49 protein-coding genes and 1 pseudogene (1 of these 50 running past the window's edge) are annotated in these 57,671 nt (G+C 63.8%); 28 read left to right on the top strand and 22 right to left on the bottom strand.

Annotation, left to right across the window (positions count from 1 at the left end; genetic code table 11):
- Nucleotides 1–16 carry the end of a hypothetical protein gene (locus BCAL_RS03495; RefSeq protein ID WP_043167000.1) on the top strand. It extends 287 nt beyond the left edge of the window, so 16 of the gene's 303 nt are visible here — the last part of the coding sequence; its start codon lies beyond the left edge, outside the window; its stop codon occupies nt 14–16.
- 235 nt (nt 17–251) lie between these two features.
- Here the strand turns inward: BCAL_RS03495 and BCAL_RS03490 are convergent, their stop codons facing one another.
- Together BCAL_RS03490 and BCAL_RS03485 are read right to left on the bottom strand one after the other, a co-directional pair.
- Nucleotides 252–491, bottom strand: a complete 240-nt coding sequence (locus BCAL_RS03490; protein ID WP_043166998.1) for a hypothetical protein — start codon at nt 489–491, stop codon at nt 252–254.
- A 13-nt stretch (nt 492–504) separates the two neighbouring features.
- Nucleotides 505–1,332, bottom strand: coding sequence for a zinc ribbon domain-containing protein (locus BCAL_RS03485; protein WP_238549614.1), 828 nt, complete (start codon nt 1,330–1,332; stop codon nt 505–507).
- A 328-nt stretch (nt 1,333–1,660) separates the two neighbouring features.
- Here BCAL_RS03485 and BCAL_RS03480 point away from each other — a divergent pair, with 328 nt between their 5' ends.
- From BCAL_RS03480 to BCAL_RS14055, 4 genes and pseudogenes are all read left to right on the top strand, one after another.
- Nucleotides 1,661–2,899 carry a PDDEXK-like family protein gene (locus BCAL_RS03480; RefSeq protein ID WP_160268298.1) on the top strand — a complete coding sequence of 413 codons (1,239 nt, stop codon included), beginning with the start codon at nt 1,661–1,663 and terminating at the stop codon, nt 2,897–2,899.
- A gap of 317 nt (nt 2,900–3,216) precedes the next feature.
- The gene (locus BCAL_RS03475; protein WP_238549610.1) at nt 3,217–4,248 is read left to right on the top strand and encodes a helix-turn-helix transcriptional regulator; all 1,032 of its coding nucleotides are present in this window, start codon (nt 3,217–3,219) and stop codon (nt 4,246–4,248) included.
- 267 nt (nt 4,249–4,515) lie between these two features.
- A pseudogene (gene dnaE / locus BCAL_RS03470) lies at nt 4,516–8,069 on the top strand (DNA polymerase III subunit alpha).
- Between the two features lie 140 nt (nt 8,070–8,209).
- Nucleotides 8,210–8,284, top strand: coding sequence for a 50S ribosomal protein bL37 (locus BCAL_RS14055; RefSeq protein WP_099327425.1), 75 nt, complete (start codon nt 8,210–8,212; stop codon nt 8,282–8,284).
- Between the two features lie 87 nt (nt 8,285–8,371).
- Here the strand turns inward: BCAL_RS14055 and BCAL_RS03465 are convergent, their stop codons facing one another.
- The 5 genes from BCAL_RS03465 to BCAL_RS03445 form a co-directional block, all read right to left on the bottom strand.
- Nucleotides 8,372–10,612, bottom strand: a complete 2,241-nt coding sequence (locus BCAL_RS03465; RefSeq protein WP_043164333.1) for a YhgE/Pip domain-containing protein — start codon at nt 10,610–10,612, stop codon at nt 8,372–8,374.
- Nucleotides 10,612–13,131, bottom strand: coding sequence for a YhgE/Pip domain-containing protein (locus tag BCAL_RS03460; RefSeq protein WP_043164331.1), 2,520 nt, complete (start codon nt 13,129–13,131; stop codon nt 10,612–10,614). Before BCAL_RS03460 ends, BCAL_RS03465 begins: the two co-directional genes overlap by 1 nt.
- 39 nt (nt 13,132–13,170) lie before the next feature.
- Nucleotides 13,171–13,890, bottom strand: a complete 720-nt coding sequence (locus tag BCAL_RS12140) for a TetR/AcrR family transcriptional regulator (RefSeq protein WP_152600295.1) — start codon at nt 13,888–13,890, stop codon at nt 13,171–13,173.
- 262 nt (nt 13,891–14,152) lie between these two features.
- Nucleotides 14,153–15,097, bottom strand: coding sequence for an aldose 1-epimerase family protein (locus BCAL_RS03450; RefSeq protein ID WP_043164434.1), 945 nt, complete (start codon nt 15,095–15,097; stop codon nt 14,153–14,155).
- A 279-nt stretch (nt 15,098–15,376) separates the two neighbouring features.
- A complete protein-coding gene (locus BCAL_RS03445) occupies nt 15,377–16,330 on the bottom strand; it encodes an aldose 1-epimerase family protein (protein ID WP_043164329.1) in 954 nt (317 codons plus the stop codon).
- 253 nt (nt 16,331–16,583) lie between these two features.
- Here BCAL_RS03445 and BCAL_RS03440 point away from each other — a divergent pair, with 253 nt between their 5' ends.
- Nucleotides 16,584–17,612 carry a 4-hydroxy-3-methylbut-2-enyl diphosphate reductase gene (locus BCAL_RS03440; protein WP_274518243.1) on the top strand — a complete coding sequence of 343 codons (1,029 nt, stop codon included), beginning with the start codon at nt 16,584–16,586 and terminating at the stop codon, nt 17,610–17,612.
- Between the two features lies 1 nt (nt 17,613).
- On the opposite strand, the gene ybaK is transcribed toward BCAL_RS03440, so the two are convergent.
- The 3 genes from ybaK to BCAL_RS03425 all read right to left on the bottom strand — a co-directional run bounded on the left by ybaK (nt 17,614) and on the right by BCAL_RS03425 (nt 20,269).
- Complete coding sequence (ybaK, locus tag BCAL_RS03435) at nt 17,614–18,123, bottom strand: Cys-tRNA(Pro) deacylase (protein ID WP_043164326.1); 510 nt, start codon at nt 18,121–18,123, stop codon at nt 17,614–17,616.
- A 138-nt stretch (nt 18,124–18,261) separates the two neighbouring features.
- Nucleotides 18,262–19,320 (bottom strand): type I glyceraldehyde-3-phosphate dehydrogenase, encoded by a 1,059-nt coding sequence (gene gap, locus BCAL_RS03430; protein ID WP_043164324.1) that lies wholly within the window; start codon nt 19,318–19,320, stop codon nt 18,262–18,264.
- Between the two features lie 202 nt (nt 19,321–19,522).
- A complete protein-coding gene (locus tag BCAL_RS03425) occupies nt 19,523–20,269 on the bottom strand; it encodes a thiamine diphosphokinase (protein ID WP_043164432.1) in 747 nt (248 codons plus the stop codon).
- 124 nt (nt 20,270–20,393) lie between these two features.
- Between BCAL_RS03425 and BCAL_RS03420 the strand changes: the two genes are divergently transcribed.
- The 4 genes from BCAL_RS03420 to rplT all read left to right on the top strand — a co-directional run bounded on the left by BCAL_RS03420 (nt 20,394) and on the right by rplT (nt 23,826).
- Nucleotides 20,394–22,154 (top strand): spermidine synthase, encoded by a 1,761-nt coding sequence (locus BCAL_RS03420; RefSeq protein WP_043164322.1) that lies wholly within the window; start codon nt 20,394–20,396, stop codon nt 22,152–22,154.
- A 339-nt stretch (nt 22,155–22,493) separates the two neighbouring features.
- Nucleotides 22,494–23,222, top strand: a complete 729-nt coding sequence (gene infC, locus BCAL_RS03415; protein ID WP_052118992.1) for a translation initiation factor IF-3 — start codon at nt 22,494–22,496, stop codon at nt 23,220–23,222.
- A complete protein-coding gene (rpmI, locus tag BCAL_RS03410; RefSeq protein WP_043164320.1) occupies nt 23,203–23,397 on the top strand; it encodes a 50S ribosomal protein L35 in 195 nt (64 codons plus the stop codon). Before infC ends, rpmI begins: the two co-directional genes overlap by 20 nt.
- 45 nt (nt 23,398–23,442) lie before the next feature.
- Complete coding sequence (gene rplT, locus BCAL_RS03405) at nt 23,443–23,826, top strand: 50S ribosomal protein L20 (protein WP_043164318.1); 384 nt, start codon at nt 23,443–23,445, stop codon at nt 23,824–23,826.
- 143 nt (nt 23,827–23,969) lie between these two features.
- On the opposite strand, the gene BCAL_RS03400 is transcribed toward rplT, so the two are convergent.
- The 5 genes from BCAL_RS03400 to BCAL_RS03380 are packed head-to-tail and all read right to left on the bottom strand — an operon-like array spanning nt 23,970 to nt 29,139.
- On the bottom strand, nt 23,970–24,974 hold the full coding sequence (locus tag BCAL_RS03400; protein ID WP_043164316.1) for a siderophore-interacting protein: 1,005 nt from the start codon (nt 24,972–24,974) through the stop codon (nt 23,970–23,972).
- Nucleotides 24,975–24,998: 24 nt separating this feature from the next.
- Nucleotides 24,999–25,886 (bottom strand): ABC transporter ATP-binding protein, encoded by an 888-nt coding sequence (locus BCAL_RS03395; protein WP_043164314.1) that lies wholly within the window; start codon nt 25,884–25,886, stop codon nt 24,999–25,001.
- Entirely contained in the window at nt 25,883–26,971 is a 1,089-nt protein-coding gene (locus BCAL_RS03390; protein ID WP_043164312.1) for a FecCD family ABC transporter permease, read from the bottom strand. Before BCAL_RS03390 ends, BCAL_RS03395 begins: the two co-directional genes overlap by 4 nt.
- A 1-nt stretch (nt 26,972) precedes the next feature.
- Nucleotides 26,973–28,034 carry a FecCD family ABC transporter permease gene (locus BCAL_RS03385; RefSeq protein WP_081887221.1) on the bottom strand — a complete coding sequence of 354 codons (1,062 nt, stop codon included), beginning with the start codon at nt 28,032–28,034 and terminating at the stop codon, nt 26,973–26,975.
- Between the two features lie 22 nt (nt 28,035–28,056).
- A complete protein-coding gene (locus BCAL_RS03380) occupies nt 28,057–29,139 on the bottom strand; it encodes an iron-siderophore ABC transporter substrate-binding protein (protein ID WP_052118991.1) in 1,083 nt (360 codons plus the stop codon).
- A 231-nt stretch (nt 29,140–29,370) separates the two neighbouring features.
- Between BCAL_RS03380 and xerD the strand changes: the two genes are divergently transcribed.
- The 10 genes from xerD (at nt 29,371) to typA (ending at nt 40,919) form a co-directional block, all read left to right on the top strand.
- On the top strand, nt 29,371–30,300 hold the full coding sequence (gene xerD / locus BCAL_RS03375; protein WP_043164310.1) for a site-specific tyrosine recombinase XerD: 930 nt from the start codon (nt 29,371–29,373) through the stop codon (nt 30,298–30,300).
- Between the two features lie 22 nt (nt 30,301–30,322).
- Complete coding sequence (locus tag BCAL_RS03370; RefSeq protein ID WP_043164308.1) at nt 30,323–31,162, top strand: ParA family protein; 840 nt, start codon at nt 30,323–30,325, stop codon at nt 31,160–31,162.
- The gene (locus tag BCAL_RS03365; RefSeq protein ID WP_052118990.1) at nt 31,159–31,995 is read left to right on the top strand and encodes a segregation/condensation protein A; all 837 of its coding nucleotides are present in this window, start codon (nt 31,159–31,161) and stop codon (nt 31,993–31,995) included. The genes BCAL_RS03370 and BCAL_RS03365 overlap by 4 nt, the downstream gene beginning before the upstream one ends.
- 5 nt (nt 31,996–32,000) lie before the next feature.
- On the top strand, nt 32,001–32,666 hold the full coding sequence (gene scpB / locus BCAL_RS03360) for an SMC-Scp complex subunit ScpB (RefSeq protein WP_420796807.1): 666 nt from the start codon (nt 32,001–32,003) through the stop codon (nt 32,664–32,666).
- A 160-nt stretch (nt 32,667–32,826) separates the two neighbouring features.
- Nucleotides 32,827–33,660, top strand: a complete 834-nt coding sequence (locus BCAL_RS03355) for an NUDIX hydrolase (RefSeq protein ID WP_043164307.1) — start codon at nt 32,827–32,829, stop codon at nt 33,658–33,660.
- 60 nt (nt 33,661–33,720) lie between these two features.
- Nucleotides 33,721–34,998, top strand: a complete 1,278-nt coding sequence (gene nadA / locus BCAL_RS03350) for a quinolinate synthase NadA (RefSeq protein ID WP_043164305.1) — start codon at nt 33,721–33,723, stop codon at nt 34,996–34,998.
- A 14-nt stretch (nt 34,999–35,012) separates the two neighbouring features.
- Complete coding sequence (gene nadB / locus BCAL_RS03345) at nt 35,013–36,671, top strand: L-aspartate oxidase (protein WP_043164303.1); 1,659 nt, start codon at nt 35,013–35,015, stop codon at nt 36,669–36,671.
- Nucleotide 36,672: 1 nt separating this feature from the next.
- A complete protein-coding gene (gene nadC, locus BCAL_RS03340) occupies nt 36,673–37,578 on the top strand; it encodes a carboxylating nicotinate-nucleotide diphosphorylase (protein WP_043164301.1) in 906 nt (301 codons plus the stop codon).
- Nucleotides 37,579–37,585: 7 nt separating this feature from the next.
- A complete protein-coding gene (locus BCAL_RS03335) occupies nt 37,586–38,824 on the top strand; it encodes a cysteine desulfurase family protein (RefSeq protein WP_043164299.1) in 1,239 nt (412 codons plus the stop codon).
- Between the two features lie 151 nt (nt 38,825–38,975).
- A complete protein-coding gene (typA, locus tag BCAL_RS03330; protein ID WP_043164297.1) occupies nt 38,976–40,919 on the top strand; it encodes a translational GTPase TypA in 1,944 nt (647 codons plus the stop codon).
- A gap of 501 nt (nt 40,920–41,420) precedes the next feature.
- On the opposite strand, the gene nrdF is transcribed toward typA, so the two are convergent.
- The 4 genes from nrdF to BCAL_RS03310 all read right to left on the bottom strand — a co-directional run bounded on the left by nrdF (nt 41,421) and on the right by BCAL_RS03310 (nt 45,783).
- Complete coding sequence (gene nrdF, locus BCAL_RS03325) at nt 41,421–42,413, bottom strand: class 1b ribonucleoside-diphosphate reductase subunit beta (protein WP_043164295.1); 993 nt, start codon at nt 42,411–42,413, stop codon at nt 41,421–41,423.
- Between the two features lie 265 nt (nt 42,414–42,678).
- On the bottom strand, nt 42,679–44,820 hold the full coding sequence (gene nrdE, locus BCAL_RS03320) for a class 1b ribonucleoside-diphosphate reductase subunit alpha (protein WP_052118989.1): 2,142 nt from the start codon (nt 44,818–44,820) through the stop codon (nt 42,679–42,681).
- Nucleotides 44,821–44,884: 64 nt separating this feature from the next.
- Nucleotides 44,885–45,400 (bottom strand): class Ib ribonucleoside-diphosphate reductase assembly flavoprotein NrdI, encoded by a 516-nt coding sequence (gene nrdI / locus BCAL_RS03315; protein ID WP_043164419.1) that lies wholly within the window; start codon nt 45,398–45,400, stop codon nt 44,885–44,887.
- A 137-nt stretch (nt 45,401–45,537) separates the two neighbouring features.
- Nucleotides 45,538–45,783, bottom strand: a complete 246-nt coding sequence (locus BCAL_RS03310) for a glutaredoxin family protein (protein WP_043164293.1) — start codon at nt 45,781–45,783, stop codon at nt 45,538–45,540.
- Between the two features lie 377 nt (nt 45,784–46,160).
- Between BCAL_RS03310 and BCAL_RS03305 the strand changes: the two genes are divergently transcribed.
- The gene (locus BCAL_RS03305; protein ID WP_043164292.1) at nt 46,161–46,616 is read left to right on the top strand and encodes a hypothetical protein; all 456 of its coding nucleotides are present in this window, start codon (nt 46,161–46,163) and stop codon (nt 46,614–46,616) included.
- 25 nt (nt 46,617–46,641) lie between these two features.
- Here the strand turns inward: BCAL_RS03305 and BCAL_RS03300 are convergent, their stop codons facing one another.
- Entirely contained in the window at nt 46,642–47,652 is a 1,011-nt protein-coding gene (locus tag BCAL_RS03300) for a LacI family DNA-binding transcriptional regulator (RefSeq protein WP_043164417.1), read from the bottom strand.
- Nucleotides 47,653–47,956: 304 nt separating this feature from the next.
- On the opposite strand from BCAL_RS03300, the gene BCAL_RS03295 reads away from it, so the two are divergent.
- The 6 genes from BCAL_RS03295 (at nt 47,957) to BCAL_RS03270 (ending at nt 55,979) form a co-directional block, all read left to right on the top strand.
- A complete protein-coding gene (locus BCAL_RS03295) occupies nt 47,957–49,354 on the top strand; it encodes an extracellular solute-binding protein (protein WP_043164291.1) in 1,398 nt (465 codons plus the stop codon).
- A gap of 95 nt (nt 49,355–49,449) precedes the next feature.
- Nucleotides 49,450–50,295 (top strand): carbohydrate ABC transporter permease, encoded by an 846-nt coding sequence (locus tag BCAL_RS03290; RefSeq protein ID WP_238549613.1) that lies wholly within the window; start codon nt 49,450–49,452, stop codon nt 50,293–50,295.
- Complete coding sequence (locus tag BCAL_RS03285) at nt 50,292–51,113, top strand: carbohydrate ABC transporter permease (RefSeq protein ID WP_043164288.1); 822 nt, start codon at nt 50,292–50,294, stop codon at nt 51,111–51,113. Before BCAL_RS03290 ends, BCAL_RS03285 begins: the two co-directional genes overlap by 4 nt.
- A gap of 13 nt (nt 51,114–51,126) precedes the next feature.
- Entirely contained in the window at nt 51,127–53,712 is a 2,586-nt protein-coding gene (locus BCAL_RS03280; protein WP_052118988.1) for a glycoside hydrolase family 31 protein, read from the top strand.
- A gap of 87 nt (nt 53,713–53,799) precedes the next feature.
- On the top strand, nt 53,800–54,816 hold the full coding sequence (locus tag BCAL_RS03275; protein ID WP_043164286.1) for a prephenate dehydratase: 1,017 nt from the start codon (nt 53,800–53,802) through the stop codon (nt 54,814–54,816).
- Nucleotides 54,817–54,908: 92 nt separating this feature from the next.
- Nucleotides 54,909–55,979: a prephenate dehydrogenase gene (locus BCAL_RS03270; RefSeq protein ID WP_043164284.1), complete on the top strand. Its 1,071-nt coding sequence runs from the start codon at nt 54,909–54,911 to the stop codon at nt 55,977–55,979.
- Between the two features lie 6 nt (nt 55,980–55,985).
- Here BCAL_RS03270 and BCAL_RS03265 read toward each other — a convergent pair whose 3' ends face one another.
- On the bottom strand, nt 55,986–56,237 hold the full coding sequence (locus BCAL_RS03265) for a DUF6725 family protein (protein WP_043164281.1): 252 nt from the start codon (nt 56,235–56,237) through the stop codon (nt 55,986–55,988).
- Between the two features lie 206 nt (nt 56,238–56,443).
- Here BCAL_RS03265 and BCAL_RS03260 point away from each other — a divergent pair, with 206 nt between their 5' ends.
- Nucleotides 56,444–56,875: a hypothetical protein gene (locus BCAL_RS03260; protein WP_052118987.1), complete on the top strand. Its 432-nt coding sequence runs from the start codon at nt 56,444–56,446 to the stop codon at nt 56,873–56,875.
- A gap of 64 nt (nt 56,876–56,939) precedes the next feature.
- Here the strand turns inward: BCAL_RS03260 and BCAL_RS03255 are convergent.
- Nucleotides 56,940–57,671, bottom strand: a 732-nt coding sequence (locus tag BCAL_RS03255) for an ABC transporter permease (protein WP_043260001.1), incomplete at its 5' end; no start/stop codon positions are given.

The following is a 57,671-nucleotide window of genomic DNA, read 5'->3' as shown; positions in this document are numbered from 1 at the left end:
CTGCTGCGGTCAGTGAACTGGTCGGATTCTCTGACTCCGCCATCTGATAAGGCGCTCTTGCATGAGTAGCGTACGGAGATCGGGATAATATGCATCCCAATCTCTGATCCCGTACGCTCAGTTGCATTCAGCGTACGTGGATCGGGGTGGTAATCACACTATCACCCGTTTTCGTATGGTTAGTCTCGCCCAGCATACGAAAACGGGTGATAACGTGATTATCACCCCGAGGGACGTATGCAGACGCACACTCACCGTACGTTATTCGGGATAGACCGAGTGGAGCCGTGGTCGTTGACGTTGACGTACGTCGATGATTGTTCGGGGCTCGTGATCCTGATGCCGTTGTTATATGTCCAGGATTGATCGAGCTTGTACAGTGTGGTGGCGAAGGCCATGATAAGCAGCATCGCCACGAGAATAGCGAGTATCTTCAGAACCTGTACGCGGAGTTGGTCGCGTTCCGGTGAATACTGGTCGTTCATATTCATGTTGTTGTCTTCCTCAATGTCGGTTATTCAGGTCGTTTCGTAGATCCTGTAGTGTTCTGGTCTGTCGTTTCGCCTCGAATGCCTGACTGACTTGGGCGAGGGCGGATATGACGAGCGCAATAGTCTGCTTCCGGGTCTCCTGAACCTTGTTCCATTCAAGTTGCTCCAGCCTCCGGCGATGGTCGTATTCCTCCCACAGGCTGGCAGCGGTGTTGAAATCGTCGGCGCGTCCGCATATGAGCATCTGCAGAATGTAGGCGTTCGCCTTCCCGTTGCGGCAGGAGGCGGGCAGCAGTAGCAGGGTTGGCCGCATGGTCTTGCGGATGTCGGCGATGGTCCGCTCGTCGGTGGCGATTGCCGGATATAGCGCAGGAAGCAAGTTTTCGACGTTGTGTTTGAACACCCTGAGCTGGTTCAGGCCGACGAGTAGCGGGATGATGCCGATTGCGCATGCGATCAGCACGAAGACCGGATCCTGGTGGTTCCACGGCTCGCAGATGATCGCATAGTGTAGTGCGCCCGCACCGATGAGTCCGGACAACAGTAGACAGGCCAGCCCGATGTCGTATTCCGTCTTGTTTCTCCTCATGAGTTCATAGGCGGATCGGATGCCGTTCTCTATCGCGTCGATCCGTGCGAACTGCTCGTCAAGCGATGTGAGCAGTTTGATCAGTTGAGCGGAGGACATCCGCCCCAAAGAAAGCATCCTGACCGAATGAGGCATAGCTGTCGGCGACGGTTCCCTGAGGTCGTCGGATGCGACGGCGGATCTCGTTCCGCATTTCACACAGAACATCGCGTCGCCAAGCAGATTCGCACCACAATGACGACAGAACATCATGAAACGCACCTCAATTCCCTGTAGACGGAGAGTATGTCTCCGCAGCCGTTCGTGCAGACATCCCGTCAATCACACGAAGTCCACGAATGATTGCGATCATGCCCAGTTCCAGTATCGCGGAGCGCTTTGTTAGCAGGTAGATTTCTACCGGTGGAAGTGAATTCATACAATGATGAAAGCGGCACATTCAAGTGATAAGTAATGATAGAGCGATGCCGCTGTGGGGCACTAAGTTTATCTATAGCGAATATCTGCTTGACTTGAGTTCATAAGTAATGTAATCTCTTAATGAGATGTTATGATTCGTTCAAGGTTGAAGGTACGCTATATGTCAGACAAACAATCATCAATCGAAGTTCAAGCGATGAAGATGCTCGCGGATGACGATTTTCTTGCACTGGATTCTCGATTGAATCGTCCTAATGTGTTTGAAGCCGTGAACTTGGGACATGCCGAAATTCGTCACTCGGCCTTCCTTGCATGGCTTCTGAATCCTTCCAATCCGCATGGGTTGGGTGATTTGTTCATACGGCGACTACTTGCCGAGCTTTTCGAGGAAAACCCTTCAGGAGGGTTTGCCTCGTTGGCCGCCGATGACCTGACGGAGCTGAAAGTCGTTCGTGAATCCGAATCAAATATTGACCTCCTGATTCGCACTCAGGATAATCGTCTGGTGGTGTGTGTCGAGAACAAGATTTTTTCCGGTCTGCATGACAGACAGCTAGATCGATACCATCGATATGCCGAGCATATGTATGGGGAATATCGTTACCGGCTGTATGTGTTGTTGACTCCTGCCGGCTATGAGCCTCCGGATGAACAGAGCGAAAACCCTTCAGTGTGGCTGCCATTTTCATACTCTTCGTTGGCTGAAGTGATGGAATCTCTGATCCCATATGCCAATGGCCGTGCTCGTATCTGCATAGAGGACTACATTTCACTTCTAAAGAAGGAGAACATCATGGAAGATGACGAACTGGACGAGCTTGCGTCGAAGCTGTATGGAAGATATCGCGGGGTATTTGACTTGGTCAACGAGCGTTGCGCCGGACAAGCCGGCGTCGCCGGTTATCTTCGCGGAATCTACCTATCCGTACTCAACGAGTATAAGAAATCCGGCAGGTTCTCCGACTGTGTTCCCTTGGACTTCACCGGAGTCTACCTGTCGTTCCATACTGCCGGCATGGATGCATACCTGCATAATGACCGTTCCCGGGCAGGGACGTGGGGTAATCCCAGCGATACCTATCATTACTGGGTTTATCCAACTTTATTGAAACCTACCATAAAGCTGGAACTTGGTCCTTTCGGTCAACCTTCAGATGTCATTCAGGCGATGGAATCGTTGCGGAGAGTTGCGAAAGCCCGGAACCCTGAAATCAGTCCTGACAGCCATTATCGTGTCGTCAAATCCATTCCTGCGCGTATAGACGAGACTGAAACGGTTAACGCTGATGATGTTGACGTCGAGGGCGTCAAGAATAAACTCCGTAAGGCATTAGACAACATGCTCGATTTCGAGAAAAAGACACTGGACGAGCTGGGAGTTATTCCTGTGGCCCAGTGACCGTCTGTATTATTGGGCGGTATGCTTCCCTCTATATCTGCTACTAGTCAGTGGAAGCAGAGCCTTCGGTCTGAGCGCCAACTGAGAGGGTAATTCGCGGCTCCTTCATCCAACGATTCCGTCGATGGGGGAGCCGTTGCGTTATGGCTGGGCGCTATGGCTGGCGACGCATCACCTGTCTTTTCCGGTGGGTGAATACCCGTATCGTCAGTATCAGAGGACATATAATGAACGGGTAGTTTTCTACCGGTCGTCCATGTTTCAATTGTGATTCGGTCGACCATGCCGAAAGGATGTGTCTTATGGAACGAGATTCGGTGCGCAAGGGCGGTTCTCGGTCGGAGATCATCATCGGGATCTTGGAACTGCTTGACGAGAACACAGATCGCGAGCATGGAGTCACCGCCGCATGGCTGGCCGATCAGCTCGGCATCACCGTGAAGACGATCAGGGGACATCTGTACGCACTGCGGGAGATGCGGCCATTCGGTCGCAAGGTTGATCGGATAGAGAGAGGCGACCTCAAGGATGCGGAAAGTCCCGATCCTCGTCCCGGCTGGTACATCGAGCCGGTGTTCGACACCGCACAGATGCGGCTGCTCGCCGACGGTGCGGCGTTGTCCCGTTCGGACGGGGAGTACATTCAGGATCTGGTCGCCAAGATCTACGCCTTCGCCGGCCGTTCCGACCAGCTCGGCATACGTGGACCGCTGATGACTCCAAAGCACTACAATCGGGAGTTCCTCAACAACATCGAACGGTTGAATGACGCCATCGCCCATGAGCGGAGCATCCGCTTCCACTACTGCACGTATGATGTCAGTGGCGAGCTCGTGCCCAGACTCGGGGAGGATGGCCGTCCGAGGGAATATGCCGCCGACCCGTACGATCTACGGTACAAGAACGAGAAGTACTATCTCATCTGCCATCTCCAACCCTACGACAATCTGGCCTATCTGCACGTCGAGCGCATTCGTGATCTAATGGTTGATGGAAACGACCACACACTGGATCGCTCGTTCGACAGCTTCACCGACGAGAGCGGGGCTCCGATCGATCTCACAGCCTTCATGGATGAACGTCCCTATCCATCTCCGGGTCCTGCGATACCGGTGCGACTGCGTGTCGAAGGTGGTCTCGAACCGGTGTTCGACTGGTTTCCCGACGCGCAGGCCACGCAGGTCGGTGACAGCGTTTATGAGGTGACCGTCAAGGCGACTCCGTGGTCAACGATTTGGTGGGCTCTGCAATATACCAACAGTGGCGTCCGCATCACGGTCCTGGAGCCGGAGTCGATCCGTGCTGAACTGCGCAGAGCCGGACATATCCTGCTTGAGCGGTATGAGTGAGGCGACTTCGAGTTTCCCCATCAGCATTCCAGTTACTCCGCGTCGGGAAAGATGATGGATATGGGCCGCACTGCGCATGATGCCCAATCCACATTTGATTCCGTACGTACGGTGAATCATCATCGATATCGGTGGTCCATTCAAGCTTTATACTCATCAATCTGCCCTCCGTGACGCATATGGGATGTTGATATCGAATCTATATACGTCGGAATTCGACAGGTAGTTTTCTACCTATCCGGGGAATTGCATCGTATCGTCCCGCATATGAACGGAAATGGCAATTTCGTGCATTTGCATAATCACACGCATTACTCGCTGCTCGACGGGGCGTCGAAAATTCCGGCCCTTGCGGATCAGGTCCGGGCACTGGGCATGCCGGCGGTCGGCATCACGGACCACGGCAACATGCACGGCGCGTATGAGATGTACGCGGACTGCGTGGCCAACGGCGTCAAGCCGATCATCGGGATTGAGGCGTATGTGACGCCGGAGACGGCGCGCCAGGACAAGTCGCGTGTGCACTGGGGCACCGAGGCGCAGCGGGGTGACGACGTCTCCGGCGGCGGCTGGTATACGCATCTGACGATGTGGGCAAGCAGCAACGAGGGGTTGTCGAATCTCATCAAGGCGTCATCCGTGGCCAATCTTGAGGGACGGGTGTCGAAATACCCTCGTATGGACAATGATGTGCTTTCGACCTATTCGAAGGGTGTGATCGCGTCGTCGGGCTGTCCGTCGGGCATCATCCAGACGAGGCTTCGTTTGGGGCAGTTTGATGAGGCGTTGCGTGCGGCGGGGGAGTTCCAGGACATCTTCGGGCGGGACAATTTCTACATCGAGCTGATGCGACACGGCCTCGATGCGGAGGATCGTGTGCAGTCCGGTCTGCTGACGATCGCGAGGAAGCTTGATGCGCCGTTGCTGGCGACGAACGATTCGCATTACGTGCATGCGGAGGATGCGGAGGCGCAGGATGCGATGTTGTGTATCAACTCGGGGTCGCATCTGGATGATCCGAACCGGTTCAAGTTCGATGGTACGGGCTATTACATCAAGCCGGCCGAGGAGATGCGCGAGCTGTTCCGGGAGTTTCCCGAGGCGTGTGACAACACGTTGGAGGTGGCGGAACGCTGCAACGTGATCTTCGATGATCATGAGGACGGCGCGTTCATGCCGCAGTTCGACTGCCCGGAGGAGTGGGACGAGACCTCGCTGTTCCTTAAGGAGGTGGAGCGTGGTCTGGAGAGACGCTACGACGGCCATCCTCCGCTGGATGTCCTTCGTCAGGCGGATTACGAGTGCGGCGTGATCTGTCAGATGCAGTTCTGCGGTTACTTCCTGGTGGTGGCGGACTATATTCAGTGGGCGAAGGATCACGGGATCATGGTGGGGCCGGGTCGTGGTTCGGCTGCGGGTTCGATGGTGGCGTATGCGATGGGTATCACCGAGCTGGATCCGTTGAAGCATGGCCTGATCTTCGAGAGGTTCCTGAATCCGGAGCGTGTGAGTCTGCCGGATATCGATGTGGACTTCGACCCGGAAGGCGCCTGCGTGTCCTCGACTATGTTGCTGATAAATACGGGCGTGATAAAGTCGCCCAGTGCGTGACCTATGGCACCATCAAGACGAAGCAGGCGTTGAAGGATTCGGCGCGCATCATGGGCTACGAGTTCGCGATGGGCGACAGAATCACCAAAGCATTGCCGCCGGCGGAGACCGGTGGCAATGATATCAGCCTGCACGATATTTTCGATTCGACGTCGAAGCGGTATGCGGAGGCGCGTGAGTTCCGTGAGCTCTACGAGTCGGATCATGACGTGCACATGGTCGTCGACAAGGCGAAGACGATCGAGGGTCTGATTCGTCAGACGGGTGTGCATGCGTGTGCGACGATCATGGGTAGTGAGCCGATCACGGATACGTCCCCGTTGTTGGAGCGTACGGATGGTACGGTGACGACCACGTTCGAGTATCACACGTGCGAGACGCTGGGGCTGGTGAAGATGGACTTCCTGGGGTTGTCCAACCTGACGATCATCCAGGATACGCTTCGGAACATCGAGGCGAACGGCAAGCCGGCGATCGACTACACGAGGATCCCGTTGGATGACAGGGCGACGTACGAGCTGTTGTCGCGTGGTGACACGCTGGGCGTGTTCCAGTTGGATTCCGATGGCATGCGCAGTCTGCTCAAGATGCTGAAGCCGGATAACTTCAACGACATCTCGGCTTTGATCGCGCTGTATCGTCCGGGTCCGATGTCGATGGAGTCGCATATCAACTACGCCAAGCGCAAGAACGGGTTGCAGAGGATCACGCCGATCCACCCGGAGCTGGATGAGCCGCTTCGTCAGGTGCTTGACGAGACGTATGGTCTGATCATCTACCAGGAGCAGGTGCAGTCGGCGGCGCGTATCCTGGCGGGCTATTCGCTGGGCAAGGCCGATGTGCTGCGGCGTGCGATGGGCAAGAAGAAGCCGGAGGTGCTGGCCAAGGAGAAGATCCCGTTCTTCGCGGGCATGAAGGAGCACGGCTATTCGGAGGAGGCGTCGCAGGCCGTGTGGGACGTGCTGGTCCCGTTCTCGGGGTATGCGTTCAACAAGGCGCATTCGGCCGCGTATGGTTTGATCTCGTATTGGACCGCGTATTTGAAGACGCATTATCCGGTGGAGTTCATGGCGGCCCTCCTGCAGGGTACGAAGGGCAGCAAGGACAAGACCGCGTTGTACCTGGGTGAGGCGCGGCGCATGGGCATCCAGGTGCTGTCGCCGGATGTCAACGAGTCGCAGTTCGCGTATTCGGCCGTGGGTGACGTGGTGCGTTTCGGCTTGGGGGCGATCCGCAACGTGGGTGAGAAGCCGGTGGCGGATATCATCGCGGAGCGTTCGGGGGGTCATGGTCGGTATGTGAACTTCATGGACTTCATTCGTCGCGTGCCGTTGACCGCGTTGAACAAGCGTCTGGTGGAGTCGTTGATCAAGGCGGGTGCGTTCGATTCCATCGACCCCAACCGGCGAGCGCTCTACGAGATCCACGAAGCCGCGATCGATTCGGTCGTCAGCCTCAAGCGCAAGCAGGCCGAGGGCCAGTTCGACCTGTTCTCCGATGACGAGGACGGTGGCGCCGAGGCGATGGGCGACGCGTCCATCACCGTGCCCGACGTGGAGGAGTGGGACAAGAAGACCAAGCTCAACTTCGAACGCGAGATGCTCGGCCTGTACGTCTCCGACCATCCGCTTTCCGGCATGTCCGCCGTGCTGGCGGGTCTGCGTGAGATGTCGATCGCGCACCTCATCGACCGTGCTCGCACCATGGGCGACGGCCAGCAGGTCACCCTCGCCGGACTCGTCACCAACGTGGACCGCCGCGTCTCCAAGAAGGGCAACGCGTGGGCGATCGTCACCATCGAGGATCTGGAAAGCTCCATCCAATGCCTGTTCTTCTGCAAGATATACGAGACATGCGCTGCGCAGCTTTGCGTCGATCAAATCGTACAGATTCGGGGACGTGTGGATCGACGTGATGAAACCACCACGATCAGAGTGACGGGGATGCGCGTACCTGATACGGAGGATCGGGATGGGAAGCCGCTCGTCATTCTCCTGCCGAGTTCATCAGCGACTCGAGCCAATATGACCAGACTCAGGCAGATACTCGTCGACCACCCTGGACTCAGCGAGGTAAAGCTTGCTCTGCTCGACGCTGCAGGCAATGCGGAGGTTCTTACCTTCGGCGACCGATTCCGCGTCAGAAAGGAGACGTCGTTGTTCGCCGAACTCAAGGTCATGTTCGGTTCCAACTGTCTGTCATCGATTTGACATCGCTGCGGGCCTATCTGCGCCACGGGTGAACGGTGCATGTCCCGCCGGCAACGTCCGGTGAGACGCGCGGTTGAGAACGTCTGCGTGTTGTGGCATAATTCCGAAGGCTTATTTTTCTAGAAAAAAGGAGTCCAATCATGGGCATGCGCGGACGTAAGCGCAGGGATCGTCGTAAGAAGGCCGCCAACCACGGCAAGCGCCCGAACACCTGATCGATCCTGTCGCAAGACATATGAAAACCCGCCTGAACCTCACGGTTCGGCGGGTTTTCCTTTTCGTTCTTCCTGTTCGGTCGCATCTCAGTTCATCGCCATCGTGCTGGAGATGAGGGTGCTGGTCTTCGCCATGGCGCGGGTCACCGGCGTGTACAGCGTGAAGCCGATGAGCAGGGCGACCACGAGATAGATGCCCATGCGGCCCATCTGCTCCCAGTAGACGTTGCCGTAGAATCCTCCGACGGCCTCCCGCAGCGCGGTGATGCCATGCGAAAACGGCAGATAAGGGTACAGCTGTCTGAACACGCCTGGGAGCATCTCCACCGGGAACGTGCCGCCGATGCCGGCGATCTGCGAGACCATGAGCGCGGCGCAGATCGCCTTGCCGACGGTGTTGAATACGGCCGCCAGCGTGTAAACGAGCATCGAACTCACCAGCGACGACCACCACAGGCACAGCATGAACAGGAGCGGGTCCGTCGCCTGCGCGCGCAGGTACAGCAGGTCGCCGAGTCCCAGCACGGTGGTCTGCGCCAGCGAGAACGCGACGAAGGTCAGGCCGCGGCCCAGATACAGCTGCCATGGCCTCGGACGGTCCAGGGCCGCGGAGATCCTGTCCGACACGTTCGCCTTGAGGATGATGCTCAGGAACATCGCGCCGACCCAGATGGCCAGCAGTGTGTAGAACGGGGTCATCGCGGAGCCGTTGTTCGCGATCGGGTACACGGCTATACGCTTCGTCGTCACGGGCGTGGTCATGGCCAGGGCGATGGTGTCCGTGGGTTGGGAGAGCAGTTTGCGTACCTCCTCCACGCCACCGGAGGCCATGGCCTCGTCCAGCTTGTCGGCGGTCTCGCCGAGTTTCTTCGATTGCTCGAGCAGCGTGTCATGCGCCGTGTCGATGTTGGCCGTCAGCTCCTTGATATTGGTCAGCGCTCCGGCCGAGCCGCTGCCGTCGGTTCGCCCGGTCACGTCGGCGAGCGCGGAGGTGGTCTCGTCGACCAGCGCCTTGGCGTCCGTCCCGGTCCGCTTGGCGGAGTCGGTCACGCCGGAGAGGGTGGCGACGACGTTGTCCTGATACGACTTGTTCAGGTCGCGGATCGACTGCGCGCTGGCCTGCGCCTGCGCGGCGATGTCCTTGCCCGAGTCGTTGATCGCCTGTCCCTTGGCTTCTGCCTGGTCCGCGGCGTCATTGATCTTCGTATCGGTGGCATTGAGACGCTTGAGGGTGCGGTCCACGTCGGCGATGGCCCGGTCGATCGCGGCCTTGGCCGGTTCCGTGTGCAGCGTCTCCCGGATGGAGACCAGCGTGTTGCGGTACTGGGTCAGGCTTGCGATCATCGGCCTGATGCGGTTCGTGGAGATCGCGCGCAGGGCCGCCGCGGTGTTGGCGGATCCCGCGGCGGGTTTGCCCAGCGCCTCCTCGGCGTTATCGCCGACGTTGTCGAAGGCGTTCGCCGCGGAATCGAGTCCATCGGCCATGTTCGCGTTGACGCGGTCGATCGACGTGGATGCGTCTCCGAGCTTGCCGGTGATGCCGTCCATGTCGACGGTGGAGGATTGCAGCGACCGCTTCGTCCGTTCCATCGATTTGCCGGATGCGTCGAGCAGGGATGCCGCGGAATCGGCGAGGCCCGCGTAGCTCGAAGCGAGGTCGGCCGCATCGGAGAGGTCTGCCGATTGCCGCCGCAGATTGGCGCTTAATGCGCTGATGGATCGTGCGCTCTGGTCCGTGTCGAGATAGGAGGCCACGGAATCAAGCGTGCCGGCTGCGGTCTGGGCGACGGACGAGGTGAGGGTGTCGCTGATCTGCTGGCGTACTGTGGATGCGCCCTGATCGGTGACGGTGGAGCCGATGGGGTTCTTCTTGGGGTTGGAGTAGTAGACGAGCTGCGCCTGCCTCGCCTTGGTCTTGTCCGTCTTCCCGGAATCCGCGGTCCCTTCGTTCAGCAGGGAGAACAGGTCCGTGCTGAAGTCCTCGGGAATCACGATGGCCGCGTAGTATTCGCCTGATTCCACGCCGCTTTTGGCCTTATCCTCGTTCACGAACGTCCAGTCGAGGCTGTCGTTTGCCCTGAGGGCGTTGGAGACCTGATCGCCCATGTTGACCTTCGCCGGCAGCAGGTCGCCCTGATAGCCCTTGTCCGAGTTGGCGACCGCGACCTTCATGTCGCCGGTGCTGTCGTAGGGGTCCCAGTTGGCGTAGATGTTGAACCATGCGTAGAACGACGGCATGAGGATCAGGCCGATGGCGATGATGAGTGCGATCACGCTGCTGCGGATGTGCAGCATATCGGTGCGGAATATGGTCCATACGTTCTTCATCAGCGGCCGTCCTTTCCATTGTTGTTGACATCACCTGCGGCCACGACGGAGCGCAGCAGGCTTTCGGCGCTCATCGTGCTGTCATGCGCCTGCCGCGGCAGGTGGAGGTGGATGTATTCGAGGATGATCAGCGCGACGTCCACCACGATCACCATCGCCAGCCAGGCCACGAGGAATCCGATGCTCGGTCCGACGATCATCATGGCGATGAGGAACACGACGGGGATGATCCAGATGAGGTGGAATCCGATGCGCACCAGATGCGGGTACAGGCGCTCGAACTTCTCCGCCCTGCGCCTTATGCCTGCGCCCCATGTCGGGTCGGCGAGCATCTTGCGCACGGTAATCATGGCGTTGCGTTCGGATACGACGATCTCCATGCGCTGCGCATTGACCAGATCGGTCTGCTCCAGTTCCCTGTTGAACAGGTCGTTGAGGTTGGCGAGCGCCGGGCGGCACAGCATCGCCACGAGCAGGAACATCACGGCGAACGTGGAGGTCTGCCAGATGCGTGTCCAGAAGTCCGTGCCGTAGAAGCCGCCGATCGTCTCACGGAGCGCCTCGACGCCGTAGGTGAACGGCAGTATCGGGTACAGCAGTCGGTAGAAGTGGGGCATCATCTCGATCGGGTACATGCCTCCTGCGCCCGGTACCTGCAGTATCAGGAAGATCACGCTCAATGCCATGCCGATGTGCCGGAACATCATGACCAAGCTGTAGGCGATCGATACGTAGGTCATCGAGCATACGATGGTGCCCAGATAGTACGCCCATGGCACGTTGCACTGGATGCCGATGACGAGGTTGCCCGATGCGATGACGATGCCCTGCATCACCGCCACGACCATGAGCAGCAGCCATCGTCCAAGGAACGCCTGCTTGGGCGTGAGCGCGTCGACGCCTTCCGAATCGGCGTCATTACGTATGAGGGTAAGCGCCACAAACGCGCCCGCCCAGCATGCGAGGTTCGTGAAGAACGGGGCGATGGCGGTGCCGTAGTTCTTCATCGGATAGTACTCGCGGGTCTCCAGACCGACCGGGGAGGCAAGGAACGAGGACACCTGATCGGCATCCACGTGCGCGAGGCCCTTGACACCGGCCCACGCGTCGCTCGCACGGAGGACGGCGAAATCGGCCTGCGTGCGTTGCACCGATGCGCTCACGCGATCGAGGGCCTTGCCCGTCTGCCCCATCACCTTGGATGCCGATTCGAGGGTCGTGTCGAGCTGGGCGAGATCGGCGTCGATGCGGTCGATCGATTCGGCCGTTCCGCCCACGGTTCCGGACAGTCCGACGAGCTGGGTGGAGACGGCGGTGAGGGTGGAATCAATCCTGCTCGAAGCGTCCGAGGACAGGCTGGAAAGCCCGTCGGTCTTGCCGTTCAATGCGTCTAGGGAATCGGAGAGCTTCTTGCCGCCCGACTGCATCGCCGAGGGGATGCCATTGTTCAGTTGCCTCATCGCTTCGATCTGCGCGGCGAGGTCGCGCTGATGCTGTTTCGCCTGTGCGAGGGCGTCCGAGCCTGCGAGCTGCGGGTCGGATTCCATCGCCTCGATCGCATCCCCCAGGGCATCGTTCGCGGATTCAAGCGTGGACAGCGAGGCGTCGACACGGCCGGAGATGTCCGCCGCATTGCCGTTGATGGTGTCCGCCATGCCGTCGATGCGGCCCTTAAGGGAGCCGGCCCCGGACTGCACCTGTCCGATGGTCGTATTCATGGAGTGCTGGAACGCCGACAATCCGGTACGTGCGGAGTCGACGGAGGATGCCGTGTCGTTGACGCTCGCGGAAAGGGCGTCGGCGCGACCGGCGATGCCCGTCATGTTGTGGCGGGCCTTCGCGATCGTCGCCCTCGCATCGGTGATGGAAGATTGCGCATCATTCACTTTTCCGCGGGCCGCCGTGATACTGGATTGGGCTTCGTTCAACTTGCCGTCCAGCTGGTTCGCCGTCCCGTCGAGCTGGCCGCTCATCTTGCCGGCCTCTTCGGAAAGCGTCTTCGTGACGGTCTTGCTCACGGTGGAGACGAACGATTCGTTGATCTGCTGCTCAAGGGCCGCGGCGCCGGACTGCGTCACACGCGGCGCAAGCGTGTTGACCTTCTCGTTGACATAGTAGGACAGTTCGGGCCGCGTGAACTTCCCCTGCAGCACGCTGGTCAGGTCCGCACTGAAATCCTTCGGGATCACAATGGCCGCATAGTATTCGCCGGATTTCACGCCGTTGACGGCGGCCGACTCGTCCACGAAGCGCCATCCCAGATCGTGGTTGTCCTTCAGGGCGTCCATGGTCTGGTCGCCCACATTCATTTCGGAGCCGTTCACCATGGTTCCCGCATCGTTGTTGACCACCGCGATCGGCACGTCGCCGGTGTTCGCGTACGGGTCCAGATTCGCCGCGACGTTGAGCCATGCATACAGTCCCGGCACGAAGCATGACGCCAGAACGATGAACACGGCGAAGGGCACCGCGCAGATCCGCTTCACATCGCGGATGAAGACGCGCAACACGTTATGCATGATAGTTGTCCGTTCCCTTGTGAATTCACCTACCGACCGTCATCGCCGCGCCGGATTCGTCTGGGCATCCGCCGATTCGCAGGCCGATGCGCCGATATTCCTAGCAAGCATGGCCAGCCCGATCGTATGCGTGTTGTTGGCCGCGATCCTGACCACAAGGTCGATGGGCTCCCTGCGCCCGCGCCGATACCATTCCTTGAGCGAGCCGACGATCCCGGCCGCCAGATACGCGAAGTGATAATCCCGCACGGCTCCGGCCGTCCGCCCGTCCACCGCCGGTCCCACCGGGTCCACCTGCGTTGCGGAAAGAGGGTCGATGAGCTCGTTGCAGTACGCGCCTATGGCGTCGATGAGGTCGCCGGAGAGCGCGTCCCCGGACTTGCTGACCACCAACAGGGATGTGGATTCGTTGGCCGCGGCGAACTCGAAGATCTCATGGATGAGGGGTTCGTAATCGTCCTGGAGGATCTCCCCGCGATGATGGGCGATGATGTCCTTGTACGAATCGATGAGCTCGCGTTTGAGCTGATCGAACAGGGCGTAGATGTCCGTGTAATGCACATAGAACGTCGCCCGGTTGACGTCCGCGAGACGGGTGAGCTCCATCACCGAGATCTTGTTCAGCGGCTTGGTTTCCAGCAGCTTGACCAATGCATTCTGCAGCATCGCCCGCGTGCGGCGCGACCGCCTGTCCATGGGCTTGCCGGATTGCCCTTCGTCAGATTCGCCGATAACCGTCCGGGCGTATGCCTCTGCCATTCCGTACCTCCAATGCCTTGATTCGTAATGCCGCATCGGCCGAAGACGCCGGGATCTTCGTTTCTGTGTATTGCTTGTTGTCTCGGTGACATCATAGCAGACATTCTTCGACAAATGTCGATAAACAATGCAACTGTCGAATTGGGGATGTTGGATAGAGCGGAAAACGACGAAAAACGGTTGGGCGGTACTCCTGATGTGGAGTACCGCCCAACCGTTTCGCGGACTATTCATGATCGCGTGTTCCCGCGCGTCAGACCCGTCAGACGCGATCGGCGCGGAACGTGACGCGCGTCGTGTAGTCGTCGCCGGGTTCGAGGATGACCAGATCCTTGCCGGTGCGGAACGCGTCGGCGTAGGCGGTCATCGGCTCGACGGCCACGCCGGGCTGGCGGACCTTGGCGCCGATCTCGTTGCCGGTGCACACCTGCCACGAGTTGATGGTCCTGTCGCCGGTCAGCGTGACCCTGATGCCGTCGGGACGGGTGAACACCGCGGACGTGCCGCCGTCGGCGTCGCGGTTCACGATGTCGGTCCACGCGTCGTCGAACCCGCGGCCCTCGAGCGTCGGGTTGTCGCGCAGATCGTAGATGCCGGACACCGGCTCCTCGCCGGTGGGCAGCAGATGCTCGTCGACGGTGACATGCGTGTCGCACGGGATCGTCAGACGGCACGGCTCGTTGTCCGGGGTGATGTCGGCGCCGATGGAGCGCTTGCCGTTCGCCAGCCACGGGTGGATGCCGAACGCCCACGGCGCCTTGACGGAGTCGTTGTTGTGCACGGTGAACGTCTCGTTGAGGCCGTCCTCCTCCAGCGCGTAGGTGGCGGTGACGGTAATGTCGAACGGGTAGCCGGCCAGATCGGGGGATCGCCAGGAGAGCGTGACATGCGACTCGCCGAGGTCCTCGAGCTGCCACATGTAGCGGTAGGCGTAGCCGTGCAGCGAGGCGGAGCGGTCGAACTCGTCGATCGGCATCTGGTAGTCCTCGCCGTCGAACGTGTACTGGCCGTCGGTCACGCGGTTCGGGTACGGTGCGAGCACCCATCCGTTGCAGCAGGGGATGACCTTGTTCGGGTCGAACGGGACGATGATGTCCTCGCCCTGCCACTTGAGCTCGCGCAGGCTGGCGCCGAGCTCGGTGACGACGGCGCTCCACTCGCCCTTGCGAATCGAATACTGGTTGCCGGTACGGGGTTTGAGAACCATGGTCTTGAGCACACTCCTTCGTGGATGATGAGACGTATTGTTATCGCTCACAATGATACCTCACCTCAGTGCGAGGACTGCCGCACCCTTGGTCCCCTCTGATGGGACGTTGCCGTGAAGCAAACAGCGGAGCTGTTTGTAGGCAACGTGCGAGCCGACAGGCGAGCCAGTCAGCTGCGCGCGCAGCGCGTCCGTAATTGCGGGACGGGCCGTCAGCGGAGCTGACCGGGGCGAGGCGAGTCGGAGAGACAAGCCGTCGGCGTGCGGTACGCACTCCGTTCAGGCGCGGCTCACCTCGTAGCGCACGACGGTGGTGACGGTCTCGCCCGGCTTGATCGTCACCAGATGCTCGCCGGAGCGGAACGCGTTGGCCGGGGCGGTCATCGGCTCGACGGCCACGCCGTACGGGTGCTCGACGAACGGCGCGCCGGTGGCGGTGTAGCACTGCCATGCGTTGATGGTCTCGTCTCCGATGAGCTTCACCTCGATGCCGTCGGGGCGGGTGAACACGGTGGTCGTGGTGCCGTCGGCGGCGCGGTTGACGTCGAGCCATGCATCGTCGAAGGAACGGCCCTCCAGCGTCGGGCCCTCGCGCAGGTCGGTGACGCCCTCGACCGGCTCGACGCCCGTCGGGATCAGCCCGTCGTCGACGACCACATGCTGGTTGGCGTCGATCTTGAGACGGCATGCGGCGGAGTCGGCGTCGCGCTCCTCGCTGGTCGCACCTTGCTTGCCGTTCGCCAGCCACGGGTGCAGGCCCAGGGCCCATGGGGCCGGCTCGTCGCCGCCGTTGAATGCGGAGACGGTCACGGTCATGCCGTGCTCGCCGAGTTCGTAGGTGGCGGTGACGGTCACGTCGAACGGGTATCCGTCGAGGTTCGGGAAGCGCAGCGACTGGGTGACGGCGTTGTCGGTGAGCGATTCGAGCTTCCACATGTAGTGGTAGGCGTAGCCGTGGTTCGCGTTGTGGCGCGGCGCGGGGTGGCATTCGTTGACCGGCGCGCAGTAGTGCCTGCCGTTGAAGTCGTATTCGCCATCCTTGATGCGGTTCGGCCACGGCGCGAGGATGTAGCCGTTGCAGGTGGGGGTCAGATCGTCCGGGCCGAACGGGCAGAAGATCTCCTCGCCCTGCCAGTCGAAGCGGCGCAGCTTCGAGCCGAGCTCGCAGATCACGGCGGAGTAGTCGCCGTAGTGGATGGAATACTGGTTGCCGGTGCGCGGTGTCTTGCTCATGGTTCACTCCATAGTGAGAGAGGTATGTTACCGTTACCATCCTAATGCGTGACGTGCTGTTCGGATGGGCGGCAGGCCGCGTTGCCGCGGTCTTTGATATGGGTGATCGGCAAGTCGGCGAATCAGCGAATCGGCGGCGCAGGCAGCGGAGATGTTTCTCACACGGTTTCGCCACGCGTTTCGACCCGGGGCCCTTCCGACGGTTGCTAGGCTTGTCAGCGGATGATCAGCGGACGTGATCAGCCTGGACGACATGAGGAGGACTTCGATTATGGGCAAACGCATCGTACTGGCCGATCCGAGGGGATTCTGCGCTGGCGTGGACCGTGCGATCCTCACCGTGCGCACGATCCTCAAGGGCTCCGGCGGGGGTGTCGGCGCCGGAGCGACCGCCGGTTCGGGCGCGGGACTGCCGCCGGTGTATGTGCGCCGGCAGATCGTGCACAACAGGCATGTGGTCGAGGACCTGTCCGCCCAGGGCGCGGTGTTCGTCGAGGAGCTCGGCGAGATCCCCGACGAGGCAGCCACCGCAGGCGTGCCGGTGGTCTTCTCCGCGCACGGCGTGTCCCCCGAGGTCAAGGCGGAGGCCAAGGCGCGCGGGCTCAACGTCGTGGACGCCACCTGCCCGCTGGTCGGCAAGGTCCACCGCGAGGTGACGCGGTTCGCCCGCGGCGGCTACGAGATCGTCTACATCGGGCACAAGGGCCACGATGAGGCGGTAGGCGTGGTGGGGGAGAGCCCCGAGCACGTGCATCTGATCGAGCATGTGGGCGACGTCGCCTCGCTCGATTTCACACCGGACACGAAACTCGTGCTGCTCACGCAGACCACGCTGAGCGTTGACGAGACCGCCGACACGATCGCGGCGCTCAAGGCACGCTTCCCGTGGATCGAGATGCCGCCCAGCTCGGACATCTGCTATGCGACCTCCAACCGTCAGGCGGCCGTCAAGGTCGTCGCCGAGCAGTCCGACTGCGTGGTGATCGTCGGATCGGCGAACTCCTCGAACTCGGTGCGTCTCGTCGAGGTCGCGCAGGAGGGACTCGGGCAGCGGGGCCGCGCGCATCGCGTCGACGACGCCGGAGACCTCGACGACGCATGGTTCGACGGGGTCGAGGCGGTCGGCATCTCCTCGGGCGCATCGGTGCCGGAGGAGTACGTCGCCGGAGTCATCACGGCGCTCAAGGCGAAGGGCTACACCGAGACGACCTCGGTGGAGACCACGCGCGAGGACATGCACTTCGTACTGCCCGCCGAGCTTCGCCGGTCCCCTCGGCGGTAGATCACCAGGTGCCGATGGGGGCGGCCACGGCGTCGAGGACCTTGATGAGATCGTTCGGGTTGACGCCGACCGAGAACCCGCGCTTGCCTCCGGAGACGAGGATCACGTCGTACTTGAGGGCGCTTTCGTCAAGCACGGTTTTGTGGCGCGTCTTCTGTCCGAGCGGGGAGATGCCGCCGACCACATAGCCGGATTCGCGCATCGCGATCTTCGGATCGGCCATCGCGGCCTTCTTCGCGCCGACCGCGGCGGCCAACGCCTTCAGATCCATGTGCCCGGACACCGGTACGACGCCGACCACGCGCTCATTCCCGGTGTCCGCCATCAGGGTCTTGAAGACCTGGTGCTCGTCGAACCCGAGTTTCGTGGCGGCCTCCACGCCGTAGCCGTCGTCCATGTGATCGTTGGAATGCTCGTATTCGTACGGGGTGAACTCCACGCCCGCGCGTTCCAGTTCGACGGTCGCCGGGGTGGATCCGGCGCCCTTCTCATGCTTCTTTTTCTTGGTCATGACCTCAAGTAATACCCTTTGTAAATGACAGATGCTTCCCGCCGGCCCGTATACGAACGCATATGAGAAAACCCCCGCACAAGGCGGGGGTTTCGACCGATCAATCGATCACGTCATGGCAGCGTATGCTGCGACGACTCACTCGGAGATCTCGGCGAAGTACAGCAGGGTACGGATCATGTTGGAGGTGAAGCCGTACTCGTTGTCGTAGAAGGAGACCGTGCGGGCGAGGGTCAGGCCGTCGATGTTGTTCACGTCGGTCTGGGTCGGATCGAAGACGCCACCGTGGGTGTCGCCCAGGATGTCGGAGGACACGATGCCCTCGTCGTTGTAGCCGTAGAACTCGCAGTTCTCGAAGGCTTCCTTGAACGCGGCGTTGATCTCGTCGGCGGTGGTCTCCTTGTTGAGGACCGTGGTCAGCTCGGTGACGGAGCCGTCCGGGACCTGGACGCGCTGGGCGTGGCCCTGCAGCTTGCCGTTGACGGACGGAACGACCTTGCCGATGGCCTTGGCGGCACCGGTGGAGTGGGCGATCGTGTTGATGCCGGCGGCGCGCAGGTTTCGGCCGGTCTTGGTGCCACGCGGGCCGTCCAGCAGCATCTGGGTGCCGGTGTAGGCGTGGATGGTGGTCATGAAGCCGGCCTTGATGCCGAACTTCTCGTCCAGCAGCTTGACCATGGCGGCCATGGAGTTGGTGGTGCAGGAGCCGGCGGACACGATGTTGTCGGAGGCCTTGAGGATGTCGTGGTTCACGCCGAAGACGACGGTCGGGGTGGTGTCATCCTTGGCCGGGGCGGAGATCAGGACCTTCTTGGCGCCGGCGTTCAGGTGGGCCTGGGACTTCTCGGCGGAGGTGTAGAAGCCGGTGCACTCGAGCACGAACTCGACGCCGTCGTTCTTGACCCACGGAATGTTGTTGGCGTCCTTCTCGGCGTAGACCTTGTACTCCTTGCCGTCCACGACGATGGAGTCCTCGGTGGACTTGACGTCGACCGGGGTGCCGTCGTCATGACGGAAGGTGCCATGGGTGGAATCGTACTTCAGCAGGTAGGCCAGAGTGGCCGGGGTGGTCAGATCGTTGATGGCGGCAACTTCGATGTCACCAGCCTGGCCGCCGCGAGCCTGGAGCTCGAAGATGCGACGGAAGGCGAGACGACCAATGCGACCGAAGCCGTTGATACCAATCTTAACTGTCATGTAATTCTCCCTTGGGGAAGGCCCCGGGCACGTGGACGCACACGGAACCATTGTTTACCAACGATTCCTTACTGTAATGCCTCACCTGTACTTCAGGCAACGTTTCGCCGGGTGTTTCCAGCGAAAACACAGGTTTTTTTGTGAGCGTTCACATTCCGGACGTCACGGGACCATATCCGTCCGCATTCCGCCATGCGGAACCCTAGCCGGCCAGCAGGGAGGAGACCGAGGTGTCCAAGGCGCCCAGATCGCCCGAGGGCGCATGGCGCAGCGTCACCTTCGGGCCGGGCGCCTCGGCCGGATAGGTGACGATCAGCGTGCCCTCGCGCACCGAGACCGCGGCCGGCGTCAAGGGCAGGAACTCATTGCTCAGCCCCAGCACCGAATCCGCATCGAGCACGCCGTCCATCAGCCGGTACTTCAGGCCCGGCTCGTCCACGCCGCGCGAGACGTCCGTGTGCGAGAACACCGACACCATGCGTCCCGGCGTCGCGTCGAACGCCGGCCAGTCGAGGCGCCCGTCGCGGATCGCCGTGACGATCGTCCCGTCGCCGTGCAGAAAGGCGACGCCGCCGTGGCGCGCGACAAGCGCCGTCAGCCTGATCGCCGACAGCGTATGGTCGATGCGCCCGCCCAGCGCGCCGTAGACATGGAACGTACGGCATCCGTGCGCCCAGCCGATCTTCAGGGCGCTGAGCAGATCCGGGTCGTCCTTCTGCGGCGGCAGCGCGATCGTGTGCTCGCCGCAGGCCGGCCGATCGCCTTGAAGCGAATCGAAATCGCCCACTACCACATCCGGCGCGACACCGAGCGCGCGGGCGTGGTCCAGTCCGCCGTCCGCCGCGACGACGAACGCGCCATCCGGCACCTCGACCGCATTCGCACGATTGGCGTCGACCGCATAGTATTCGCCGGCGGCGAACACCACGCACTGGGGAAGCGACTCCATGCGCGTGCCGTCCGTCCTCTCGTCCGAGTCGTTCGTGTCGTCCAAGGTCGTGTCATCCATGAGCGACAAGTCTACGCCGTGCGCCAACCGGTCGTGTACCAGCACTGTAATACCGTTGACTGCCATGGCAGTGAAAACAGCGGCGAGCGACCGGCCGATCCTCAAGTCCAAGACCTTCCTGTACGTCACCGAGTTCTTCTCCGGCATGGCGGTGATGGCCGCCGAGCTCGGCGCCTCCAGACTCCTGGCCCCCTACTTCTCCAGTTCGCAGATCGTATGGACCATCATCATCGGCACGATCATGATCGCCCTCGCCCTGGGCGCCGTGTTCGGCGGCAGATGGGCCGACCGCGACCCCGACCCGGACAAGCTCTACCTGAGGATCATGGCGGCCGCCGTATGGATCTCGCTGATCCCGCTCGTCGGCAAGTTCGTGATCCTCCTGATCTCCGGCCTGCTCATCGTCACCGTCTCGACGAACTTCCTCGTCATCGCCGCGTTCGTCTCCTGCATGATCGTCTTCGTGCCGCCGCTCTTCCTGCTCGGCACCGTCACCGCCGGCCTCAACAAGTTCGCCACCGACTCGCTCGACGACAACGCCTCCGTCGTCGGACGCCTGTCCGCATGCAACACGATCGGCTCGATCCTCGGCACGTTCCTGCCCACGTTCGTCACGATCCCCGCGGCCGGCACGTTCGTCACGTTCCTGCTGTTCTCCGGCGCGCTGCTGGCGATCCCGCTCATCTACTTCATCTCGATGAAGGCGAAGGTCGTCGCCTGCGCCGTCTCGGCCGTGGTCTTCGCCATCAGCTCCGTGCTCTCGCCGCTGACCGGATTCGCCTTCTGGGAGAACCACGCCACCCTCGCCTACGAGGGCGAGTCCATCTACAACTACCTGCAGGTCAAGAACCTCTCCGACCGTACGATCCTGTCGACCAACGTGCTCTTCGGCGTCCAGTCCGTCACGATGAAGGACCAGGGGCTGACCGGCATGTACTACGACACCGCGCTCGCGGCCCCCGCGCTCGCCGATCATGCGAGGAGCGCCCTGATCCTCGGCATGGGCACCGGCACCTACGCGAGGCAGCTCAGGCGCTACTATCCGAAGATGAGCGTCACCGGCGTCGAGATCGACCAGAAGATCACCGATCTGGCGGTGAGATACTTCGACGAGCCGGACGACGTGCCGGTCTCCACCTACGACGGGCGCGCATGGCTGGCCGCATCCCACGACACCTACGACGTGATCATGGTCGACGCGTATCAGGACATCACCATCCCGTTCCAGATGAGCTCCGACGAGTTCTTCTCGATGGTGCGCCGGCACCTGAATCCCGGGGGAGTCATGGTCGTCAACATGAACATGATCTCCGACGGCGAAGGATCCATCAACGAGGCGCTGCAGACCACCATCGCCAACGTGTTCAACGGGGCGTGCCGCATCGGCACCACATACACCGCCGACGTGCCCGGCACCACCAACCGCGAGCTGTTCGCCAAGGCGCCCACCGCCGACGAGACGGCCCGCTACGACGGGTGCGACGACGCGTGGCGCGCCACCGGTCGCATCGCCACCGTCTCCGAACCGTTCACCTCCACCATGAGACGCGACACGACGGCCGATTCGCTGCGTGCCGTCACCCGGGAGCGGACCGGCGACGGCGAGCTCGCCGCATACATGGACGAGGTGGGCGGCAGGATGACCCCTGTCAGGGATCCGCGGATCGGCACGGACGACGAATCGCTGATCCTCACCGACGACCATGCGCCGGTCGAGCTGCTCGGCATGCGCGCCATCGACCAGCTCATCGCCGAACAGGCCGGGCCATACCGCGAGATCCTCGAGAAGGAGGGGATCGGAGGACTGCTGCGCGCGGTGCAGTGAGTCGCAGTGAGCCATAGTGAGCCGCGCACGGCGGCGCGTCGCCGTGCGCGAAACGGGGGCGACACGCCCTAGTCGATGGGTGTGGTATAGTAACCATTCGGCTTGAGAAATCAAGAAAGCGGGGCAACCCCACCTGGAAGCCTTTCACGGTTTCGGGTTCAAGGCAGTGGCCTTCCTTCCGACGGCAGTGACATGCCCATGCATTCTCGCATGCGGGAGGATATACCACAGCGCGTATGCGCGGAAGTTGCAACACAGCGCCACAAGGCGCACATTGGCCTGCCATGAAACCGAAGCGATGAACGACGTCCAAGTGAGTCCCGGTCCCGTAGAGGAAATTTGAGGATTGGAGTCATCATCAGCGACGAACCACGCATTAACGACGAGATTCGCGTCTCGCAGGTGCGCCTGATCGGCCCGAACGGCGAACAGGTGGGAGTCATCGCGACCTCGGTCGCCCTCAACCTGGCGAAGGAAGCGAACCTCGATCTCGTCGAGGTGGCGCCCAACGCGAAGCCTCCGGTCGCCAAGCTCATCGATTACGGCAAGTTCAAGTACAACGAGAAGATCAAGGCTCGTGAGGCTCGCCGCAACCAGAACACGGCCGAGATCAAGGAGATTCGTTTCCGCCTCAAGATCGACGACCATGACTTCGAAGTGAAGAAGGGGCATGTGGTCCGCTTCCTCAACGGCGGAGACAAGGTCAAGGTCACCATCATGCTGCGTGGCCGTGAACAGTCCCGTCCGATCGGTGGCGTCGAGCTGCTGCAGCGACTCGCCGCCGACGTGGAGGAATACGGCACCATCGAGTCCAAGCCGAAGCAGGAGGGCCGCAACATCATCATGACGCTTGCGCCCAAGGGCAAGAAGGTGCACACGCAGTCCGAGCAGCGTCGTCGCGGTGCGGAATCCCGCGCCGAGCGTCAGGCCCGTCAGGCCGCACGTCTGGCCGCCAAGCAGGACGCGCAGGCTCAGGCCGTCGCCGAGGCGAAGACCGCGTTTTCCCCCTCGACCTCCAACCAGAAGCACATCAACAAGGAGGGCAGCAATGCCGAAGATGAAAACTAACTCCGCCGCTTCCAAGCGCGTCCGTCGTACCGGTTCGGGCAAGCTGATGCAGGTCGGTTCCGCCATGCGCCACAACCTTGAGCACAAGTCCGCCCGCAAGCGTCGCCAGCTGAAGGCCGACGCCGTCATCCCGACCGCGCAGGCCAAGAAGCTCAACCGCATGCTCGCCAAGTGAGCGACGTTTCGAGACAAGACATTTAGAAAGCTGAGGAAATAGATTATGGCACGTGTCAAGCGCGCAGTGAACGCCCACAAGAAGCGTCGCGTCGTTCTCGAGAGGGCCTCCGGCTACCGCGGCCAGCGCTCCCGTCTGTACCGCAAGGCCAAGGAGCAGCTGCTTCACTCCTTTAACTACAACTTCCGCGACCGCAAGGCTCGCAAGGGCGACTTCCGCAAGCTGTGGATCCAGCGCATCAACGCCGCCGTCCGCGCTGAGGGCATCACCTACAACCGCTTCATCCAGGGCCTGCGTCTTGCCGGCATCGAGCTGGATCGTCGCGCTCTGGCCGAGCTGGCCGTCTCCGACGCCGACGCCTTCAAGGCGATCGTCGAGGCCGCCAAGGCCGCTCTGCCGGAGGACATCAACGCTCCGGTCGAGGCCTGATTCGATAGGTTCGAATAGGACTGAGACGGTTTTCGGGGCGCAAGCCCGAGAGCCTGTTATAGCCTGATACTGCATGATCCCCGTTCTCCATTCGGAAGACGGGGATCATGCAGTATCAGGCTGTTTTCGTTGTCGTTCGCCCGTCAGATCTCGCTCTTGCCGGCACGCCAGTAGCCCATGAACGCGGCGCGGCGGCGATCGAGACCATGATCGCGCAGCAGCACCCGACGAACGTCCCTGACCACCGCGGCCTCGCCGGCGACCCACGCGTAGAAGCCGTCCGAACCGGTCGCCAGTCGCGAGGTGCTGCCGATGCTCGGCAGTCCGTCCCCGGTCGTCTCCCACAGCAGTTCGCGATCGACATCGGTCTCCGTGTATGCGGGGGCGGGGGAGTCGCCGGTTCTGCGCCATCGGGTGACGAACGAGCGGGGATGCGCGTCGGCGTACGCCTCGACCGCGCGGACGAGACGCGTGCCGCGTGCCGATCCGTTTCGGGGCAGCCATTTGATGTCGAGCCGCTCGCATTCGGGCGCGGCGATGACATCGCCGCTTTCGGGCACCTCCAGCAGCGCGGTGATCGAGCCGTCCCACGGCGTTCCGGCCAGCGAGCCGATGATGCCGAGGATGGCGGGCGTAGCCGTCTCGTCGCCCACCAGCAGCACGTTGCCCGCCACGCCGGGGTGGAAGTCGATGCCGCCGCCGTATGTCTCGGCGCGATCATCGGGCGCGACCAGCACCACGGTGTCGCCGGGGCGCGCCGTCATGGCGAAGGTACCTGCGGGACCGGCCCCCTCATGGGTGACGAATTCGATGCACACAAGACCGTCGTCCGGCGTCGTGCGCAGCGTGTAGGTGCGGATCACGTTGCGCCGATCGGCGGGCAGCGCCCGCCAGACGTCCCACCAGGCACCGCGTTCGACGCAGTCGGCGGCGAGCAGTGGCGAACGTTCCCAGCGGGGATCGTCCTCCAGCGGCAGCACGAGCTTGATGCGCTGATCGTATCCGGTGCGTCGCACATGCTCAAGCTCGGGGCCATCGAAGGTGATCCGGGTGAAATGCGCCGACAACGGCGTGACGTCGGCCACATGGGCGAGGAACGGGCGGAACGGCGGGTATGCCGTGTGCTTGGCGTCAGTCGTGGTGGTCATATCGGCTCCTTGAGTCGGTGGTCGTTAGAGTAGGTTGTCATCGTGGTTCGTTGCCGTCTGCGCATGTTCCCCGTGCGAGTCGCCGCGCAGACGGGCCAGGCTGTGCCTCGTGCCGGGCAGCATCAGCGGCAGTCCGGTGTCGGGGTCGGCGATGATGCGCGCGTCGGTGTCGAACACCTCGGCCACCATGCGTTCGCTGATCACCTCGTCCGGCGTGCCGAAGTACGCCTGACGCCCGTCCTTGACGGCCAGGATCCAATCCGTGTAGCGCGCCGCCTGATTGAGATCGTGCAGCACCATCACGATGGTGGTGTGCTCGGTGGCGTTGAGCTCGCTCAGCAGATCCAGCACCTCGAGCTGGTAGGCGATGTCGAGATAGGTGGTCGGCTCGTCCAGCAGCAGGATGTCCGTCTGCTGCGCCAGCGCCAGCGCTATCCACGCGCGCTGGCGCTGTCCTCCGGACACCTCGTCCACCGGTCGGTCGGCGAGATCCGCCAGACCGGTCACCTCCAGCGCATGCGCCACGGCCCTGTCATCCTCGTCGGACCACGAACCGAGCATCCCCTGATACGGGTGGCGTCCACGGGAGACCAGATCGGCGATAGTGATGCCCTCCGGCGCCATGGGGGATTGGGGAAGAAGCCCCACGATGGTGGCCACCTTGCGGGTGGGCATCGTGTTGATGGCCTTGCCATCGAGCGTCACTGCGCCGTGGGTGGGCGTGAGCAGGCGGGCGAGCGCCTTGAGCAGCGTGGACTTGCCGCAGCCGTTGGCGCCGATGATCGCTCCGACGGTCCCCGGCGTGATGTCCAGATCCAGATCGTGCACGATCTCGCGCCGCTCGTAGGCGAGCGTCACGTGACGGGCGGCCAGCGTGTGGGAGGTCGGGGGTTGGGGGGAGTGGCCCGTCATGCGAGCACCTGCTTTCTGGACAGTCTGATGATGAGAAGGATGAGGATCGGGCCTGCGATGATGCTGGTGACCACGCCCACCGGCAGTTGCGTCGGCGGGATGTGCTGGGCCACGATATCGGCGGCGAGCACGATGCATGAGCCGACCAGCCCGGACTGCACGATCGCGGGCCTGTGAGGGCCGTTCAGCCACATGGCGAGCGGTCCGGAGAGGAACGAGACGAACGAGATCGGGCCGCTCGAGGCGGTGGCCGTGGACAGCAGCAGTACTGACAGCACGATGACCGTCATCTGCACGGATTCCACGCGCACGCCGAGACCTCGGGCCATCGGGTCGCCGAACCGCATCACGTCCACCTGACGGGCCAATGCGATCAACGGCACCGCGGCGAGAACCGTCACGGCGACCAGCGCGGGGACGTCGGACCAGTCGGACGACGCCAGGGAGCCGGTCAGCCAGCGGGACGCCTGCTGGATGTTCCACTGGTCGCCGCGTACCAGAATCCACGAGGTCGCGGCGTTGAGCGCCGCGGCGACGCCGATGCCCATGAGGATCAGCCGTCCGGTGGAGAAGGTGCCCCTCCATGCCAGACGCACCGTCAGCAGCGCCGTCAGAATGCCCCCGACGACCGCTGCCGCGGACAGCGAGGGACCGGACCAGCCGAGCACGATGATGGCGAACACCGCCGTCAGATTCGCTCCCGCGGTGATGCCGATGATGTCGGGGCTGGCCATCGTGTTGCGCAGCATCTGCTGGAAGCTCACGCCGGCGACGCCGAACGCGAACCCTGCCAGCAGGCCGACGACCACCCTTGGCAGTCGGAGCTCGCCGATGGTGAAGCTCAGACCCGGCACGAACTCGCCGCCGAGCACCTTCAGAATGTCGCCGATGGGATATATCTCGTGACCGAACGCCAGATCGGCCACGAACAGCGTCGCGGCGAGTATGCCGAGCGTGAGGGTGACGAGCAGGGAACGCATCCGCTGACGGCGGCGCAGGTCCCTGAGGCGCGCGGCGACCGCGGCGACCGCGGTGCCGTTTGCGGTGCCGTTTGCGGTGTCATTTAATGATCGGGCGTCGTTCATGTCACACCTCCTTGACCTTGCTGCCGCGCACCAGCATGACGAACACGGGCGCGCCGATCAACGCGGTGACGATGCCCACCTCCACGTCGTCCGGTCTGGTGACCACACGGCCGATGACGTCGGCGGCGACCATGAGCAACGGTCCCATCAGCATGCTTGCGGTGATGATGCGGCGGTAGTCCGGACCCACAACAAGCCTTGCGGCGTGGGGAACCACCAGTCCCACGAAGCCGATCGGACCGGCGAGCGCGGTCGACGAGGCGCTCAGCAGCACGGCCGCGGCCCATGCCAGCACGCGCACGCGCGTCATGCTCACGCCCAGTCCGGCGGCCAGCTGATCGCCCAGCGCGAGCGCGTTGAGATGCCGTGCGCTCCAGAGAACGAGGACGAATCCGATCGCGAACAGCGGCAGGATCGGCGCCATGAGTTCGAAACGGCCTCCGGACAGGCCGCCCACCTGCCAGAAGCGGTAGGTGCTGATCACGTCGACGCGCGGCAGCAGGATGGCCGAGGTGAGCGAGGCCAGGGCGGAGCTGATGACGGCTCCCGCCAGAGTCAGCTTCAGAGGGGTCGGTCCGGAACGCCCCACCGAGCCGACCAGCCAGACCAGCACCGCGGTGAGGGAGGCGCCCAGCAGGGCCACCCAGATGTACTGGCGGGGCGTGGACAGCCCGGCGAAGGCGATCGAGCAGACGATCGCGAACGCTGCGCCGGAGTTGAGTCCGAGGATGGAGGGATCGGCGAGCGGATTGCGCATCACGCCCTGCATGAGCGCGCCGGCCACGCCCAGAGCGGCACCGACCAGCAGCCCCAGAACGGTACGAGGCACACGCAGCTGGATCGCCTCGGCGGCGATGTCGTCCGCACTTGTGTCGGAGAACGCGCGGATCACGTCGTCGAGTCCCACGGGGCGGGCTCCGAACATCACGGAGAGCGCGCATGCGGCGATGATGGCGACGATCAGCAGGGCATGGAACGCCGCACGGCGATATGCATGTTCCCCGGCCGAGGGCGCATGGCCCTTCGACCGGGGAACATCACGGGAATCGTTGAACGACCGCATCGGTGCGTCGATTCCTTTCGGATCAGCCGTTGACCTTGGAGGCGGCCTCGCCGAGCAGCTTGGCGTAGTCGCCGGTGGTGGCCTCGATGGACAGCGGCATCGCGTCGAGCGCGTTGGCCAGCTCGGACGTGGTGTCGATCACCACCACGGAGCCGCGCTTGACCGCGGGGATCTTGGACAGCAGCGGATCCTTCTGCATGGCGGCCAGAAGGTCGGGGGTGCCGTAGGTGACGATCACGTCGATGTCGGCGAACTGGTCGGCCTGTTCGGAGGAGATGTCCTTGTAGAAGCTGTCCGTGGTTTCGGAGACCTGCTTGATGGATTCGGGGGTCTCGAAGCCGAGGTCGTTCAGGAACTGGGGGCGCACGTCATGCGTGGTGTACACGCTGAAGCTCGAGAGCTTGGAGGAATCGAAGTACATGACGGAGGCGCTCTTGCCCCTGATATGCGGGTACTTGGCGGCCGCCTCGGAGATGGTGCCCTCCAGCTTGGCGATGAGCTTCTCGCCCTCCTGCTGCTTGCCGAGCACCTTGGCGGTGGTCTCGACCAGGCTGCGCCACGGGTCGCCCCAGGAGGCCTGCTGCCAGGGGATGGTCGGCGCGATCTTGCTGAGCGTCTTGTACTGCTCCTCGGTGATGCCGGACTGCATGCCCAGGATCACATCCGGCCGGGCCGCGGCGATGGCCTCCATGTCGATCGAATCGGATTCGTCATGCTGTTCGGGCAGGTCCGCCTTGGCCACGTTCATGTCGTCGAGCTTGGCTTTGACCCACGGCAGATAGCCGTCCTCGGTCTTGCCGAAGGTCTGTTTGGGAACGGTCACTGGAACGACGCCGAGCGCGAGGGTGACGTCGTCGGATCCCCAGCCGACGGTGGCCACGCGCTCGGGCGCCTGCTTGATCTCGGTGGTGCCGTACGCGTGCTTGATGGTCACGGGGAATCCGGAGGTCGAGGCGGAGTCGGTGCCGGTCTTCGCCGTGCTCGTATCGGCCGAGGTTGATCCGCAGGCGGTCAGCGAGAGCACCGCGACGATGGCCGTCGCCGCCGCGACGATCCTGCGGGACAGGCCGTTGGGCCTTGCGATGGTGTGCCTTGCGATGGGCATGATTGCTCCTTGAGTGGTGTATGGCGTGGATGCCTGGGACGTGCTTCCCACTGGCTGTGCGTCGAACGTGCGATGGACGTGTGACCGACGCGCGACAAAGCCCATACGCTAACGAAATGTGAGCGATCACCACAGTCTTGTTTTTTCGGTCTTGATGTGATATCGAAGGACGGGGGTAGGGGTGCATATGTGATATGAATCACAGTTTCTGCATGCCATACCATGGAATGCATGGCCAATGGATTCCCTGCACTCATCGAACGGTTTCTCGCGCATGTCGGCGTCGAGCGCGGACTCGCCGACGCCACGGTGACGGCGTACGAGTCCGACCTGAGGAAATACGCGGGCTGGCTGGAAAGCCGGGGCGTCGACGACATCGCGCACGTCACGCGTCACGACGTGGAGGACTACGTCGCCTTCCTCGACGACATGGGCGAATCGGCCCGGTCCAAGGCCAGACGACTCGCCGCGGTCCACGAACTCCACCGGTTCGCGCTCGCGGGAAATCTGATCGCCGACGACGTGGCCGCTCCGGTCAAGGCCCCCAAGGGAGCGAGCACGCTGCCGGACGTGCTCTCCGTCGACGAGGTGGCTCGCCTGCTCGACGCGGTCCCCGTCGAGGGCGACGATCCGGTGATGCTGCGCGACAGGGCGCTGCTCGAGTTCATGTACGCCACCGGAGCCCGCGTCTCCGAGGCCGTGGGGGTGAACTTCGACGACCTCGACCTGCAGGACGCGCATATCGTGCGGCTCACCGGCAAGGGTTCCAAACAGCGGATCGTGCCGGTCGGCACCTATGCGTGCGCGGCGATGGAACGGTATCTTTCCAAGGGGCGGCCCGCGCTCGAGGCGCGCATCAGGAACGCGCCGGCGCCGGAGCGTCGGGCGGTCTTCCTCAACAAGCGGGGTCGCCGGCTGTCGCGACAATCGGTATGGGAGATCGTCCGCAACGCGGGGGAGCGCGCCCGCATCGACAAGCCGCTGCATCCGCACACGCTGCGCCACTCGTTCGCCACGCACCTGATCCAGGGCGGCGCGGACGTGCGCACCGTGCAGGAGCTGCTCGGCCACGCCTCGGTGACGACCACCCAGATCTATACGCATGTCAGCCCGGAGAACCTCATCGAGGCGTACCTGACGGCCCATCCACGTGCGCAGTGACGGAAATGATAAGGTGAACAGTATGCCTACGGATATGCTTGGACGTGAATATGAGACTTTCCCCGTCCCCTCCCCGCTGCAGCAGCACGGGCCGGCGAGGGTCATCGCCATGTGCAACCAGAAGGGCGGCGTCGGCAAGACCACCAGTTCCATCAACATCGCCGGCGCGTTGAGTCAGTACGGCCGCCGCTGCCTGATCGTCGACTTCGATCCGCAGGGCGCCGCCACCGTCGGTCTCGGCATCAACGCCAACACCGTCGACAACACCATCTACACCGCGCTGTTCGACATGCGCGTCGACGTGCATGACGTCGTGCGCCGCACCGCGTTCGAGAACCTCGACATCATCCCGGCGAACATCGACCTGTCCGCCGCCGAGGTGCAGCTGGTCACCGAAGTGGGGCGTGAGCAGATCCTCAACAGCGTGCTGCGCCCCCTGAGGGACGAATACGACGTCATCATCATCGACTGCCAGCCCTCGCTCGGCCTGCTGACCGTGAACGCGCTGACCGCGGCCGACGGCGTCATCATCCCCGTGGCCGCCGAGTTCTTCGCGCTGCGTGGCGTGGCCCTGCTCATGCAGTCCATCCAGAAGGTGCAGAGCCGCATCAACCCGAACCTCAAGGTGTACGGTGTGCTGGTGACGATGTTCACGCGCACCCTGCACTGCGAGGAGGTCATGCAGCGCATCTACGAGGCGTTCCAGGACAAGGTGTTCCACACCGTCATCTCCCGTTCGATCAAACTGCCCGACTCCACCGTGGCCGCCGCGCCGATCACCATGTACGCGCCGAACCACAAGACCAGTCAGGAGTACCGCGAGGTGGCCCGCGAGCTCGTCGCCAACGGGGTGATCGCCTGAGCGCGGACGAGGCCGGCTTCCGCGTCGATCTCGACGTGTACTCCGGCCCGTTCGACGTCCTGCTCGGCATGATCGCGAACCGGCGCCTCGAACTGACCGAGGTGTCGCTGTCGGCGATCACCGGGGAGTTCATCCGCTACGTGCGCGGCCTCGACTTCGGTGGCGCCGCGAAGGACGGCATGGACGAGGCCAGCGCGTTCATCGACGTGGCCTCGGTGCTCATCGAGGCCAAAAGCGCCTCGCTGCTGCCCGCGGACGTGTCGGGCGAGCATGACGAATCCAGCATGGAGGCGCTGCGCGAACGCGATCTGCTGTTCGCCCGACTGCTGCAGTACCGCGCCTACAAGGAGGCGTCGCACGTGTTGCGCGAGCGGATGGCCCATGCCTCGGGCCGCTATCCGCATCCGGGCGTCGTCGACGATCGCATCCGGGGCATGCTGCCCGAACTCGACTGGAACGTCGGGCCGGACGAGCTGGCGTGGATAGCCGCGCGGGCCATCGCCGCCGCCCCGACCGATCGGGTGAGCGTCCACCAGCTGCACGTGCCGCTGGTCGACCTGCGTGAACAGTCACGGCTCGTCATGACGCGGCTGGTGGCGTTGGGGGAGGGTGGATCCTCCACCTTCGACGAACTGACGGCGGACGCCTCGGGCCGTATCGAGACGGTGGCGCGCTTCCTCGCGCTGCTGGCGTTCTTCAAGCAGGGGGCGATCCAGTTCCGGCAGGATGGGCCGTATTCGCCGCTGCACGTGCGATGGGTGTGGATCGACGGGGCTCCGGTGAAAGCCGTATTGGTTACGGATGGGATGATCGAGGAAGGAGAGGGCGCCTGATGGGCGTGACGGAAGCGATGGATAGGCAGGATGCGGATGCGGACGTGGAGGAGAAGGACTCCGCCGGTTCCGCAGGCCCGGCGTCGGCGGCGCGCGGGGGGTTGTGCGTGGAGCGGTTCCCCGGCGGTCTCAAGGCATGTCTCGAGGCGATCCTCATGACCGCCGGCGAGCCGCAGCACTCCGCTGATCTGGCGGGTGTGCTCGGCGTCGACGCGCGACTCGTGGCCGAGGCGCTGGAACGGCTGCAATCCTCCTATGCGATGTCCGAACGGGGGTTCGAACTGCGTCACACCGCGCGTGGATGGCGGTTCGCCAGCCGTGTCGAGTTCGAGCCCGTGGTCGCCGCGTTCGTCACCGACGGCCAGTCCGCGCGACTGAGTCAGGCGGCGATGGAGACGCTGGCGGTCATCGCATACCGTCAGCCCGTCACCCGGGCGCGCGTCTCGTCGATCCGAGGCGTCAACTGCGACGGCGTGGTCCGCTCCCTGCTCGTACGCGGCCTGATATGCGAACGCGGCATCGACGAGGAGTCGCGAGCCTCGCTGCTGGCCACCACCGACCTGTTCCTGGAGAAGATGGGCCTGTCGTCCCTCGACGACCTGCCATCCCTCGCGCCGTTCCTGCCCGACGCCGGCGAGGTGATCGAGGAGGGCGTCGAAACGGCGCTGTAGATCTCTCGGAATCGGAAAAGGGAATCGGTCTCAGACCGATTCCCTTTTTTCTTGGAATTCCGGGCGTTTCCATTTATGGTCATTATGACCATAAATGGTGTTATGCTTCATATCCGTCAACGGATCGGAGCGAAGGCATCCGTGTCGGGAAAGAGGACGAATGGGCATCGGCAACGTTTCGGAGCGGCGTCTCGCCCCACCGCAGGTGGGCGTCTCCGTCGTCATCCTCGCGCTCGCGCCCGATGGCGGCGAGACCGGCCGCGGGCGTCTGTGGCTTCCGTTGGTCAGACGCGTGCGCCAGCCCTATCTGGGCTGCTGGGCGCTGCCCGGCGGCGGCCTCTTCGCCGACCGTTCGCTCGAGGACTGCGCGTACGCGGCGCTCGAATCGACCACCTCGATGCATCCGCGCTATCTCGAGCAGCTGTACACGTTCGGCGGCCCCGATCGCTCGCGCGGAGGACTGCCGATGGTGTCCGTCGTCTACTGGGCGCTCGTCGGACAGGCCGAGACTCGTGATCTCGTCGAGGGGGACAACGTCGCATGGTTCCCCGAGGACGAGCTGCCCGAACTCGCCTTCGACCACCGTCGCATCATCGACTACGCACTGTGGCGTCTTCGCAACAAGATCGAATACCCCGACGTGGCCGTGCGACTGGTCGGCGAGACCTTCACGCTCGGCCAGCTGCACGACGTGTACGAGGCCATCACCGGCGAGTCCATCGATCTGGCGAACTTCAGACGCCGGATCCTCGCCTCCGGACAGCTCGAGGACACCGGCGCCAAGCAGCGTGTCGGCCGACACCGTCCGGCCGCCGTCTACCGGTACGTCTCGGGGGCGGCGAACGGCGCCGAGGACCCGGACGGCGAGCGGCGCGACCTGTGGAATCCCGCCCAGTGGAGCATCGGTCCACAAGGTCCACGCGAGCCGCACGGTCTGCACGAATCGACATCTCGGATCGGCTCGGCCGACGCGCTGTCGGCACTGGCCCGCTGAAGGGCTCCGGCGATCCCGATATCCACAGACTTCACCAGACGTAACCAGAAAGGAACAACCATGACCGCAACATTCACCGCGCCGTCCGTCGACGAGATCATCGCCCGACTCGGCGCACAGAGCACCTGCGACGCGGGCCTGACCCTCGACCCGTGGCACTTCGACACCACCAGGCCCAGCTACGGGCCCGGCGCCTCGATGCTCGACCGCCTGCCCGCGAACGCGCCCCGCCAGCAGGTGCTGCCCGACGAATACCGCAACGCCTCCGAGGACGAGCTCCAGCAGCGCATCGTCGACGCCAAGAGGCGCCTTGGATCCAAGCTGCTCATCCTCGGCCACTTCTACCAGCGCGACGAGATCATCAGGCACGCCGACTTCGTGGGCGACTCCTTCCAGCTCGCCAAGAACGCGACCGAACGCCCCGACGCCGACCACATCGTCTTCTGCGGCGTCCACTTCATGGCCGAAACCGCCGACATCCTCTCCACGCCCGAACAGAGCGTGACCCTGCCGAACCTGTCCGCCGGCTGCTCGATGGCCGACATGGCCAACATCGATCAGGTCGAGGAGGCGTGGGACCAGCTCGGCGAGATCTGCGGACGCGACAAGGACGCCGACGGCATGCAGCCGATCATCCCCGTCACCTACATGAACTCCTCCGCAGCCCTGAAGGCGTTCTGCGGGCGCCACGGCGGCATCGTGTGCACGTCGTCCAACGCGCACGCCGTGCTCGAATGGGCGTTCGCCCGCGGCCGGCGCGTCCTGTTCTTCCCCGACCAGCATCTGGGACGCAACACCGCGCGCGCCATGGGCATCCCGCTGAGCCAGATGCCGCTGTGGGACCCGTTCAAGGCGATGGGCGGCGCCGCCGACCCGTCCGACTATGCGAACGCGAGGATGATCCTGTGGAAGGGATTCTGCTCCGTGCACCAGCGTTTCACCGTCGAGCAGATCGAACGCGCCCGCAGGGCCTACCCGGGCGTCAAGGTCATCGTGCACCCCGAATGCTCGATGCAGGTCGTCGACGCGGCCGACGGCGTCGGCTCCACCGCGTACATCGTCAAGGAGATCGCCAACGCGCCCGCCGGCTCCGCCGTGGCCGTGGGCACCGAGATCAACCTCGTCAACCGCCTCGCCGCTCAATACCCGGACAAGACCGTGTTCTGCCTCGATCCGGTCGTCTGCCCGTGCTCGACGATGTACCGCATCCACCCCGCCTACCTCGCGTGGGCGCTGGAGAATCTCGAGGCCGGCAACGTCGTCAACCGCATCACCGTCGACGAGGACACCGCCCGCGAGGCCAAGGTCGCGCTGGAGCGCATGCTGCGCGTCCACTGAGAGGCAGACAGGCAATGAGCGAGGGCACGAACATCATCGTCATCGGAGCCGGCGTGGCCGGCCTGTCCGCGGCACTGGCCGTGGCGCGCGCCGGACACGACGTGACGCTGGTCACCAAGGACGAACTGGTCGAATCGAACACCTACCACGCGCAGGGAGGCATCGCCGCGGCCATCTTCGCCGACGACGACCCGAAGCTGCACGCCGCCGACACCATCGCCGCCGGACACGGCCTGTGCGACCCGAAGGCCGTCGACATCCTCACGCGCGAGGGCGCCGACCGCGTGCGCGAATTCGCGGCCGCCGGCGTCCACTTCGACCGCGACGCCGAGGGACACATGCTGCGCGGCCTCGAGGCGGCCCACTCCAGGGCACGCGTCGTCCACGCCGGGGGAGACGCCACCGGCAGGGTGCTCGAACTCGACGTATCCGCCATGGTGCGCGCCAACCCGCTCATCCACATCATCGAACATGCCTTCCTGACCGACCTCGTCGTGAAGGACGGACGCATCGCCGGCGTCGACCTGCTCGTCGGAGGCGAAGCGAATGACGCAGCCGCGAATGGCGTGGAACGCCGGTTCGTCAAGGCCTCCCGCGTCATCCTCGCCACCGGAGGCGCCGGACGCATGTACCCGTACACCACCAACCCGGCCGTCGCCACCGCCGACGGACTCGCCGCCGCATGGCGCGCCGGAGCACAGGTCGCCGACCTCGAGTTCTACCAGTTCCATCCCACCGCCATGGCCATCGGCGAGCACTTCCTCGTCTCCGAGGCCGTACGCGGCGAAGGCGCGATCCTGCTCGACGAACACGGCCACCGGTACATGCAGGACGTCGACCCGCGCGCCGAACTCGCGCCGCGCGACGTCGTCGCCCGCGAGAACTTCCGCGTCATGCAGCGCCAGCACGGACGTCCGGTTATGCTCGACGTCTCGCCGATGCGCGCCGAACACCCCGACCTCGCCGCGTTCCTCGCGCACCGATTCCCGACCATCGACGCCTACACGCGCTCCCTCGGCTTCGACTGGAGCCGTGAGCCGATCCCCGTCGCCCCCGCGGCCCACTACTACATGGGCGGCGTACGCACGGACCTCGACGGCCGCGCGTCCATCCCCGGCCTGTACGCGGCCGGCGAATGCGCACGCACCGGCGTCATGGGCTCCAACCGACTCGCCTCCAACTCGCTGCTCGAAGGACTCGTCTACGGCCGCAGGGCCGGCCTCGCCGCACTCGCCGACACCGACGACACGGTATGGTCGCCAGAACCATTGCTCAACTCCGCGACCGGCGAGGCATACGCCGCCGAACCCGTCCGCCTCGCCGACCCCGAGACGGACGGCGCAGGCGGCGAGGACGGTGACGCAGACCTATGGGACCGCACCCGCATCCAGAACACCATGTGGCACGGCGTCGGCGTCCTGCGCGACGCCGAAGGACTCGCCCACGCGATCGACGACCTCGGTCGTGGTCTCGCCGCCGCGAACGCGCATGCCGCCCAGGCCGCCGCGTCCGGCGACATCGCCGCGCTCGAGAACCGCGACATGCTCACCGTCGGACGCATCGGCGCCACGGCGGCGCTCGCCCGCACCGAATCGCGCGGCGCCCACGCGCGCACCGACTTCCCCGAACCGCACGACGAGTGGGCCCACTCCGTCGCCTACGTCAAGGAGTGACATGCTCACCCAGCACATCATCCGCACCGCCGTCGAGGCGGCGCTCGCCGAGGACGCGCCCTACGGCGACGTGACCTGCGAAACCACCATCCCCGCCGACGAAACCGGCTCGGCGTCCCTCACCGCCCGCGAGGACGGCGTGATGAGCGGCATCGACGTGTTCGCCGCCGCCTTCCGCGCGCAGAACCCCGCGATCGGGGTCACGCCGTCCATCGCCGACGGCGAACCCTTCCACGCCAGTCAGACGCTCGCCTCGGTCTCCGGTCCGGTCAGGGACCTGCTGACCGCGGAACGCGTCGCGCTGAACTTCACCCAGCGCATGAGCGGCATCGCCACGATGACCGCCGCGTTCGTCGCACGGGTCGACGCGATCTACGCCGACGGGTTCCGGCCGGCGAACGGACCGGTCGTACGACCCCGCCGCTACGAGCGCACTCGCATCGTCGACACGCGCAAGACCACGCCCGGACTGCGCCCGTTCGAGAAATACTCGGTCACCTGCGGCGGCGGACACAACCACCGCTACGGTCTGTCCGACGCCGTCATGATGAAGGACAACCATCTGGCCGCCCTCGCCGCGCGCGGCATCGACCTGACCGGCGCGATCCGCCACGTCAGGCAGCAGGTCGGACACACCACGCACATCGAGGTCGAGGTCGACCGGCTCGACCAGATCCCCGCCGTCATCGCGGGAGGCGCCGACACTATCATGCTCGACAACTTCACGCTCGACGACACCCGCCGCGGCGTCGAACTGATCGACGGACGCGCCATCGTCGAAGCCAGCGGCAACATGAGCCTCGAGCGGGTCGCCGACGTGGCGGCCACCGGCGTCGACGTCATCTCCGTGGGCGCCCTCACCCACTCCGTGCGATCCATCGATCTGGGACTCGACTGGCTGGACTAGGACCATCATGACCGACTCCGAAGCGCTCTACCTCGACGCCGCCGCCACCGAACCGGTCAGCCGCGACGTCATCGACGCGATGACCCCGTTCCTGACCGACGCCTACGCGAACCCGGCCAGCGTCCACCAGCCCGGGCGAACCGCGGCGCGCGCACTCGACGCGGCCCGCGCCTCCTTCGCCGCGGATCTCGGCGCCAGACCCGACGACGTGATCTTCACCTCCGGCGGCACCGAATCCGACAACCTCGCCGTCAAGGGCATCGCCATGGCGAGAATGCGTCAACTTGGTCTCGGCAACGTCGGCGGCGGTGACTTCGGCGACGCTTCCGACAACACCACTCAGGCTGACTTCCGCCGTCCGCGCATCGTCATCTCGTCGATCGAACACCCGGCCGTCTCCGGATCCGCCGACTGGCTCGCACGCTGGTTCGGCTTCGACGTCGTGCGCATCCCCGTCGACGACGAGGCCCACATCGACCTCGACGCCCTCGACCGGGCGCTCGACGGCGAGGCGGGGGAGCGGACCACGCTCGTCGCGATGATGCTCGCCAACAACGAGGTCGGATCCGTCGAACCGATCGAACGCATCGTCTCGATCGCCCACGCGCACCACGTGCCCGTCCACGTCGACGCCGTGCAGGCCGCCGGACTCATCCCCATCCGCATGCGCGACTGGGACGTCGATTCGCTTGCCGTCTCCGGCCACAAATTCGGCGCGCCCAAGGGACTCGGGGCGCTCCTCGTACGCGGACGCACGCCCATCGAGCCGATCATCTCCGGCGGCGGGCAGGAACGCGGCCTGCGCTCCGGCACGCAGAACGTGGCCGGGGCCGTCGCGCTCGCCATCGCCCTGCGCCGGTCCAACACGCGCATGGCCTCGCACTACCGCGAACTCGTCGCATCCCGTGACATGCTCATCGACGCGGTACGCAGGGTCGTGCCCCGCGCCGAACTGACCGGCGATCCCGAACGCCGCCTGCCCGGCCACGTCTCCTTCGTCTTTCCCGGTGTCACCGGCGAGGCGCTGCTCGTCGACCTCGACGCGCGCGGCATCGCCTGCTCGTCCGGTTCGGCATGCGCGATCGGACGCCACGAGATCCCTCCGACGCTGCTGGCGATGGGCATCGAACCGCAGATCGCCAAATCCGCCCTGCGCATGACCTTCCGCGAGCCGCTGACGCGCGTCGACATCGAACGCATCAGCCTCGCCATCGAGGAGTCCTACGCCGCCCTGACCAAGCGGTGAGGGCGACGGTCGAACGGGTTGGTTATCATCATGTCGGTTTGTGTGTAATTGGCAGGTGAAATACCGGAACAATACCAAGCAAGCGACCCGACGCCGCATGGCGTCGGCAGGTTACGCGACGAATCAACAAACAGTACTAAGAGAGGTTTCGATGGCGGTTCGCGGTGATATCCGTAATGTGGCGATTGTGGCTCACGTCGACCACGGCAAGACCACGCTGGTGAACGCGATGCTTCAGCAGTCCCACGTCTTTTCCGAGCGTGAGGAAGTGCCGGACCGAGTGATGGACTCCAACGATCTCGAGCGCGAGAAGGGCATCACCATCCTCGCCAAGAACACGGCCGTTGAGTACACCGGTCCGCTGGCCGCCAAGTACGGCCACCCGGAGGGCATCACCCTCAACATCATCGACACCCCCGGCCACGCCGACTTCGGCGGCGAGGTCGAGCGCGGCATCTCGATGGTTGACGGCGTCGTGCTGCTCGTCGACGCCTCCGAGGGCCCGCTGCCGCAGACCCGCTTCGTGCTGCGCAAGGCCCTCGAGGCCAAGCTGCCGGTCATCCTGTGCGTCAACAAGGTCGACCGTCCGGACGCCCGCATCTCCGAGGTCGTCTCCGAGTCCACCGACCTGCTGCTGGGTCTCGCCCAGGACGTCGTCGAGGAGGGCATCGACCTCGACCTCGACCACCTGCTCGAGCTGCCGGTCGTCTACTGCGCCGCCAAGGCCGGTTACGCGTCCGTCAACCAGCCGGCCGACGGCGCCCTGCCGGACAACGACAACCTCGAGCCGCTGTTCGAGGACATCATCAAGTACATCCCCGCCCCGGAGTACGAGGAGGGCGCCCCGCTGCAGGCGCACGTCGCCAACATCGATTCCTCCGACTTCCTCGGCCGACTCGGCCTCGTCCGCATCTACAACGGCACGCTCGAGAAGGGCAAGAACTACGGTCTGAGCCGCGTCAACGGCACCATCGAGAACTTCCGCGTCACCGAGCTGCTGCGCACGCAGGGCCTCGAGCGCATCTCCGTCGAATCCGCGGGCCCGGGCGACATCGTCGCCGTCGCCGGCGTCAACGACATCATGATCGGCGAGACCATCGTCGACCCGGACAACCCGAAGCCGCTGCCGCTCATCCACGTCGACGATCCGGCCATCTCCATGACCTTCGGCGTCAACGACTCCCCGCTGGCTGGCACCGAGGGCAAGGACCACAAGCTCACCGCCCGCATGATCAAGGACCGTCTCGACCGCGAGCTCATCGGCAACGTGTCCATCAAGGTGCTGCCCACCGACCGTCCGGACGCCTGGGAGGTGCAGGGCCGCGGCGAGCTGGCGCTGGCCGTCCTCGCCGAGGAGATGCGCCGCGAAGGCTACGAGCTGACCGTCGGCCGTCCGCAGGTCGTCACCAAGAAGATCGACGGCGTGGTCAACGAGCCGATGGAGAACACCACCATCGACGTGCCCGAGGAGTACATGGGCACCGTCACGCAGCTCATGGCCGACCGCAAGGGCCGCATGGACTCCATGTCCAACCACGGCTCCGGCTGGGTGCGCCTGCAGTTCACCGTGCCGTCGCGTGGTCTGATCGGCTTCCGCACCGCGCTGCTGTCCGCTACGCGCGGCACCGGCATCGCCGCCTCCATCTCCGCCGGCTACGCGCCGTGGGCCGGTCAGATCGTGACCCGCCAGAACGGCTCCATGGTCTCCGACCGCAAGGGTGTCGCCACCCCGTACGCCATGCAGCGTCTGCAGGCCCGCGGCAACTTCTTCGTCGAGCCGCAGTCCCCGGTCTACGAGGGCCAGGTCGTCGGCGTCAACAACAAGCCCGATGAGTTGGATGTCAACATCACGCTGGCCAAGCACATGACCAACATGCGCTCCTCCACCGCCGATGTGCTCGAGACCCTCACCCCGCCGATCAAGATGAGCCTCGAGGAGTCCCTCGACTTCGCGAACGAGGACGAGTGCGTCGAGGTCACCCCGGAGTCCGTCCGCGTGCGCAAGATCATCCTCGGTCGTGAGGACTGGTACAAGTGGCGCGCCAAGCAGCGCCGCCAGAACGCCGCCCAGGAGGCCGCCGCGCAGGCCAAGTAACCGTCAATCAAGCGGAGCTATCAAAAAGGCTTTCCGAAGATCCATCGCGGATCCTTGGAAAGCCTTTTATGGTTTCTGGTGATTCTGGTGTGATTCTGGTGGTTTCCGGTGATTGTCACAACGTGCAGATCCACGCCGATCTCGGTACGTTGTGACAAGAAAAGCTGTCACAACGCGCAATTCCCGGCGATTTTCGCGCGTCGTGACACGGATCGTTGGCGGCGCGTGCGATCGCGTGGCAAAGGGGATCGACGGAATGGCGGAATTTCAGGCTTTCCGCCGACCAGCTCACCATCGTCTCCCCGTCGTCTTACGCCGTCGGGCCGGCGTTCTTGTCACAACGTGCGATTCACGATGATTCGGGTGAGTTGTGACAACGGAAATCGTCACAACGTATCGAAAAGACGCCGGGAACCACGTTGTGACACGCCCCCGCATCCGAACGTCCGATGCGAGGGCTGATGCGGGGCGTCGGATGTCCGGCGCGGGAGCGTCACCGATTCAGAAGTCCCAGTCCTCGTCGTCAGTCTCCTCGGCCTTGCCCATCACGTAGGAGGAGCCGGAGCCGGAGAAGAAGTCGTGGTTCTCGTCGGCGTTGGGGGAGAGGGACGCGATGATCGCCGGATTCACATCGCAGATCTCAGCCGGGAACAGCGCCGGGTAGCCGAGGTTCATCAGCGCCTTGTTGCCGTTGTAGCGCAGGAACTTCTCCACGTCCTCGACCAGGCCCACGCCCGCATACAGCGACTCGGTGTACTCCACCTCGTTGTCGTACAGCTCGTTGAGCAGCTCGTATGTGTACTCGCGCATCTCCTCGCGCTTCGCCTCGTTCACGCGCTCGAGACCACGCTGGTACTTGTAGCCGATGTAGTAGCCGTGCACGGCCTCGTCGCGGATGATGAGTCGGATCACGTCGGCCGTGTTCGTCAGCTTCGCGTGGCTAGAGAAGTACATCGGCAGGTAGAAGCCCGAATAGAACAGGAACGACTCCAGCAGCGTGGAGGCGACCTTGCGCTTCAGGGGGCTGTCGCCCTCGTAGTAGTCGAGGACGATCTGCGCCTTCTTCTGCAGGTACTCGTTCTCCTCGCTCCACGAGAACGCGGCGTCGATCTGCTCGGTGGAGCACAGCGTAGAGAAGATCGACGAATAGCTCTTCGCATGCACGGACTCCATGAACGCGATGTTCGTGTACACGGCCTCCTCGTGCGGGGTGAGGGCGTCGGGGATCAGGGAGACCGCACCGACGGTGCCCTGGATCGTGTCGAGCAGCGTGAGGCCGGTGAACACGCGCATCGTGAGCGTGTGCTCCTCCTCGCTCATCGACTGCCAGCTGGGGATGTCGTTCGAGACCGGAACCTTTTCCGGCAGCCAGAAGTTGCCGGTCAGACGGTCCCACACCTCGAGGTCCTTGTCGTCCTCGAGACGGTTCCAGTTGATCGCGCTGACGCGGTCGATGAGCTTGAGCGGCTTGCGCGGTACGGAGATCGGTGCCATATTCGTTCCTCGTTTCCTGTATTTACTCGTTTGCGTTGTCGTCGTGTTCGCCGTATTTGTCCGCGTACTCCTCCGGCGCCGTCAGACGCAGGATCATGCGGTAGATCATCGGTGACATGTTTCGCTTTCCCTTCTACGTTTCGTGCGTGGTGAGACCAACGGAGTGGATGGTGGGGTGTGCGATGCACGACCGTAGGCTTGGCCGAACGGCCTTGAGTGTGTCGGGTATCGCACACCCCACCATCCACGGCTAACGGTCAAGCACTCACAGCATGCACGACACGCAGCCGGCCACTTCGGTGCCTTCGAGGGCCTGCTGGCGGATGCGGATGTAGTAGAGGGTCTTGATGCCCTTGCGCCAGGCGTAGATCTGCGCCTTGTTCACGTCGCGAGTGGTGGCCGTGTCGGGGAAGAACAGCGTCAGGGACAGGCCCTGGTCGACGTGCTGCGTGGCCTCGGCGTACGTGTCGACGATCGCCTGCCATCCGATCTCATAGGCGTCCTTGAAGTACTCGAGGTTGTCGTTCGTCATGTACGGCGCGGGGTAGTACATGCGGCCGATCTTGCCTTCCTTGCGGATCTCGATCTTCGAGGCGATCGGGTGGATCGACGACGTGGAGTGATTGATGTACGAGATCGATCCGGTCGGCGGCACGGCCTGCAGGTTCTGGTTGTAGATGCCGTCGGCGAGGATCTCGTCGCGCAGCGCCTGCCAGTCGGCGACGGTCGGGATCGCGACGCCGAAACGTGCGAACAGCTCGCGCACGCGTTCGGTTCGCGGTTCGATCGAACGGCGGCCGTCAGTGTACTTGTCGAAGTAGTTGCCCGCTCCGGCAGGCTTGGCGTAGTCGGAGCGTTCGAAGCCGACGAACGCCTTGCCGTGGCGGACGGCCAGCTCGTGCGAGGCCTTGTAGGCGTGGTAGGCGACGGTCATGAAGTACATGTCGGTGAAGTCGAGCGCCTCATCGGAGCCGTACATGATGCCCTCGCGCGCGAGGAAGCCGTGCAGGTTCATCTGGCCGAGGCCGATCGCGTGACCCTCCTCGTTGGCACGGCGGATCGAGGGCACCGCGTCGATGCTCGTGTGCTCGGCCACGGCGGTCAGCGCATGGATCGCCGTCTCGACCGTGTCGGCGAGCCCACCGTCCATTGCCTTGGCGATGTTGAGCGAACCGAGGTTGCAGGACACGTCGCGGCCGACGTGCGTGTACGACAGATCCTCCGCGTAGGAGCTCGGCTCCTGCACCTGCAGGATCTCCGAGCACAGGTTCGACATGGTCACGCGGCCGTCGATCGGGTTGGCGCGGTTGACGGTGTCCTCGAACACGATGTACGGGTATCCGGATTCGAACTGGAGCTCGGCGAGCGTCGTGAAGAACTTGCGCGCGTCGATGTACGTCTTGCTGATGCGGTCGTCGGCGAGCATCTCGTCATAGCGCTCGCTCACCGAGATGTCGGCGAACGGCTTGCCGTAGACGCGTTCGACGTCGTACGGGCTGAACAGCGCCATCTGCTCCTTGCGCTTGGCCAGTTCGAACGTGATGTCCGGCACGACGACGCCTAGGGCGAGCGACTTGATGCGGATCTTCTCGTCCGCGTTCTCGCGCTTGGTGTCGAGGAAGCGCATGATGTCGGGGTGATGGGCGTTCAGGTACACGGCGCCGGCGCCCTGGCGCGCGCCCAGCTGGTTCGCGTAGGAGAACGAGTCCTCCAGAAGCTTCATGACCGGCACGACGCCGCTGGACTGGTTCTCGATGTGCTTGATCGGCGCGCCGAGCTCCCTGAGGTTCGACAGCAGCAGGGCCACGCCGCCGCCGCGCTTGGACAGCTGCAGGGCCGCGTTGATGCCGCGCGAGATCGACTCCATGTTGTCCTCGATGCGCACGAGGAAGCAGCTGACAGGTTCGCCGCGCTGCGCCTTGCCGAGGTTGAGGAACGTCGGCGTGGCCGGCTGGAAGCGGCCGACGAGCATCTCGTCGAGGTAGCGTTCGGCCGCATGCTCGTCACCGGCGGCGAGATCGAGCGCCACGGCGGCGCAGCGCTGCGGGAAGTCCTCGAGGTACGTCTTGCCGTCGAACGACTTCAAGGCGTAGGAGCGGAAGAACTTGAACGCGCCGAGGAACGTCTCGAACTCGAATCCGCTCGATTGGGCGCGCTGATAGAACGCGTCGAGGAATTCGGGGGAGTAGCGGGCGAACACGTCGCCGTCGTAGTACTGATGTCCGATGAGATAGTCGAGACGCTCGGCGGTGGAACCGAACCTCATCGTGTTCGGTTCGATCTCGGAGGTGACGTACGCGCGCTCCGCCTCCTTGTCCTTGCCGAACTGGATGAGGCCGTGCTCGTCGTAGAGGTTGAGCATCGCGTTGAGCGCATGGTAATCGGTGGAGGGATCGTAGGTGGTCATGTAAATGGCTTGTCCTGTGGTCGGTGGTCGATTTGTCGAGTGGGTTAGTGAAGGCGCGCGGAGATCAGCGCGCCGTGGCGTTCCGTACGCGGAAGAAGCGGGCGATGCCCTCGCGCACCTTGCGCGTGTCCTCGCGGGTGCCCATCAGTTCGAAGCGATACAGGTAGGGTACGCGGCATTTCGCGGCGATGATGTCGCCGGCGGCGGCGTACGCGGAGCCGAAGTTCGTGTTGCCCGAGGCGATGACGCCGCGGATCCACGCGCGGTTCGCCGCGTTGTTGAGGAACTTCTTGACCTGCACCGGCACGGCCTTGCGCGCGTCGCCGCCGCCGTAGGTGGGCACCATGAGCAGATACGGCTCGCGTACCTGCAGCGTGGGCTGACCGGGCTTGAGCGGGATGCGGTAGACGTTGACGCCCAGTTCGGACAGTTTCAGTCCGGCGACGAATCGGGATGTGTTCTCCGATGCGGAGGAGAAGTACACCAATGCTCCGATGGACTTGCCGGCGCCGCCCGTCGCGGCGGTCTCCGGGGTACTGGGGGTGGTGTCGTCGCTTGCGGGCGTCGGGTCGGCGTGCATGGCGATCGGCGCGCTCTTCGGCGCACGGGCCAAGGTGGGCTGTCCGCCGACGCCGTATGCGTCGGCCTCGCCGCGCGTGCCGGCCGGGCTGGTGCTGATCTTCGGTGTGAAGGACATCGAACGGTCGGTCCTCACGCTCACGCGGCGACGGTGGCCTGCGACTTGGCGAGCTCCTTGATCAGATCGGGACGGTAGCCTGTCCACGAGTTGTCGGGGGTGATGACGACCGGGGCCTGACGGAATCCGGCGGCCTGCAGCTGCTCCAGGGTGGACGGGTTCTCGGACAGGTCAACGGTGTCGAAGGGCACGCCGAGCTTGGTGAGCTGACGCTTGGTGGCGTCGCACTGCGGGCAGCGGGGCTTGGTGAACACGGTGACGGTCATGGCTGTTCCTTGTCTGATGCTCGTTGGATGCGGGGTCCGATGGAATCCCGTAGCTGGGGTGGTTGTGGCTTGGCGCTATTCGCGTGAAAGCGTCGTGCGCGCTTGCTGGGGATATAGATTACATCCATGTCATTTGATTGAAAACGCTATCGGTTGTGGCATGTCGAGCGTGTCGCCACTAGATGTAGTGTTTGCGGGCTGGGCAAGAGCCTAGCAATCAGTAGGCGCGTCGCAGGTTGCGTGCGGGTGGACGACAGCCGGAAAAACGAAAAATGTCGTCTTCGTCACATTCGTCGTGAGCGGCCGGCTCCTTATGACGAGTGGGCTGTCGACAAGGGGACTCCAGTTCGGCGGGGCGGCGGGTACAGTGATCCGGTATGAAGCAGCAACCGCAACGCCATAATGACCCATCCCTGATGCCGTGGTCGCACCGGTTCGGCCCTCTCGGCCGATCGCTGGTCACGGTGGCCGCCGGCGCCGGTTCGGCGTTCGTCGGCACGTTCGCGCATCGCATGGGCGCGTCGATGAACATCCCCTACGGTCTCGTGCTCGCGCTCCTCATCGTCGGTTTGTCCACCTACGCCGCACGCGCGCGTCAGGGGGCTGTCGGCATCGGCCTGCACCTGACCGTCTCGTCGGTCGTGGCGTGGGGTCTTGCCATCGTCGGTGGCCCCGGCGGCGATGTGCTCACCGTCGCCGGATTCGGCGCCGAAGTGCCGTTCATGAGCCAGCATGCCGGCTACATCTGGCTCTACGGCGTGATCGCGCTGCAGGTGCTCCTGCTCGTCCTTCCCGCCCGCTGGTTCGCGATCCCGCCGAGAAAGGTTTCCTGAACGGTCCCGGTCGTCCGCCCGGCAGTCAGCGACGGGCCGGTGCCGCGGTGGTCGTCCGTACGACGAGCCGTACGGGGAAGATCTCGTATGGCTCGGCCGGTGTCCGGTCTTCGATGAGATCGAGTGTCTTGTGCGCGGCGGCCACGGCCATGGCGTATGGGTCCTGCCTTACGGTGGTCAGGCCGGCCACGGCCGAGAAGGTGCTGTCGTCGAATCCCGTGATCGACAGATCGTCGGGCACGCTCAACCCGTATCGGCGCAGGTTGAGCAGCAGCGGTATCGCCATCGAGTCCTGATGGAAGCACACCGCGGTGGGCGGGTCGTCGTATGCGTGCAGCTCGGAGGCCATGGCGTCGAGCATGTCGTCTCCCGGCCGGGTGGAGACGATGTGTCCGGTGACGCCGGGGAGATGCTCGCAGGCCTCGCGGAATCCGCTGATGCGGTTGAGCGAGCTGAATCCGAGGGTGTTGTGGAAGTCCTCGTACATGTACAGCAGGTTGCGGTGCCCAAGTTGCGCCAGATGCCGTACGATGAGGCGGATGCCGAGACGGTCGTCGATGCTGGTGGAGGCGTCGAATCCCTCGCCGGTGATATTGATGCCGATCAGCGGGATGCGCATGGCGCTGCGCAGTCGTCCGATCTCCTCAGGGCTGGCGGCGAAGGACGATATGACGACCGCGTCCGCGTTGCCGGAGACGGGGAGGTCCTCGAAGAACGTGTGCCTCGACTGGCCCGAGCCGATGGGATAGATGACCAGATCGTAGCCGGCGTCGCGGAATACCGCGTTGAGCCCTTCGATTAGTCCGGCGGTGAACCATTCGATCCTCGGGCCTCCGACGAGCAGCGCGATGCGGCGGGATCTGCCTGAGCGCAGCACGCCGGCCGTGCGCGAGACGGAGAATCCGAGTTCGTCGGCCACCTTCATGACCTTGGCGCGGGTTTTCTCCGAGACGAGATCCGGCTTGGAGAAAACCCTCGACACCGTCGCGGTCGATACCCCCGCCCTTTCGGCAACGTCCTCGATGTTGGGCTTCATGGCGATCTCCTTGGCGTATGCGATGGTGCGGTCGGTTGCGGGCGTGGGGTATGGGGCGGACGTCGCGTCCGTCCCGCCGCTGCCTGACATTGTATGTCAATATCGCATGGGACTCACCATGAATGTAAATGATTGCATATACGACACGCCGGTGGAAAATAGCTTGTTAGCGTGCGCATAGATGATTTTGCAACGGTTTACAAATGTAACGGTTTACATCTTGTTGCAATGCAGTTGCCGAACCGGTTTGATCCCGCTATCGTAAAGCCATGCCCACCGCAGCTTACGAGGAGGTAAGGGAGTAATGAACGTCAGAAAACCGCTGGCTGCACTGACTGCCACTGTTGCCCTGTTGGCCGGTGTAACCGGTTGCAGTGCGAACAGCACGTCGGGCGTGATCGACACCAAGGCCGACAAGGGGCTTGAGGTGCTCGGACAGCACCTGACCTATGACCCCAACCATCTGGTCAACGACGGCCAGCCCATCGAACTCGGATACTGGACCTGGGGCGACGCCAGCACCGATCCGGTCGTCACCATGCTCCACGAGTACGAGAAGATCCACCCCAACGTCACGTTCAAGATCTCGCAGGTCGCATGGAGCGACTACTGGGTCAAAACCCCGCTCTCGCTCAAGGGCAACAGGAACGCACCGGTCCTGTTCAACGTGCACAACTCGCAGGATGCGCTGCTCCGCCCGCATATGGAGGCCTACGACATCGACCTCGACGACCTCGAGGCCGACTACACGAACGTCGAGACCCACGTGGTCGACGGTAAGGTCGACTACATCGACTCCGTGATCAACACCGGCAACATCTACTACAACAAGACCCTGTGGAAGGAGGCCGGACTGACCGACGCCGACATCCCCACCACATGGGACGAGTTCGCCGAAGTCGCCAAGAAGCTCACGAAATTCGACGGCGGCAAGATGGTGCAGGCCGGATTCAACATGAACGGCGACGGCCGCTACGACGGCCTGTGGCAGGGACTCAACTACCAGCGCGGCACGCTCATGTTCGACAAGTCCGGCACGAAGGCCAACTACGACAGTAAGGCCACGCGCGAGAACCTCCAGTTCCTCCTCGACCTGTACGAGAAGGACAAGGTCGGCTCCGTCAAGTTCGGAGACAACTCCGAACAGAGCTTCGGCAACGGACAGACCGCGATGATCTACGCGTGGGGCGCGCTGCAGGGCACGCTCGACACCAAGTACCCGGACATCGACTACGGCGTCTTCCCGACGCCGACCTTCACCAAAGACGTGCCGTTCGCCTACGACAGGTACAACGGCGAATCCACGCCCGGCATCAACAAGCACCAGAGCGCCGAGCAGCGCGCGGTCGCCCAGGACGTGATCCGCTTCATGCTCGCCGGTGACGACTACGTGCGCACCGCGGTCAAACTGCAGAACTCCTTCCCCGGCAAGAAATCACTGCAGGACGATCCCGAGATCCTCTCCAATCCAGTCATGGCGGCGATCAAACCCCGACTCGACCGTCTGATCTGGCCCGGCCCGACGCCCTCCACGCTGGAAAGCAGCCCCAAGATCGCCTTCCAGAACGTCTTCCAGAACCATCAGCCGATCGCCAAGGCGGTAGCCGCCGCACAGGCCCAGATCGAAACCGACATGAAGAACAGTGACTTCGTCTCGCTGGAGCGCATGTACCAGCACTACGACGAAGCCAAGCAGGACTGAAAGGAGACATGGCAATGTCAACGTCAACATCCAAGTCACGACACACGACCTCGACGCCGGCACGCAGGCACCTTGCGCTTGGCGACATCCTGTCCATGCGCAACGTGTCGGTGGTGCTCCTCATCGCGTACTTCGCGGTGTTCATGGCCTACCCGATCTTCAAGGCGTTCGCCGGCAGCCTGCATGAATGGAATCCGCTGACCGACACCTACAACTGGGTCGGTCTGGACAACTTCGCCCAGGTCCTCACCGACTCACTGTTCTGGAAGTCGATCTGGAACACCGCCGTGTTCTCCTTCTTCTCGATCCTGTTCCGCGTGGTCATCGGCCTGGCGCTCGCCATGCTCCTGACCTCCAAACTCGTCAAGGCGAAGGACTCGCTGCGCGGCCTGTTCTACATGCCCACCATCACGCCGCTCGTGGCCGTCTCGTTCGTCTGGATGTGGATGTTCGACCCGCAGTTCGGCATGATCGACAAGATCACCGGCCTCGACATCAGCTGGCTCAACGACTCCAAGTGGGCCATGCCGGCGATCATCATCATGACCATCTGGAAGGACTTCGGCTACGCCACCGTCCTGTACATGGGCGGCATCATGTCCCTGCCGAAGGACGTCTACGAGGCCGTCTCCCTCGACGGCGCCAACAAATGGCAGACGTTCCGCTCGATCACCCTGCCGCTGCTGCGCCCGACCACACTGCTCATCGTCATCACCTCGCTCATCAGCTACCTGCAGGCCTACGTGCAGATCCTCGTGATGACCGGCGGCGGACCGGGCACCGACACCTACACCATCAGCTACCTCATCTACGACCAGGCGTTCCAGAAGTACAACTTCGGCGTCGCCTCCGCGATGAGCGTCATCCTGTTCGCACTGACCGGCGTGCTCACCCTGCTCATGTTCAAGGCGTCCGGCGACAATCTGGAGGAAACACGATGAAGAGGAACACCATCGCATCGGTCATCGTCACCGCACTGCTGTTCGTGCTTGCGGCCGTCACCATCATCCCGTTCATCTGGATGCTGGTCTCCTCGTTCGCACCCAACAGCGAGATCGTCAAGCTCACCGGCGGCGTGTTCCCCACGCCCAGCACGATCGACAACTACATCAACATCCAGGACAAGTTCAACTTCCTGCGCCTGTTCGCGAACTCCCTGTTCGTGGCCAGCCTCAAGACCCTGCTCATCATCTACATCAGCGCCGTGCTCGGCTACGTGTTCTCCAAGCTGCACTTCCGCGGACGCAACCTGCTGTTCGGCATGGTGCTCGCCACCATGATGCTGCCGTGGGCCGTCACCATCATCCCGCAGTACGACATGATGGTCCAGTTCGGCTGGCTCGACACCTACCGTGCGCTCATCATCCCCGGTCTGGTCTCCGGATTCGGCGTGTTCCTGTTCCGCCAGTCCATCGGCGGCATCTCCGACGAGATCATCGAGGCGGCGCGTCTCGACGGCGCCAGCGACTGGCGCATCTTCCATCAGGTCGTGCTGCCGATGAGCCGCAACTCCATCGCCGCGCTCGCGATCTTCACGTTCCTGTGGAACTGGGAGGACTACCTGTGGCCGTTCCTCATGATCACCGACGACGACAAGCAGCTGCTGTCGGTCGGCCTCAAGATGTTCTCCGGCCAGTACGGCACCGACTACGGCGGACTGTTCGCGGCCACCTCGGTGGCGATCATCCCGGTGGTTATCGTGTACATGTGCTTCCAGAAGCAGTTCATCGCCGGCATCGCCACCGGTTCCGGCAAGTGAAAGGACAACGACCATGACAGCATCGCATATCGCGCCGCAAACCGGCTTGGACACGCAGTCTCCCGATCCGAAGGACTTCAAGGTCGATGCGAAGCCGCTCGCGCGCGCCGACTCCGTCATCCGCGGCGACCGCTGGCGCATCACGATGATCACCGCATCGCTCGTCCGCTTCGAATGGTCGGACGACGGCGTGTTCGAGGACCGTCCGACCCAGACCGTGCTCAACCGCGATCTCGGCGAGGACGTGCGCTACACGCTCACCGAACGCGACGGCCGGGTCATCATCGACACCGATTCGCTGTACATCACCTACGACAGGCGTCCCTTCAGCAAGGAGGGATTGAGCGTCGTGGTCAAGGGCGTCTCCGACACCCAGTTCAACACGTGGCATTACGGCGACGCGCAGAGCGGCAACCTCAAGGGCACCGCCCGCACGCTCGACGAGGCCGACGGCGAGATCCCGCTCGGCGACGGCGTCATCTCCCGCGACGGCTGGGCCGTGATCGACGACTCGAAGTCCAACATCATCGTCGAGGCGGACGAGGTCGACGGCAAACGCAATCCGTTCGGCAGTTGGGTCGAGCCTCGCACAAACGGGGAGACGGACCTGTACTTCTTCGGCTACGGGCACCGCTACATCGAGGCCGTACACGACTTCTACCGGCTCACCGGCCCCACGCCGCTGCTGCCGCGATGGGCGCTCGGCAACTGGTGGAGCCGCTACTACCGGTACACGCAGGAAAGCTACCTGAACCTCATGGACCGGTTCAAGCGCGAAGGCATCCCGTTCACCACGTCCGTGATCGACATGGACTGGCATCTGGTCGACGACGTCGACCCGAAATACGGTTCCGGATGGACCGGATACACATGGAACCGCAAACTGTTCCCCGATCCGCCGGCGTTCCTCGAATCCCTGCACGAGCGCGGACTCAAGACCACGCTCAACGTGCACCCGCGCGACGGCGTGCGCGCGTACGAGGACGCCTATCCGGCAGTCGCCAAGCGCGTCGGCATCGATCCGGCGAGCGGTGAGAGCATCGAATGCGACCTGACCAGTCCGGACTACATGGATGCGTACTTCGCCATGCATCACGCGCTGGAGGACGAGGGCGTCGACTTCTGGTGGATCGACTGGCAGCAGGGCGGCGTCACCCGTCAGAAGGGCCTCGACCCGCTGTGGATGCTCAACCACATGCACTACCTCGACTCCGGTCGAGACGGCCGCTGGCCGATCACCTTCTCCCGATACGCGGGCCCCGGATCGCACCGGTACCCGGTCGGCTTCTCCGGGGACACGATCGTGACCTGGGAATCGCTCAGGTTCCAGCCGTACTTCACCGCCACCGCCTCGAACATCGGCTACGGGTGGTGGAGTCATGACATCGGCGGCCATATGTTCGGCTACCGTGACGAGGAGCTCGAGGCCCGCTGGTACCAGCTCGGCACGTTCAGCCCGATCAACCGTCTGCATTCCTCCAAGTTGCCGTTTGCCGGCAAGGAGCCGTGGAACTTCGAGCCCGCCGTGCGCGAATCGATGACCGGTATGCTGCGGCTGCGACATGCGATGCTGCCCTACCTGTACACGATGGACTGGCGTGCGGCGCATGACGGCAGGCCACTGGTGGAACCGATGTACTGGCAGTCGCCCGACACCGCCAACGCATACGAGGTGCCGAACGAGTTCCGATTCGGCACCGAGCTGATCGTCGCCCCGATCGTCGAGGCGAACGACCGTGCGGCGCAACGCGGCCGCGCCGAGGTGTGGCTGCCCGACGGCGAATGGTTCGACTTCTTCGACGGACGCCGATATGTCTCGCATACGGTCTCGGGCGTCGGACGACGGCTCGAGGCGTGGCGTGGCATCGACCGGATCCCCGTGTTCGCCAAGGCCGGCGGCATCGTGCCGTTGCAGAGGGTGGCGGACGCCGGCGACCCCGCGGTGAACTCGGTCGGCAATCCGAACGCCCTGGAGGTGGTCGTCTTCCCCGGAGCCGACGGTGCGTTCACGTTGCGTGAGGACGACGGCACGCGGGATTCGGCCGCCGCCAGGACCTCGATCTCGTTCGCGTGGCGTGACGCCGACGACTGCGAGGAAGCGCCCGGGAACGGCCCTCGCATGTCGAGCAGCCTGTCCATTGCCCCGGTGTCGGGTGATGCGGATGTCGTTCCGGACAGGCGCGAGTGGACCATCGTGTTCCGCGGCGTCGCGCCGGTGTCGGCCGCCGACGTGCAGGTGCGCTGCGGCGGACAGCCGTGTGACGGCACGCCGGACGTGACGTACGACGAGGCGACGATGAGCCTGTCGGTGCATGTGTCCGACGTCTCCTCGCAGGCGGGTCTGCGCATCACGGTCCCCGGCGGCCTCGCCATCGCCGACAACCCGATCGAATCGGACGTCATGGACCTGCTTCTGCACGCCCAGATGCGCTACCGCACCAAGGAGCTCGCGCTGAACGCGGTCAGGGAGCTCGGCGTGCACGCGCTCGACGCGATCCGCACGCTGGACCGAGGCCCCCGCTACGACAACGACTTCTGGGTCAGTGACATGCCCGAAGCGGTGTCCGGAGCGCTCGCGGAGATCCTGCTGCGCTCCTGAGCGTACAACCGTACATTCGCCAATCGGTTCCACGATGTGCGCGTGGGGTCGGCCTGTCCGACCCCACGGCCGCTACAGTAGGAGCCTATGGCATGTAAGGAACTGTTCTACCTGGGGCCGGAAGGCACCTTCACCCATCAGGCGGCGATGGAGGCCGCCGACCAGCTGCGACCGTACGTCGGCGGCGACGAAGACGATGACGGCGAGATCACGCTGACCGCCCTGTCCGACGTCCCCGCCATCATCGACGCCGTCCAGCAGGGGCGCGGCTGGGGCGTCATCGCATGGGAGAACAACGTCGAGGGGTACGTGGTGCCGAACCTCGACGCCCTGATCGACTCGACCGATCTCGCCGGATTCGCGCGCGTGGGCGTCGACGTCGCCTTCGACGCGTTCGCCGTGGCGGGCGACGATCCGCTGAACGGACATGGGGGAGACGAACCCGTCATCGTCTCCGCACACTCACACGGACTCGCGCAGTGCAAGCGCTTCATCGCCGAACATCATCTCAGGGCGGTCCCCGCATCCTCCAACGCCGCTGCATGCCGCGACCTGAAGCCGGGACGCATCGCGTTCGGCCCGCGCATCTGCGGCGACCTGTACGGTCTTGACACGCTCGCCGAACGCGTGCAGGACTTCGAGGGCGCCCGCACCGAATTCCTCGTCCTCGCCCGACGAGACGACGTACGCGACCTGTCCTCGAGGTTCCGCAAGCACGGCACCGGGGAGTTCGAAACCATCATCACGTTCATCCCGCTCGTCACCGGTCCGGGCGTCGTCGCCAACGTGCTCGACATCCTGCGCGACGCGGGCCTCAACATGACCAGCTTCATGTCCCGGCCCATCAAGGGCCACGACGGCACCTACAGCTTCATCGACACGCTCGACGCCGCCCCATGGGAGCCGCGCTTCCGCGAAGTCCTCGAAACGCTCGCCACGCACGGCATCTGGCTCAAGACCCTCGCCGTGTATCCGAGACGCGAGAGACCCAACCCGCCGGTCGACGCATGGATGCTGCCCCAGGGCGGCGTGCATCTCGACGCGATGCGCATCGAACGCGACTGGCAGACGGCCGCCACCGTGGAAAGGGAACTGCTGTGGTAGAGAAGCACGAAGCAGGCACGAGCAATCGTGCGGATGTTCGGCCCCCTCTGACGAGGGGGCTGTCAGCGAAGCTGACTGGGGGAGAGACCTCGATGACCGTCGGCATCGTCGGCATGGGACTGATCGGCGGCTCCCTCGCACGCAGGCTCGTCGATCGCGGCGTGAAGGTCATCGCATGGAACCACCGTCCGCACCCGTACGCCGAGGCCGAACGCGCCGGCATCCATTGCGTGCCGACGCTCGCCGCGCTCGTCGAGGCCCGCCCGGACGTCATCGTCCTGTGCAACCCGCTCAAGGCCATGCCCGCGATCCTCGCCGAATTGAAGCCCCTGCTCGACGCCGTGCCGAACATCACCCTCACCGACGTGGGCAGCGTCAAGGGCATGGTGCGCGATCAGGTCGAGGAGGCCGGGCTGGGGGAGTGCTACGTCGGCGCGCACCCGATGGCCGGCAACGAACTGTCCGGCTGGACGGCCGCCGACCCGGCCCTCTACGACGACGCCCTATGGGCGATCACCGTGACGCCCGACACCGATTTCAACCGGTTCCTCGCCGTCGCACGACTCATCGTCGACGGCGTCGGCAACCGCGTGATCGTCCTCGACGACGACACGCACGACAAGGCCGCCGCGATGATCAGCCACATGCCGCACGTCGTCGCCACCGCCCTCATCAACGAGCTCACCGCCGACCCGAACCGCAACATCGCCGCCGCGCTCGCCGCCGGCAGCTGGCGCGACATGACCCGCGTCGCCCTGACCGACCCCGACCGCACACGCGCGATGGTCGAGGAGGACGCGGCCAACGTCGAAGGGCTGCTGCGCGACATGGCCGCGCGCCTGAACGCCGTCGCGGATCTGCTCCACGCCGAACGGACCGCCGCCGTGCCGGTGGAGGCGGCCGATCCGCATGCGGCCGCGATGAAGGCGTTCTTCGCCGAAGGCCAGCCGTTCCGCGACTACAAGGCACGCCAGCGCGCCATCGCGGCGCGAGGGGATGGCGCGGATGACACTTCCGACGATCTCGCCTATGAGGAGCGGCTCGTCGACTTCACCCCGGAACACTGGCAGGCGGACCTGCTGGACTCGGCCCGCCGTGGCGAGCACATCATCGCGTTCGCGGGCCCGCACACGGTCCGCGTCCAGCTGCGTTCCGCGCTGTAAGGTCGTTTACGGCCGGGGCTTGGGCCGCTCCGGCACCGGCTTGAGCGTGGCGATGGTGTCGGCATCGATCATCACATGCTGTTTCGGGCGTGAGCCGTTCGCGGCCGCGTCCCGCGACAGTTCGAGCGTGCGCCCGTCCCACGAGAGCACATGCCCCACGTAGTCGCGGAACTTCGTGCGCCCGTCGGCCGGATCCACGCCCTCGATGACGCGCACGACGATGCGTGCACCATTTGGAATCGACTGCGGCAATGCCATATTTCCTCCCCACGTAAGACCAGTACGGATTAACGGACGAACCGGCGGCGGACCACCGCGTCCGCCCGTCGTCACGTACCTCTAACTGTACCTCGTCCCGGACGCCACGCCGGAAGCCTATCGCAGTTTCTCGCTGAAGGTCGAGAAGCCGCTGGAATGATCGTCTTCTTGCTGTTGGAACCGATCTCAATGGATCGCCGAGACAGATGGATGTCTTTGATGCCGTCACCTTGGACAGGATGGCGAGCGTACGAGTGGAATCGGACCTTCAATCTCTCCTTTCCGTACAAGGGCGGCCATGGGTTGTTGATTCCACCCAGGTATGCCCGATTTCCGATGAGACGTATGATGTCGATCGTTCCGAATGTCTTGATATTCCGGCCATAAGGAGCACTCAGTATGTCACCCAGGCTATTTCCTCTCAGGGTAAAGTCCTTGTTCTTGTCAGGGACGAAACCATGTCGGAGGCGAAGGGAGTCAGAACCATCGGAAGCATTCTCTCGATAGATACCGAAACGGGGGATAGCGTCGTCACACCCGTCCGCATTCCCTCCGGCAAAAGCACCGACAGCATCCTCTTCCTGCCACACCCACCACCAACAAACCACACACACGACAAGAGCCTCGATTTGAAATAATGTGCTCTGCACCTCAATGGTGGACGGCAGGTATGCCTTTTTCTGCACTGGAATGCCTCGTCAGTCAGTCAGTGGCGACGGCGTCGAGGACAGGGACCTTCAGCGCGCGGCGCGCCGGTGGCAGCGCGGCGATGACGCCCACGACGATCGACAGCGCGAGGAACACGCCCAGCTGGTCCCACGGCACCGCGAGCCATTCCAGACCGTTGGACTGGTACACCCGCTGGATGACCGCGCCCGCGCCGACGCCGACGACGAGGCCGAGCAGCGTGCCGAGCACGGCGATCAGCGACGCCTCGATCGCGAGCATGCCGCGCACCTGACCGCGTGACGTACCGATCGCCCGCAACAGGCCGATCTCCCTCGTGCGCTCCGACACGCTCAACGCCAAAGTGTTCACGATGCCGAACACGGCGATCACGATCGACAGGGCGAGTAGCGCGTACAGGATGATGAGGATCTGGTCGACCATCGAGCTCATCGACGACTTGAACTCGTCGCGGTCCTGCACGGTGATCACGTAGAACGGCTTGACCGCCTTGACGAGCCGCTCCTTGACCGCGGCCACGTCCGCGCCGGAATCGGCGTTGATGAACAGCATGATCGTGAACATCGTGTAGTCGTTGGCGAGCTTCTCGGCCAGCGAGTCGTTCATGAGCACCATCGACCGGTAGACGGAGTTCTCGATGATCGCCCCGACCTTCACGTCGCGGTGTGTTTCCTCTGTCTTCGTCTTGACGAGCGTCGACGGGTCGACGTGCTGCGCGTCCTCGGCGGCCTGCTGCGCCTCGGCCGC

The sequence above is a fragment of the Bifidobacterium callitrichos DSM 23973 genome (assembly GCF_000741175.1).
In the GTDB taxonomy this organism is placed as follows: Bacteria; Actinomycetota; Actinomycetes; order Actinomycetales; family Bifidobacteriaceae; genus Bifidobacterium; species Bifidobacterium callitrichos.
This window is presented reverse-complemented; position numbering and strand designations above follow the sequence as displayed.

Excerpts from the sequence above, each read along its gene's own strand:
- BCAL_RS03490 (WP_043166998.1), bottom strand. The coding sequence starts at position 491 with ATGAATATGAACGACCAGTATTCACCGGAACGCGACCAACTCCGCGTA.
- BCAL_RS03485 (WP_238549614.1), bottom strand. The coding sequence starts at position 1,332 with ATGATGTTCTGTCGTCATTGTGGTGCGAATCTGCTTGGCGACGCGATG.
- BCAL_RS03480 (WP_160268298.1), top strand. The coding sequence starts at position 1,661 with ATGTCAGACAAACAATCATCAATCGAAGTTCAAGCGATGAAGATGCTC.
- BCAL_RS03465 (WP_043164333.1), bottom strand. The coding sequence starts at position 10,612 with ATGAAGAACGTATGGACCATATTCCGCACCGATATGCTGCACATCCGC.
- BCAL_RS03460 (WP_043164331.1), bottom strand. The coding sequence starts at position 13,131 with ATGCATAACGTGTTGCGCGTCTTCATCCGCGATGTGAAGCGGATCTGC.
- BCAL_RS12140 (WP_152600295.1), bottom strand. The coding sequence starts at position 13,890 with ATGGCAGAGGCATACGCCCGGACGGTTATCGGCGAATCTGACGAAGGG.
- BCAL_RS03450 (WP_043164434.1), bottom strand. The coding sequence starts at position 15,097 with ATGGTTCTCAAACCCCGTACCGGCAACCAGTATTCGATTCGCAAGGGC.
- BCAL_RS03445 (WP_043164329.1), bottom strand. The coding sequence starts at position 16,330 with ATGAGCAAGACACCGCGCACCGGCAACCAGTATTCCATCCACTACGGC.
- BCAL_RS03440 (WP_274518243.1), top strand. The coding sequence starts at position 16,584 with ATGAGGAGGACTTCGATTATGGGCAAACGCATCGTACTGGCCGATCCG.
- ybaK (WP_043164326.1), bottom strand. The coding sequence starts at position 18,123 with ATGACCAAGAAAAAGAAGCATGAGAAGGGCGCCGGATCCACCCCGGCG.
- gap (WP_043164324.1), bottom strand. The coding sequence starts at position 19,320 with ATGACAGTTAAGATTGGTATCAACGGCTTCGGTCGCATTGGTCGTCTC.
- BCAL_RS03425 (WP_043164432.1), bottom strand. The coding sequence starts at position 20,269 with ATGGAGTCGCTTCCCCAGTGCGTGGTGTTCGCCGCCGGCGAATACTAT.
- BCAL_RS03420 (WP_043164322.1), top strand. The coding sequence starts at position 20,394 with ATGGCAGTGAAAACAGCGGCGAGCGACCGGCCGATCCTCAAGTCCAAG.
- rpmI (WP_043164320.1), top strand. The coding sequence starts at position 23,203 with ATGCCGAAGATGAAAACTAACTCCGCCGCTTCCAAGCGCGTCCGTCGT.
- rplT (WP_043164318.1), top strand. The coding sequence starts at position 23,443 with ATGGCACGTGTCAAGCGCGCAGTGAACGCCCACAAGAAGCGTCGCGTC.
- BCAL_RS03400 (WP_043164316.1), bottom strand. The coding sequence starts at position 24,974 with ATGACCACCACGACTGACGCCAAGCACACGGCATACCCGCCGTTCCGC.
- BCAL_RS03395 (WP_043164314.1), bottom strand. The coding sequence starts at position 25,886 with ATGACGGGCCACTCCCCCCAACCCCCGACCTCCCACACGCTGGCCGCC.
- BCAL_RS03390 (WP_043164312.1), bottom strand. The coding sequence starts at position 26,971 with ATGAACGACGCCCGATCATTAAATGACACCGCAAACGGCACCGCAAAC.
- BCAL_RS03385 (WP_081887221.1), bottom strand. The coding sequence starts at position 28,034 with ATGCGGTCGTTCAACGATTCCCGTGATGTTCCCCGGTCGAAGGGCCAT.
- BCAL_RS03380 (WP_052118991.1), bottom strand. The coding sequence starts at position 29,139 with ATGCCCATCGCAAGGCACACCATCGCAAGGCCCAACGGCCTGTCCCGC.
- xerD (WP_043164310.1), top strand. The coding sequence starts at position 29,371 with ATGGCCAATGGATTCCCTGCACTCATCGAACGGTTTCTCGCGCATGTC.
- BCAL_RS03370 (WP_043164308.1), top strand. The coding sequence starts at position 30,323 with ATGCCTACGGATATGCTTGGACGTGAATATGAGACTTTCCCCGTCCCC.
- BCAL_RS03355 (WP_043164307.1), top strand. The coding sequence starts at position 32,827 with ATGGGCATCGGCAACGTTTCGGAGCGGCGTCTCGCCCCACCGCAGGTG.
- nadA (WP_043164305.1), top strand. The coding sequence starts at position 33,721 with ATGACCGCAACATTCACCGCGCCGTCCGTCGACGAGATCATCGCCCGA.
- nadB (WP_043164303.1), top strand. The coding sequence starts at position 35,013 with ATGAGCGAGGGCACGAACATCATCGTCATCGGAGCCGGCGTGGCCGGC.
- nadC (WP_043164301.1), top strand. The coding sequence starts at position 36,673 with ATGCTCACCCAGCACATCATCCGCACCGCCGTCGAGGCGGCGCTCGCC.
- BCAL_RS03335 (WP_043164299.1), top strand. The coding sequence starts at position 37,586 with ATGACCGACTCCGAAGCGCTCTACCTCGACGCCGCCGCCACCGAACCG.
- typA (WP_043164297.1), top strand. The coding sequence starts at position 38,976 with ATGGCGGTTCGCGGTGATATCCGTAATGTGGCGATTGTGGCTCACGTC.
- nrdF (WP_043164295.1), bottom strand. The coding sequence starts at position 42,413 with ATGGCACCGATCTCCGTACCGCGCAAGCCGCTCAAGCTCATCGACCGC.
- nrdE (WP_052118989.1), bottom strand. The coding sequence starts at position 44,820 with ATGACCACCTACGATCCCTCCACCGATTACCATGCGCTCAACGCGATG.
- nrdI (WP_043164419.1), bottom strand. The coding sequence starts at position 45,400 with ATGCACGCCGACCCGACGCCCGCAAGCGACGACACCACCCCCAGTACC.
- BCAL_RS03310 (WP_043164293.1), bottom strand. The coding sequence starts at position 45,783 with ATGACCGTCACCGTGTTCACCAAGCCCCGCTGCCCGCAGTGCGACGCC.
- BCAL_RS03305 (WP_043164292.1), top strand. The coding sequence starts at position 46,161 with ATGAAGCAGCAACCGCAACGCCATAATGACCCATCCCTGATGCCGTGG.
- BCAL_RS03300 (WP_043164417.1), bottom strand. The coding sequence starts at position 47,652 with ATGAAGCCCAACATCGAGGACGTTGCCGAAAGGGCGGGGGTATCGACC.
- BCAL_RS03295 (WP_043164291.1), top strand. The coding sequence starts at position 47,957 with ATGAACGTCAGAAAACCGCTGGCTGCACTGACTGCCACTGTTGCCCTG.
- BCAL_RS03290 (WP_238549613.1), top strand. The coding sequence starts at position 49,450 with ATGCGCAACGTGTCGGTGGTGCTCCTCATCGCGTACTTCGCGGTGTTC.
- BCAL_RS03285 (WP_043164288.1), top strand. The coding sequence starts at position 50,292 with ATGAAGAGGAACACCATCGCATCGGTCATCGTCACCGCACTGCTGTTC.
- BCAL_RS03280 (WP_052118988.1), top strand. The coding sequence starts at position 51,127 with ATGACAGCATCGCATATCGCGCCGCAAACCGGCTTGGACACGCAGTCT.
- BCAL_RS03275 (WP_043164286.1), top strand. The coding sequence starts at position 53,800 with ATGGCATGTAAGGAACTGTTCTACCTGGGGCCGGAAGGCACCTTCACC.
- BCAL_RS03270 (WP_043164284.1), top strand. The coding sequence starts at position 54,909 with ATGACCGTCGGCATCGTCGGCATGGGACTGATCGGCGGCTCCCTCGCA.
- BCAL_RS03265 (WP_043164281.1), bottom strand. The coding sequence starts at position 56,237 with ATGGCATTGCCGCAGTCGATTCCAAATGGTGCACGCATCGTCGTGCGC.
- BCAL_RS03260 (WP_052118987.1), top strand. The coding sequence starts at position 56,444 with ATGGATGTCTTTGATGCCGTCACCTTGGACAGGATGGCGAGCGTACGA.